Source organism: Cloacibacillus sp. An23 (assembly GCF_002159945.1).
Taxonomy (GTDB): domain Bacteria; phylum Synergistota; class Synergistia; order Synergistales; family Synergistaceae; genus Caccocola.
Genome location: NZ_NFJQ01000007.1, coordinates 1 through 57671, shown reverse-complemented (window position 1 = coordinate 57671; position 57671 = coordinate 1). Strand labels below are relative to the sequence as shown.

Annotated in this window: 51 protein-coding genes and 1 pseudogene (1 of these 52 running past the window's edge); 40 read left to right on the top strand and 12 right to left on the bottom strand. The window is 54.4% G+C overall.

Going from position 1 to position 57671, the window contains the following annotated elements; genetic code table 11:
• On the bottom strand, nt 1–509 hold the beginning of the coding sequence (locus B5F39_RS07975) for a glutamine synthetase beta-grasp domain-containing protein (protein ID WP_087365708.1). Its footprint begins 844 nt before the window's first position; only the first 509 of its 1353 coding nucleotides appear in the window; its start codon is at nt 507–509; the stop codon falls past the left edge of the window.
• 261 nt (nt 510–770) lie between these two features.
• Between B5F39_RS07975 and modA the strand changes: the two genes are divergently transcribed.
• From modA to B5F39_RS07960, 3 genes are all read left to right on the top strand, one after another.
• Complete coding sequence (modA, locus tag B5F39_RS07970) at nt 771–1538, top strand: molybdate ABC transporter substrate-binding protein (protein ID WP_087365706.1); 768 nt, start codon at nt 771–773, stop codon at nt 1536–1538.
• An 81-nt stretch (nt 1539–1619) separates the two neighbouring features.
• Nucleotides 1620–2339, top strand: coding sequence for a molybdate ABC transporter permease subunit (modB, locus tag B5F39_RS07965; RefSeq protein ID WP_087365704.1), 720 nt, complete (start codon nt 1620–1622; stop codon nt 2337–2339).
• Complete coding sequence (locus B5F39_RS07960) at nt 2336–3409, top strand: ATP-binding cassette domain-containing protein (protein WP_087365702.1); 1074 nt, start codon at nt 2336–2338, stop codon at nt 3407–3409. The genes modB and B5F39_RS07960 overlap by 4 nt, the downstream gene beginning before the upstream one ends.
• 174 nt (nt 3410–3583) lie before the next feature.
• On the opposite strand, the gene B5F39_RS07955 is transcribed toward B5F39_RS07960, so the two are convergent.
• The gene (locus B5F39_RS07955) at nt 3584–3769 is read right to left on the bottom strand and encodes a hypothetical protein (RefSeq protein WP_087365700.1); all 186 of its coding nucleotides are present in this window, start codon (nt 3767–3769) and stop codon (nt 3584–3586) included.
• 499 nt (nt 3770–4268) lie between these two features.
• Here B5F39_RS07955 and gltS point away from each other — a divergent pair, with 499 nt between their 5' ends.
• Complete coding sequence (gltS, locus tag B5F39_RS07950) at nt 4269–5465, top strand: sodium/glutamate symporter (RefSeq protein WP_087365698.1); 1197 nt, start codon at nt 4269–4271, stop codon at nt 5463–5465.
• Nucleotides 5466–5907: 442 nt separating this feature from the next.
• Here the strand turns inward: gltS and B5F39_RS07945 are convergent, their stop codons facing one another.
• Nucleotides 5908–7023, bottom strand: coding sequence for a DUF362 domain-containing protein (locus B5F39_RS07945; RefSeq protein WP_087365697.1), 1116 nt, complete (start codon nt 7021–7023; stop codon nt 5908–5910).
• Nucleotides 7024–7278: 255 nt separating this feature from the next.
• On the opposite strand from B5F39_RS07945, the gene B5F39_RS07940 reads away from it, so the two are divergent.
• Together B5F39_RS07940 and B5F39_RS07935 are read left to right on the top strand one after the other, a co-directional pair.
• Nucleotides 7279–7623, top strand: coding sequence for a cupin domain-containing protein (locus B5F39_RS07940; RefSeq protein ID WP_087365695.1), 345 nt, complete (start codon nt 7279–7281; stop codon nt 7621–7623).
• A gap of 851 nt (nt 7624–8474) precedes the next feature.
• A complete protein-coding gene (locus B5F39_RS07935; RefSeq protein WP_087365693.1) occupies nt 8475–8723 on the top strand; it encodes a hypothetical protein in 249 nt (82 codons plus the stop codon).
• 295 nt (nt 8724–9018) lie between these two features.
• On the opposite strand, the gene B5F39_RS07930 is transcribed toward B5F39_RS07935, so the two are convergent.
• From B5F39_RS07930 to B5F39_RS07900, 7 genes are all read right to left on the bottom strand, one after another.
• Entirely contained in the window at nt 9019–9408 is a 390-nt protein-coding gene (locus tag B5F39_RS07930) for a desulfoferrodoxin family protein (RefSeq protein ID WP_087365692.1), read from the bottom strand.
• Nucleotides 9409–9709: 301 nt separating this feature from the next.
• Nucleotides 9710–10255 (bottom strand): DciA family protein, encoded by a 546-nt coding sequence (locus tag B5F39_RS07925; protein ID WP_087365690.1) that lies wholly within the window; start codon nt 10253–10255, stop codon nt 9710–9712.
• 3 nt (nt 10256–10258) lie between these two features.
• Nucleotides 10259–12133, bottom strand: a complete 1875-nt coding sequence (mnmG, locus tag B5F39_RS07920) for a tRNA uridine-5-carboxymethylaminomethyl(34) synthesis enzyme MnmG (RefSeq protein WP_087365688.1) — start codon at nt 12131–12133, stop codon at nt 10259–10261.
• A 15-nt stretch (nt 12134–12148) separates the two neighbouring features.
• On the bottom strand, nt 12149–13216 hold the full coding sequence (gene recF / locus B5F39_RS07915; protein WP_087365686.1) for a DNA replication and repair protein RecF: 1068 nt from the start codon (nt 13214–13216) through the stop codon (nt 12149–12151).
• A gap of 3 nt (nt 13217–13219) precedes the next feature.
• On the bottom strand, nt 13220–14371 hold the full coding sequence (dnaN, locus tag B5F39_RS07910) for a DNA polymerase III subunit beta (RefSeq protein WP_087365684.1): 1152 nt from the start codon (nt 14369–14371) through the stop codon (nt 13220–13222).
• A gap of 230 nt (nt 14372–14601) precedes the next feature.
• On the bottom strand, nt 14602–15960 hold the full coding sequence (dnaA, locus tag B5F39_RS07905) for a chromosomal replication initiator protein DnaA (protein ID WP_087365682.1): 1359 nt from the start codon (nt 15958–15960) through the stop codon (nt 14602–14604).
• A 644-nt stretch (nt 15961–16604) separates the two neighbouring features.
• Nucleotides 16605–17324 carry an LmeA family phospholipid-binding protein gene (locus tag B5F39_RS07900; RefSeq protein WP_087365679.1) on the bottom strand — a complete coding sequence of 240 codons (720 nt, stop codon included), beginning with the start codon at nt 17322–17324 and terminating at the stop codon, nt 16605–16607.
• Between the two features lie 269 nt (nt 17325–17593).
• Between B5F39_RS07900 and B5F39_RS07895 the strand changes: the two genes are divergently transcribed.
• The 7 genes from B5F39_RS07895 to B5F39_RS07865 all read left to right on the top strand — a co-directional run bounded on the left by B5F39_RS07895 (nt 17594) and on the right by B5F39_RS07865 (nt 23148).
• Nucleotides 17594–18124 carry a chromate transporter gene (locus B5F39_RS07895; RefSeq protein WP_087365678.1) on the top strand — a complete coding sequence of 177 codons (531 nt, stop codon included), beginning with the start codon at nt 17594–17596 and terminating at the stop codon, nt 18122–18124.
• A complete protein-coding gene (locus tag B5F39_RS07890) occupies nt 18121–18657 on the top strand; it encodes a chromate transporter (RefSeq protein ID WP_087365676.1) in 537 nt (178 codons plus the stop codon). The genes B5F39_RS07895 and B5F39_RS07890 overlap by 4 nt, the downstream gene beginning before the upstream one ends.
• A gap of 427 nt (nt 18658–19084) precedes the next feature.
• On the top strand, nt 19085–20086 hold the full coding sequence (dctP, locus tag B5F39_RS07885; protein ID WP_087365674.1) for a TRAP transporter substrate-binding protein DctP: 1002 nt from the start codon (nt 19085–19087) through the stop codon (nt 20084–20086).
• Nucleotides 20087–20183: 97 nt separating this feature from the next.
• Nucleotides 20184–20783 carry a TRAP transporter small permease subunit gene (locus tag B5F39_RS07880; protein WP_087365672.1) on the top strand — a complete coding sequence of 200 codons (600 nt, stop codon included), beginning with the start codon at nt 20184–20186 and terminating at the stop codon, nt 20781–20783.
• Nucleotides 20783–22099, top strand: coding sequence for a TRAP transporter large permease (locus tag B5F39_RS07875; RefSeq protein WP_087365669.1), 1317 nt, complete (start codon nt 20783–20785; stop codon nt 22097–22099). Before B5F39_RS07880 ends, B5F39_RS07875 begins: the two co-directional genes overlap by 1 nt.
• Nucleotides 22100–22272: 173 nt before the next feature.
• The gene (locus B5F39_RS07870) at nt 22273–22542 is read left to right on the top strand and encodes a hypothetical protein (protein ID WP_087365666.1); all 270 of its coding nucleotides are present in this window, start codon (nt 22273–22275) and stop codon (nt 22540–22542) included.
• A gap of 39 nt (nt 22543–22581) precedes the next feature.
• On the top strand, nt 22582–23148 hold the full coding sequence (locus B5F39_RS07865) for a DNA-3-methyladenine glycosylase I (RefSeq protein WP_087365664.1): 567 nt from the start codon (nt 22582–22584) through the stop codon (nt 23146–23148).
• Nucleotides 23149–23161: 13 nt separating this feature from the next.
• Here the strand turns inward: B5F39_RS07865 and B5F39_RS07860 are convergent, their stop codons facing one another.
• Nucleotides 23162–24331: a PucR family transcriptional regulator gene (locus B5F39_RS07860; RefSeq protein WP_158095986.1), complete on the bottom strand. Its 1170-nt coding sequence runs from the start codon at nt 24329–24331 to the stop codon at nt 23162–23164.
• Nucleotides 24332–24637: 306 nt separating this feature from the next.
• Here B5F39_RS07860 and B5F39_RS07855 point away from each other — a divergent pair, with 306 nt between their 5' ends.
• The 8 genes and pseudogenes from B5F39_RS07855 (at nt 24638) to B5F39_RS14600 (ending at nt 33562) form a co-directional block, all read left to right on the top strand.
• Nucleotides 24638–25789 carry an aminotransferase class I/II-fold pyridoxal phosphate-dependent enzyme gene (locus tag B5F39_RS07855; RefSeq protein ID WP_087365661.1) on the top strand — a complete coding sequence of 384 codons (1152 nt, stop codon included), beginning with the start codon at nt 24638–24640 and terminating at the stop codon, nt 25787–25789.
• Between the two features lie 114 nt (nt 25790–25903).
• Nucleotides 25904–26917 carry an ornithine cyclodeaminase family protein gene (locus tag B5F39_RS07850; protein ID WP_087365658.1) on the top strand — a complete coding sequence of 338 codons (1014 nt, stop codon included), beginning with the start codon at nt 25904–25906 and terminating at the stop codon, nt 26915–26917.
• Nucleotides 26918–27618: 701 nt separating this feature from the next.
• Nucleotides 27619–28719, top strand: a complete 1101-nt coding sequence (locus B5F39_RS07845; protein ID WP_087365656.1) for an ABC transporter substrate-binding protein — start codon at nt 27619–27621, stop codon at nt 28717–28719.
• Between the two features lie 89 nt (nt 28720–28808).
• The gene (locus B5F39_RS07840; RefSeq protein ID WP_087365654.1) at nt 28809–29645 is read left to right on the top strand and encodes an ABC transporter permease; all 837 of its coding nucleotides are present in this window, start codon (nt 28809–28811) and stop codon (nt 29643–29645) included.
• Entirely contained in the window at nt 29624–30400 is a 777-nt protein-coding gene (locus tag B5F39_RS07835) for an ABC transporter ATP-binding protein (RefSeq protein WP_239391181.1), read from the top strand. The genes B5F39_RS07840 and B5F39_RS07835 overlap by 22 nt, the downstream gene beginning before the upstream one ends.
• 15 nt (nt 30401–30415) lie before the next feature.
• Nucleotides 30416–31576: a double-cubane-cluster-containing anaerobic reductase gene (locus B5F39_RS07830; RefSeq protein WP_087365650.1), complete on the top strand. Its 1161-nt coding sequence runs from the start codon at nt 30416–30418 to the stop codon at nt 31574–31576.
• On the top strand, nt 31576–32337 hold the full coding sequence (locus tag B5F39_RS07825; protein ID WP_087365649.1) for an acyl-CoA dehydratase activase: 762 nt from the start codon (nt 31576–31578) through the stop codon (nt 32335–32337). The genes B5F39_RS07830 and B5F39_RS07825 overlap by 1 nt, the downstream gene beginning before the upstream one ends.
• A 115-nt stretch (nt 32338–32452) precedes the next feature.
• Nucleotides 32453–33562: pseudogene (locus B5F39_RS14600) on the top strand (IS256 family transposase).
• Nucleotides 33563–33786: 224 nt separating this feature from the next.
• On the opposite strand, the gene B5F39_RS07815 reads toward B5F39_RS14600, so the two are convergent.
• Nucleotides 33787–34623 (bottom strand): IclR family transcriptional regulator, encoded by an 837-nt coding sequence (locus B5F39_RS07815; RefSeq protein ID WP_158095985.1) that lies wholly within the window; start codon nt 34621–34623, stop codon nt 33787–33789.
• Between the two features lie 155 nt (nt 34624–34778).
• On the opposite strand from B5F39_RS07815, the gene B5F39_RS07810 reads away from it, so the two are divergent.
• The 19 genes from B5F39_RS07810 to citF form a co-directional block, all read left to right on the top strand.
• Entirely contained in the window at nt 34779–35288 is a 510-nt protein-coding gene (locus tag B5F39_RS07810; protein ID WP_239391179.1) for a fumarate hydratase C-terminal domain-containing protein, read from the top strand.
• Nucleotides 35289–35326: 38 nt separating this feature from the next.
• A complete protein-coding gene (locus B5F39_RS07805; protein WP_087365645.1) occupies nt 35327–36187 on the top strand; it encodes a fumarate hydratase in 861 nt (286 codons plus the stop codon).
• A gap of 26 nt (nt 36188–36213) precedes the next feature.
• Nucleotides 36214–37563 (top strand): amidohydrolase family protein, encoded by a 1350-nt coding sequence (locus B5F39_RS07800; RefSeq protein ID WP_087365643.1) that lies wholly within the window; start codon nt 36214–36216, stop codon nt 37561–37563.
• Nucleotides 37564–37592: 29 nt separating this feature from the next.
• Nucleotides 37593–38843, top strand: coding sequence for a methylaspartate ammonia-lyase (locus B5F39_RS07795; RefSeq protein WP_087365641.1), 1251 nt, complete (start codon nt 37593–37595; stop codon nt 38841–38843).
• Between the two features lie 98 nt (nt 38844–38941).
• Nucleotides 38942–40465, top strand: a complete 1524-nt coding sequence (locus B5F39_RS07790; protein ID WP_087365639.1) for a 4Fe-4S binding protein — start codon at nt 38942–38944, stop codon at nt 40463–40465.
• A gap of 78 nt (nt 40466–40543) precedes the next feature.
• Nucleotides 40544–41530 carry a TAXI family TRAP transporter solute-binding subunit gene (locus B5F39_RS07785; RefSeq protein ID WP_087365638.1) on the top strand — a complete coding sequence of 329 codons (987 nt, stop codon included), beginning with the start codon at nt 40544–40546 and terminating at the stop codon, nt 41528–41530.
• A gap of 88 nt (nt 41531–41618) precedes the next feature.
• Nucleotides 41619–42503, top strand: coding sequence for a hypothetical protein (locus tag B5F39_RS07780; RefSeq protein ID WP_087365636.1), 885 nt, complete (start codon nt 41619–41621; stop codon nt 42501–42503).
• A 33-nt stretch (nt 42504–42536) separates the two neighbouring features.
• Nucleotides 42537–44819 carry a xanthine dehydrogenase family protein molybdopterin-binding subunit gene (locus B5F39_RS07775; protein WP_087365635.1) on the top strand — a complete coding sequence of 761 codons (2283 nt, stop codon included), beginning with the start codon at nt 42537–42539 and terminating at the stop codon, nt 44817–44819.
• An 84-nt stretch (nt 44820–44903) separates the two neighbouring features.
• On the top strand, nt 44904–46829 hold the full coding sequence (locus tag B5F39_RS07770) for a TRAP transporter permease (RefSeq protein ID WP_143330692.1): 1926 nt from the start codon (nt 44904–44906) through the stop codon (nt 46827–46829).
• Nucleotides 46826–47698: a xanthine dehydrogenase family protein subunit M gene (locus tag B5F39_RS07765; RefSeq protein WP_087365632.1), complete on the top strand. Its 873-nt coding sequence runs from the start codon at nt 46826–46828 to the stop codon at nt 47696–47698. Before B5F39_RS07770 ends, B5F39_RS07765 begins: the two co-directional genes overlap by 4 nt.
• 16 nt (nt 47699–47714) lie before the next feature.
• Nucleotides 47715–48194, top strand: coding sequence for a (2Fe-2S)-binding protein (locus B5F39_RS07760; protein WP_087365630.1), 480 nt, complete (start codon nt 47715–47717; stop codon nt 48192–48194).
• A gap of 68 nt (nt 48195–48262) precedes the next feature.
• Nucleotides 48263–50755 carry an FAD-dependent oxidoreductase gene (locus B5F39_RS07755; protein ID WP_087365628.1) on the top strand — a complete coding sequence of 831 codons (2493 nt, stop codon included), beginning with the start codon at nt 48263–48265 and terminating at the stop codon, nt 50753–50755.
• 32 nt (nt 50756–50787) lie between these two features.
• Nucleotides 50788–51585, top strand: a complete 798-nt coding sequence (gene yqeB, locus B5F39_RS07750; RefSeq protein ID WP_087365626.1) for a selenium-dependent molybdenum cofactor biosynthesis protein YqeB — start codon at nt 50788–50790, stop codon at nt 51583–51585.
• Nucleotides 51586–51809: 224 nt separating this feature from the next.
• The gene (locus tag B5F39_RS07745) at nt 51810–52793 is read left to right on the top strand and encodes a tripartite tricarboxylate transporter substrate binding protein (RefSeq protein WP_087365624.1); all 984 of its coding nucleotides are present in this window, start codon (nt 51810–51812) and stop codon (nt 52791–52793) included.
• Nucleotides 52794–52913: 120 nt separating this feature from the next.
• The gene (locus tag B5F39_RS07740) at nt 52914–53369 is read left to right on the top strand and encodes a tripartite tricarboxylate transporter TctB family protein (protein ID WP_087365623.1); all 456 of its coding nucleotides are present in this window, start codon (nt 52914–52916) and stop codon (nt 53367–53369) included.
• Between the two features lie 24 nt (nt 53370–53393).
• Complete coding sequence (locus B5F39_RS07735; RefSeq protein WP_087365621.1) at nt 53394–54890, top strand: tripartite tricarboxylate transporter permease; 1497 nt, start codon at nt 53394–53396, stop codon at nt 54888–54890.
• 100 nt (nt 54891–54990) lie between these two features.
• The gene (gene citD / locus B5F39_RS07730) at nt 54991–55257 is read left to right on the top strand and encodes a citrate lyase acyl carrier protein (RefSeq protein WP_087365620.1); all 267 of its coding nucleotides are present in this window, start codon (nt 54991–54993) and stop codon (nt 55255–55257) included.
• Nucleotides 55258–56121, top strand: coding sequence for an aldolase/citrate lyase family protein (locus B5F39_RS07725; RefSeq protein ID WP_087365618.1), 864 nt, complete (start codon nt 55258–55260; stop codon nt 56119–56121).
• 12 nt (nt 56122–56133) lie between these two features.
• Nucleotides 56134–57671: citrate lyase subunit alpha (citF, locus tag B5F39_RS07720; RefSeq protein WP_087365616.1), on the top strand; the 1538-nt coding region annotated here is incomplete at its 3' end.

Genomic DNA, 57671 nt, shown 5'->3' with positions numbered 1-57671 from the left:
TAGGCGGCGTGGAGGCCGACGCGCGGAGACGCGCCGAAATCCCCGCCGAGCCCCTCCGAGGAGCTCACGCGGTAGAAGGACTCTTCGACGCCGCATCTGTATTCAACATCCTCGAAAACGTAATACTCAAGCTCGACCAGCACCTTAGCGCCGTCCGCTATCCCTTTTTCGCGCAGGAAGGAGCCGGCCGCGCGCACGACGCTGCGAGGGTACTGTCCGAAGGGCTCGCGCTCCGTCGAAACCACGTCGCAGAAAACGTGCAGAATCTTGCAATCGCCGCGTATTTCAAAGAAAGCGGCGTTCATGTCGGGAACGGCCACCATATCTGAATTATTAACCTTGGCGTAGCCGTAGTTCGAGGCGTCGAAGCCGACTCCATCTTTCATGACCTTCTCAGAAACGTAGCCGCGCGGCAGAGAGACGCCGCGGATGTTTCCCGCGATGTCCACCATCAGCAGATTCAGAAAATCCGCCTCTTCGATATTGCCGCTGAAACGTTCGAGCTGCATCGCTATCCCTCCAAAAAAAGATAATGTGTAACTGAACTGCTTCTGTGTTTCCGTTTATTTGGTGAAGTTCCGACATTTTAACATAAAAAGTCAGGAACTCCAAATCGCGCGCGACGCCGGCACGTGACGGACGGATGCGCGTCTTTCTCATTTTTTTTTGCAACGCATGTGCATTGCAAAAGGTTCTGGCGCGTTATATAATTTCGGCAGGCGGCGTTACGCCGCAGAAAAATCGTGGGATACTCAAAGGAGCGGGTTTTTATGAAGAGGTTTTCATTATTGGCTCTTGTCTGCGCGCTGCTAGTCTCCGCCGCGCCTGCTTTTGCCGCCGTTGAGCTCTCTGTTTTCGCGGCGGCGTCGATGAACGAGTCGATGACGCAGATAGCGGAGATGTATAAGAAGGCCGCGCCCGACGTCAGCATAGTCTACAACTTCGATTCGAGCGGAACCCTCAAGACGCAGATAGAACAGGGCGCGGAGTGCGATATTTTCATATCCGCAGGACAGAAGCAGATGGATCAGATAAACGACGCGCACGTCATGCCGGGCACGCGCTTCAACATCGTCTCCAACAAAGTCGTCCTCATCGTGCCGAAGGGCAGCAACCCGACGGGAATCACAAGCTTCGAGGACATAGCGACCGACAAAGTGAAGCTCATCGCGCTCGGCAACTCGGACGTCCCCGTGGGACAGTACTCGGAAGAGATATTCAAGCACATGGGTATCTGGGACAAGCTCAACGCGGAGAATAAAATCTCCTTCGCCAGCAACGTGAAGGAGGTCCTCGCGCAGACCGAGTCCGCCGCGGTGAGCTGCGGCGTCGTCTACGGCACGGACGCGGCGACTTCGGACAAGGTGGACGTCGTCTGCGGAGCGCCGGAGGGCTCGCACAAGCCGATAGTCTACCCCGCCGCGATACTGAAGGGCACGAAGAACGAGGCAGCCGCGAAGGCTTTCGTCGAATATCTCAAAGGCCCCGAGGCGACGGCGGTATTCGAAAAGATAGGATTTTCTATCCCGGAGAAATAACCTGACGGTTTTCTCCTCTCTCCTCGTGAAAGGAGCCGGACACGCCTCGGCTCCTTTTTTTAACGTACAGGGGGCGGGCCTATGGACTGGTTTCCTTTATACAACTCGCTGCGCATCGCTGGGATATCGACCTTTATAACCTTCTTCACCGGGATATGCGCGGCATATTACATCTCTAAGCTGCCGAAGTTCGCGAAGGGCGTGCTCGACTGCGTGCTGACCCTTCCGATGGTGCTGCCGCCGACGGTCGTCGGCTTCTTCCTGCTTATGACGATAGGGCCGCTCGGCCCCGTCGGCGCGCCCGTGCTTGAAATGTTCGGCGTGCGCCTCACTATGACGTGGTACTCCGCGATATTCGCGACGGCTATCGTCACATTCCCGCTGATGTACCGCACGGTGCGCGGCGCTTTCGACGGCTTCGACCACAATCTGATATACAGCGCGCAGACGCTCGGCCTCTCGAACACCTATATCTTCTGGCGCGTAATGGTGCCGAACTGCAAGGACGGCATACTCGCCGCGACTGTGCTGGCCTTCGCGCGCGCGCTCGGAGAATACGGCGCGACTACGATGGTGACGGGCTACATACCGCGACGCACAGCGACTATATCCACGACCGTCTATCAGCTCTGGCGCGAGGGCAACGAAGCTCTCGCCTACAAGTGGGTATTCGTCAACCTCGCCATCTCGTTCATAGTACTCGTCGCCGTCAACATGCTCGAGAACAGCTGCCGCCAGCCGAAGGGCAAGGCGGTGAACCACACGATAGGCGAGGAATTCGAGAGGGGCGGCGAAAGATGACGGCGCTCGTGAAATTCCGCAAAAAATTCGGGAGCTTCTCGCTATCCGTCGATTTCGAGGCGGGGAACGAGGTGCTTGCGCTGCTCGGCGGCTCCGGCTGCGGCAAGAGCATGACGCTCAAGTGTATCGCGGGCATCGTTACGCCCGACGAGGGACAGATCGTCGTCGACGGCGTGACATTCTTCGACTCGGCGCGCGGCGTGAACCTGAAGCCGCAGCAGCGGCGGTGCGGCCTGCTCTTCCAGAACTACGCGCTTTTCCCGAACATGACGGCGAAGCAGAACATAATGACCGTGCTCGAGCGTGGAAGCGGCAGGTGTGCGAACAGCGAGGAGAGATACCGCGAGATAGCGGAGAAGTTTTTCATAACAGGGCTCGAAGAGCACTATCCATCGCAGCTCTCGGGCGGACAGCAGCAGCGCGTCGCGCTCGCGCGCATAATGGCGAGCGACCCCGCGATAATCATGCTCGACGAGCCGCTCTCGGCGCTCGACAGCTATCTGCGCTGGCAGCTCGAGCTGAACCTCTCGCGCACTCTCGCGGAATTTCCCGGCACGACGCTCTATGTCTCGCACAACCGCGACGAGGTCTACCGCCTATGCTCGAAGGTATGCGTCATAAACGACGGCGAATCCGAGCCGGTCAAGAGCGTCGCGGAGTTCTTCGACGCGCCGCCGACGCTGACCGCGGCCATTCTGTCCGGCTGCAAAAATTTCTCGCGCGCCGAGCGCACAGGCGAAGGCCGCGTAAAGGCCCTGGACTGGAACGTTTCTTTCGAATGTTCGCGCGGCGTCGCGGACGGCGTCAGATACACGGGCGTGCGGGCGCACTACATAAAGCTCTCCAAAGAGAATACGGGAGCATCAAACGAATTCCGCGCGAAAATCGTACAAATAAAGGACGACGTTTTTAGCACGATAATAAACATAAGGCCGGAAGGCGCTCCTGAGGGAAACCCTTTCTCCGTAATAAGAGTCGAACTGTCAAAAGAAGAGGCGAAAAAATACGGCCTGGGTGAAACGGTATCAGCCTCGGCGGACCCAAGCGACGTAATGACCCTGCTGCCGTAGCGCCGCCGCCAGGCGCTGGCGGCGTTTTACGACGGCCGCCTCGAAGCAGCGCGCCCGCACATAAGTAAACCCCGCCCCTGAGCGGCACGGGCGGGGTCTCTGCATCGTCCCTTTAGGTTTGCTGCGGCGTTGAAACGCTAAAGGGGAAAGAAAGGAGGCTGAATGACTAAAACCCTACATGCCCTCCGCCGGGACGGCGGCCCAGCTTCGCGCCGTAGAGACGAGGTAGTCGTTGAACATCGAATCGAGCGTCTCGAGACCGCGGCGGTTCGTAACGGTCACGATCTGGATATTCATAGCCATGACGATCACCGTGACTATAAGCAGGAAAGAGAAACGTATCTTGTCTTCCTTCGACACACGCCGCGCCTCCTATTCATATAATCTCCGTATATTCATCGGTAATTATACGTAATACTCTCTGCGCTTATTCTATCATTTCTTTGTGCTTTGAACAAGCCGTCCGCCGCGAACGCAGTTATAATTGTCTTTCGCCCGCCGGCCATGACGCCGCCTACGGCCTCTTCCGTTTTCAGCGCCGCGCGCCGGGCCCGGGCTGCGGATGCTCCGCGGTCCGACGCTGTATAATTCGCGGCATATTTGCAATATTTTTGAAAGCAATGCCATTTAAGAACGTGAATATACAAATTATACGGTTTTTATAAAAATATAGGACTTTATTTAGGAATTTCGTTAAAATCACAAATTTTTAGAAAATCTATTGTTGCCCAACGGACGCGGCGGCGGTATAATTTCATGGCGTAATATGATCCACTTCCTTTTTTGCAGGAATAAAAAGGGAACGCTCCCTTTAATTTATTGCGCGCAAACGGTTCAAAGCTGAAAGGAGAAAAACCAAATGCTCGAAATAAACCTGAACATGTACCACGCCGTCGCCCTCGCCGCGGTGCTCTTCTGGCTCGGCTCGTTTCTCTGCGGAAAGATAGGCGCGCTCGGGCGCTACTGCATCCCGGCCCCGCTCGTCGGCGGCGTCTGCTTCGCAGCCGTCAACACCGCGCTCTACGCGACCGGCACGGCATTCATAACCTTCGACGACACCCTCCAGACGGTATTCATGAACATATTCTTTACGACGGTAGGCTTCACCGTGAGCCTGCAGCAGCTCAAGAAGGGAGGCAAGGCCGTATTCCTCTGCCTGATGCTCGCCGTCGCGATAACGGTCATCCAAAACGTCCTCGGCGTCTTCCTCGTCGGCGCGCTCGGCCCCGACTCGCGCCTTGGCCTCTGCGCCGGGTCGATAGCGCTGGTCGGCGGCCCCGGCACGGCGGCGGCCTACGGTCAGGTGATGGAGGGCATGGGCATACAGGGCGCGTCCGTCGCAGGCCTGGCCTGCGCCACATTCGGCCTTGTCGCCGGCTCGATAATGGGCGGCCCGACCGCCGCGCGCAGGATAAAGAAGCACGGCCTCGTCTGCCCCGCAAAGGCCGAGGCCGAAGACGAGGACGAGAGCGGCAGCACGGCATTCACGACCTCGAGCGCGCGCTTCGTAGAGGGCTTCATGCTGCTGATGCTCGCGCTCGGAATCGGCAGCTTCGTCGGCTCCGTGCTGACGCGCGTCACCGGCATCACATTCCCGAGCTATATCGGAGCGATGATAACCGCCGCCGTCGTCCGCAATGTGATAGACGTGGTTGAACGCGACTTCCCCGAAGAAGAGGTCGAGGTGGTAGGCAGCATGTCGCTGAGCCTCTTCCTAGCTATGGCGCTCGCCGGGCTCCAGCTCTGGCTGCTCGTCGATCTCGCGATACCGCTCGTCACGGCGCTCGCTGCGCAGGTCGTCATGATGTTCCTCTTCGCCTATTTCGTCGTGTTCAACGTCATGGGGCGCGACTACGACGCCGCGGTAATGACCGCCGGCTTCGTCGGATTCGCGATGGGAGCCACCTCGAACGCGATGGCGAATATGCAGGCCGTAACGCGCCGCCACGGGCCGTCGCACGTGGCATACTTCGCGATACCGATGGTCGGAAGTCTCTTCATAGACTTCATCAACGCGCTGATAATTACGGGAATACTGGACTTCCTGTCGAAATAGCGGAAAATAATAACAGCACAAAGCAAAGCCGCGCCCGCGCCTGAAATTTCATAGGCGAGGGCGCGGTCTTTTTACTTATACTCATTTAACTGCCAACGAAAAATAGTTGGATTTATACTATTTTTACTTTCCTGCAAAAAATTCGTCCTTCCGCGAATCTTCTGCGCCCGGTGAAACGGGGCAGGCTCAGCGGAACCTCCGTCCTAAATACCTAGGCAAAACGAAGCGATAGAGGTTGCTGTCGCTACAGAGTCTCTCAGCCCCCGCCGCGTCTCATCGGGGTTAGCTGCCCGCGTTTCCGCGCCTGACGCGGCGTCCCGCGGCTTTCAGCTCCGGTACGCTGCGGTTTTTAACGACGCTCGACGCCGGGTCAAGCCCGGCATTACGAGAGAGTTCTTCTCAGCCGAAAGTTAAAATTATATAACGGTCGGAGGTGTGCGGCTTATATCTTTCTCAGCTCGTACTCCCTGACGCCTATGCCTATCTTCTCCGCGTGGGCGAGCGTCTCCTCCCAGTGCGTGTTTGGGTGGATGGTGTGGAAGTGGTCGCAGCCCGCGCCGTTTTTCTTTATCTGGTCGTCGAGATAGGTGCCGGCAACGACGGGGGCCTTCATCACGGCGTCGGCGCAGGCCTGGTCGAGCGCCACTGGGTCGAACGAGGCGAAGAAGCCGATGTTCGGGACGACGGCGGCGTCGTTCTCGGCATGGCAGTCGCAGAATGGCGACACGTCCACGACGGCGGCGATGTGGAAGCTCGGCTTTCCGTCTATGACCGCCTTAGCGTACTCCGCCATCTTGCGGCAGAGCAGGATGTTCGACCCCTCCCAGTCCGGCTGCACCGCGTCGAATGGGCAGGCCGCTATGCAGCGCCCGCAGCCGACGCAGTTGTCGTGATTGATATTCGCCTTGCCGTCGGTTATGCGTATCGCCTTGTGCGCGCAGTTGCGGGCGCACCTTCCGCAGCCTATGCACTTATCGTGATCCACGCTCGGCTTGCCGTCGCTGTGCATCTCCATCTTTCCGGCGCGCGAGCCGGAGCCCATGCCGAGATTCTTTATCGCTCCGCCGAAGCCCGTCTCCTCGTGCCCCTTGAAGTGAGTCAGCGAGATTATCACGTCCGCGTCGGCTATCGCGCGCCCTATCTTCGCTTCCTTTATATACTCGCCGCCAGCCACAGGCACGCGCGCCTCGTCCGCGCCCTTGAGGCCGTCGGCTATGATGACGTGGCAGCCGGTGCAGAACGGGTTGTAGCCGTTCTCGTAGGCAGAATCGAGATGCTCGAGCGCGTCCTTCCTGCGCCCGACGTAAAGCGTGTTGCAGTCCGTAAGAAACGGCTTGCCGCCCAGCTCTTTCACCTTGTCCGCGACTACCTTCGAAAAATTCGGGCGCAGATAGGCGATATTGCCGGGCTCGCCGAGATGCAGCTTTATCGCGGCGAACTGCTTCTTGAAGTTTATGCCGTCTATACCGGCCGTTTCGATGAGCTTTCTGAACTTCTGCAGAAGATTCATCTCCGGCACAGCCCTCATATCGGCAAAATAAACTGTTGAACGTGACATGTATTCTCCTCCGTTTTTCAAGCCTTGCGGCGTTTTTCCCAAACACGCCCTTTATAATACAACATCGAGCCGGCTCAAGAAAAGACGAAATCTCCGCGCGCAGATGCGATTCAATTAGTCAAATAAAATCAAACATAAATAGCTCTTTTTACTGCACGCAGCCATCCGCCCAAACTCGATTTGGACTTATAATCAGCTCACGGAACGCCGTAAAAACGACGGCGGGCCGCACCCATTTGGAGGAGGAATAAAAAAATGCTCAAAAACAAAGACGAGGGCGTAAGGGCGGAAAAGCTCGGAGGAAGCGGCAAAGGCGCGGCGATGAGATTCCCAGTGGAGATACCGGACGACGGCGGCGCGTTCACCATGACGACGCGCATCGAGCTTGAGCCAGGAGCATCGATAGGCTACCACCTCCACGGCGACAACGAGGAGGTCTACTTCATCATGGACGGCGAAGGGCTCTACTGCGAAGACGGCGAGAAGCACGCGGTAAAGGCCGGAGACATAATGCTCTGCCGCAAAGGCCATTCGCACGGACTGGAAAACACCGGGGCCGGAAAGCTCGTCCTCGGAGCCGCTATAGCCAGGCGCGGATAGCGCGCGGCGCGGGCCGCGGAAAACGCACGAAACGGCGCGAAGGCGGAAAGCCGCGCGCCGTTTTCCATCGCAGGCCGCCGGACGCTGCCATTACGGCCCGGCCAAACGCCGGAGGCCGGCGCTCCGCGGCGGCGGAACCGCCGCCGGTACCAACTCAAAATACGCCGCGGACGGCGCTTTTACGCTCTTCTGAATTATTCTTAACCTTACTTTTACATAACTGAAACGCCAGAAAGAGCCGCCGCACCATATTCACCTCACTTATGTACATAGTTATCCACAATTTGTGATTAACTATGTGTTTTTCAGCCGTTTACGCCCCCGCAGGCTGAGCTGTGATATTAAAAACATCGAGTTTAGTGTGTATAACCCGGCGCTGTTCTTGTGGACAAAGGCCGCAGATGTGAAGAAAACCGAAAACAACTTCCCTCACTTTTTTAAGAAAAGCGCCGCGATAATCACCGAAGCCAGAGTCTGCCCGAAAGTCAACCGGGCAGAGCGGCTTTTTTGAAAATTTTCACCGTTACGATGTAAAGCTCCCCTAGTCATGGGAATAGAGCGCGGTCACGCGGCTGAAACAAAAATCGCAGAGACTCTCCGCGCATTACAAAAAGCACGGAAAATCTCTGCCGCCTGGAGTTTTTGTATGTGGATGCGAGGAGGCTGGTATAAACAGGAGCACCTTCTACCTGCATTACATAGATTTGGACGACGTTCTGGACGATATGCTGAACGCTGTAGCGCGCGACTCCGCTGAGTCAGTCGGCCATGCAGTATGCGGAAGGGCCGAGCGCGGAGCGTACCATTTCTGCGCGAAGATAAGAGAGAACGAGGATTATTAGATTATATTCATGGACGAATCGATAACAGGCAGGCTTCTTGAAAAAATATCAAAATCGTGCAGGGAAAAATACATCGCAGAGATAACGAAGTCAGGAGCGTTGTCGCGCGAAGAGGCCGAAGCTGTTTTTTATTTCCAGATAAACGGATGTCTCGCGCTGAACAGGCTGCTGGTGCGCGGAAAGCGCTCGGACTGGGTGAAAATCCAGAACGCGGTTGACTCTTTTATAAAGGCCGGAATGGCGCAGTTCACCTCCTAATGGCTCATCGCGCGTATATATAGTGCTTTAACTTTTACATAAAAACGACGTCGTTCCGCGAATCTTCTGCGCGGAACCTCCGTCCTAAACAAACACTGAGGCTAAAACAACGCGATATAGCCACGAAAGCTGCTGCTGGGTACGGGACGGAGGCGCCGCAGAGCCTGCCCCGCTTCATCTGGCACATGGACGTTGCGGGGCGACATATATTTTTTTATAAAAGTTAAAGAACTATACAGAGAAAGGCCGCCCCGGAAAGGGCGGCCTTTTGTTTCTTCGAAAATTTTTACGGGTTTTATTCGACTACGATCTTCTTCGAGGACTCCCAGAGGCCGTGTACGTTGCAGTAGCTGACCGCGATGAGCTCGCCGGACTTGGCGGGCTTGAACATTACGCAGCTCGCGGGCTCGGCGAGAGCGACGCCGGGGTTGTCGAGGTTCATCGTGTCGCCGTGGCTGTTGTAGCAGAACTTCGCGACGTCGACGACGGGGCCTTCCTCGGGCTTGAAGTAGAGCTGTATCCAGCTGATGTGGTGGAGCGGCGTGTTGGGGTGCTTGATCTCCTTGCCTACGCAGACTTTGACGAGCGCTTCCTCTCCCGCTTTGACAGTCTCGGGGGCGTCTATCGTCGGTACGTGCTTCTCAGCCTTGAAATCTCCGTCTTTTACAACTTCTCCGATTTTCATTTTTGTTCCTCCATTTTTTTTTATTTCTAAATTATTTTCAACTTCCGCACTAAGGCTATTATACCACTTTTGTGCAGAAAAGCCAGCGGAAAAGTGAAATCTGGGATTTTTATTTTCGCGCCGTTCAACCGGTGAAGAGAAACGCCGGTTCGCCGCCGTTCCAAGCTTTACGCCGCGCTGCGTCCGCGAGAGGGCGCCGGAAATCTTCGCGGCGCGCCGGCGCGCTACGCGGACGGTGCGGCTTTTTATAATTTTTATAAAAAATCCGATGTTTTCCGCAGTGCGCGGAGGCTGGCGCGCGTCAGCCCCGGCTGCGGCGTTTCGAGAGTTTTTCGAGCGAGAGCATGACGCGCGCCATCGCGGAGGCGAGTTCGGGAGAGAGGCCGCCGTCCGCGAAGTATTTTTCGCGCTCGGCTATTTCAAGCTCGCTGTTTACTATCGGGACGCGCCTGTATACTTTCGCGGGCGCAGCGCGGTTTCCCGTCAGCCGCACCGGGCCGACGCGGAAGAGGACGCCGACCGGCGCGCCGCCGAAGAAGGCGGATATACCGCGCTCGAGGCGCGCCCTGCGGAAGCGCGCCGACGAGAGAACCATCTGGTCGGGGACGTTGACGGTGATGAGAAGTTTTTCGCCGGCGTCCTCGCAGACGGCCGGAGCGCTGCGCGAGGCGAGCGGCTCGCCCGCCACTTCGCGCCAGTTTTCCGAGAGTTCGGAGAGTTTCATCGAAAGGCGCAGGAGCTCCCAGCGCGGGCCGGAAGCTCCGTTTTTTTCCGCGCTTCCGCTCGTTTTTCCAGAGAGCGCGGAGGATACGACGTCGCCCGCGCTTTTCGCCCGTTCGGCCTCCACGCGCTACGCGTCCTTTTTTCTGCGCGCGCTCTCTATCGCGACCCAGAGGAGCTGGATGTCGGAGGGCGGCACGCCCGGTATGCGCGAGGCCTGTCCGAGGGTCGCGGGCGATATTTTCGCTAGTTTGCCGCGCCCTTCGGCGGAGAGGCCGCGTATCGCAGAATAGTCTATGTTTTCGGGGATTTTCAGTATCTCCATGCGGCGGAATTTTTCCACCTGCTTTTTCTGGCGCTCGATATAGCCCTCGTATTTGAGTTCGTTCGCTATTTTTTCGCCGAGCTCGGGGTCGAGCGCCGAATCGGTGAGCTGCGCGACAAGCTCCCACTTCACCTCGGGGCGGCGCAGCAGCTCGAGCGCGCCGACTCCTTCCGAAAGCGGCGAGGAGCCGGCCTCGGCCAGCTTTTCGTTGACTTCGGCGGTCGGATGTATCTTGTATCCGCGCAGCCTTTCGCGCTCGTTTTCTTCCGCGCCGCGGGCCGCGAGGTATTTTTCCCATTTCCAGTCGGGAAGCAGGCCTACGGCGCGTCCCTTCGCGCAGAGCCTGTCCGCCGCGTTGTCGTGGCGCAGCAGCAGACGGTATTCGCAGCGGCTCGTGAGCATCCTGTACGGCTCTTTCGTCCCCTTCGTTACAAGGTCGTCTATCAGCACGCCGATGTAGGATTCGTCGCGCCCGAGGACGAAAGGCCCGTCGCCGCGCACGCGCAGCGCGGCGTTTATCCCGGCGATGAGTCCCTGTCCCGCGGCCTCTTCGTAGCCGGAGGTGCCGTTTATCTGTCCCGCGAGGAAGAGGTTCTTGACAGGCTTCGTCTCGAGCCACGGATGGAGCTGCGTCGGCACGACGAAGTCGTACTCTATCGCGTAGCCGGGGCGCAGTATGTGCGCGTGTTCGCAGCCCTTTATCGTGCGGACGCTTTCGAACTGCGCTTCGAGACACATCGAGGTCGAAAAGTTCTGCACATACACCTCGCGGCCCTCAGGCGTTATGGGTTCGAGGAAGATAGGATGACTATCCTTTTCGGGGAACTTTATTATCTTGTCGTCGATGGAAGGGCAATATCTGGGCCCTTCAGTTTCAAGCTTACCCATGTAGAGCGGCGACTGCTCGAAGTATTTTCTGATTATTCTGTGAGTTTCTGCGTTCGTGCGGGTGAGGCCGCAGACCATTCCAGTGTAGACTCGTTTTTCGCCGAAGTGAGAGAACGCCTGAGGCTCGCCGATGCTCTTCTGGCATTCGAGCGAAGCCCAGTCTATCGTGTCGAAGTGGAGCCTCGGCGTAGTGTCGGTGCGCAGGCGGCCTATCTCGAGGCCCGTCCTCCGCAGCGACGCGGCGAATTCCGTCGCGGGCGTCATGCCGAGCGGGCCGGATTCGCGGCAGGCGAGGCCGACGTATATCTTCGATGCGAGGTATGTCCCCGTAGCGAGCACGACGCAGGAGGCGTAAAAACGTTGTCCCGTAGATATTTTGACGCCGCGCGCCTCGCCGTTTTCTATCAGCAGCTCTGCCGCCTCGCCCTGGTGAAGGTCGAGATTCTTCTGCGTCAGCAGCGCGGTGCGGTAGTGGTCGCCGTAGCGCCTCGGGCTGCACTGGGCGCGCAGCGTGCGCACCGCCGCGCCCTTAGATGTGTTGAGCCAGCGGAGGTGCTGCGCAGCGTCGTCGGCTGCAGCGGCGCACTCGCCGCCGAGCGCGTCTATCTCGCGCACGATGTGGCCTTTCGCCGGGCCGCCTATAGACGGGTTGCACGGCATCATCGCGATGCTGTCCAGGTATATGCAGAGCAGCAGCGTTTCCGCGCCCATACGCGAAGCGGCGAGCGCCGCCTCGCAGCCGGCGTGGCCCGCGCCTATCACTATAACGTCGTAATGTTCGCCTATTTTCATATTTTTCTCACTTCTTTACACTGTTTCTTCAATTTTATCTATTTTTCCGGAAACTATCCGGTATACCGAGCATGGTACGGAGGGCGACACGGGTTCGGCCGTCGCGGCGAATATCTGTCCGCCGCGCTCGTGCAGCGTTGAAAAAAGCTGATCCTTGCCCGCCGGGTCCAGCTCCGCAGCGACTTCGTCGAGCAGCAGCACCGGCTCGCGCCCGAGCTTGCGCCGCACGCTCTCCGACGCCGCGAGCATCAGCGCCATCGCGGTGCGGCGCCGCAGCCCGCGGCTGAGCGACGACGACGCCGGGCGCTCGCGCGAGGTTATTATTATGTCGTCGCGGTGAGGGCCGACCACGGGAAAGCGCATAGCCCTCTCGCGCTCGCCGTTCACCATGACGGCCTTAGCGTAATCGTCCTCGCAGCTCCGCTCGAAGCCCGCGCCGCCGCGCTTGAGCGAAAGGCCGACCCCGAACGGCGCGAGCCGCTCGAAACCGCGCAGTGAATCGCTCATCAGCGCCACGCCTTCCTCGCGCATCCTCCATATCCACGAGGCGAGCGGCAGCAGCGCGCGGTCGGCTATCATCGACGGCATCCCGCGCTTGAGGAACACGGCCTTCTGCCGCACGCCGCGCCTGTATTCGGAAAGCCTCATCGCGTAAGAAGGGATTATCAGAGCGAGCACCATGTCGAGCATACGCCTCCGGTAGACCGACGAGCCTTCGACTATCGACATATCGTCCGGAAGGAAGGTCAGCACCGGTATCTTCCAGCGCAGGTCGGCCGCGCTCGCGGCCTTGTCGTCCACGCGTATCGCGTAGCGGCGCGCTATCTTCACCTTGATGATCTCGGAGCCGTCTATCTCTCCCGTAAGCTGCACCTCGGTCGAGCCGCTGTTCCACGTCGGGATCGAAACGGCCTTAGTGCCGCGGTCAAGCGGCCCCCATCCAGCGATTATGTTGAGCCCTTCGAGTATGTTCGTCTTGCCGGAGCCGTTTTCGCCGGTAAGCAAATTCAGCCCCGGGGACCAACGCATCTCCCGGGGCTCTATGTTTCTGAAATTGTTGAAACGTACCCGCCTGAAGCCCATGCCTTAGCCGAGGTCGGAATCGAAGGCCTTAAGCTCGTCCTCGGAGAGGTTTATAGGCGCTATAAGACAGAGGAAACCGTCGCCGTCGCCCCGCTTGACCGACATGTGGCCCGACTGCCCGTTGAACGAAAGCCTTACCTGCGGCTCGCGCAGCACCTTGAGCGCCTCGAGGAAGAATTTTGAATTGACGGCGATGCGGAGCTTGTCGCCTTTGATCTCGGCCTCTATCTCTTCCTTCGCCTGCCCGAAGTCCGGAGCCTTGCCGCGCAGCACGACGGGGCCGTCCGGGGCCATGTCGAGCACGACCATCCTGTTGAAGTCGCGCACGATGACGTCAACGCGCTCAAGCGCCGATATCAGCTCGCCCCTGTCGGTCAGCACGTCGAGAGTGCTGTGCTTCGGCAGTATCTTCTCGTATGGCGGGAACTTGGATTCGACGCGGCGCACGGTGAATTCGAGCGTCTCGGTCTTGAAATAGAACTGCGCGCTGTCGAACAGCACCTTGACCTCGGTCTCAGGCGTCAGTGAGCCGAGTATGCGCTGAAGCTCCTTTATCCCCTTCATCGGAAGCAGGGCCTGCTCGCCCTCCTTCGCGTCGAATACGGATGCCGCCGACAGCGCGAGCCTCCTCGTGTCGGTGGAGACGACGTTGAGGCGCGACGATACTATCTGGAGGTTGGCGGACGAGAGGTAAAGCGGAAACTCTTCGCCGGCCGAGGCAGCTAAAGTGCCTTCGTCGAGAACCTTCGCGAGCTCCCCCGCCGCTATCGAACAGAACAGCTCCGCCTCGTCTGACGAGGGCAGAGCGGGAAACTCGCCGACCGGATAGGTAGAGAAGTTGTATTTGCTTCTGCCCGCCCTCAGCACGACCTTTCCGCCGTCGACGTCGAGGGTGAACTCTTCGCCCGGCGCTTTCTTGAAAAGGTCGCTCACCATCTTTATCGGGAAGACGGCCTCGCCGGGCTCCAGCACAGTGACTCCGGCCGCGCGGCATATCACCGAGGTTTTTATATCGGTCGCCTGAAGTATTACCGATTCGGCCGAGGCCTTCACCAATATCGAAGAAAGTATGCTTACGGTGCCTCCCGTGGAGGTGCTCCGCTCCGCGAGGCTCCAGCTGCCGAGGAACTGTTTTTTATTGATTGTAAGTTTCACAAGTCGGACCTCCTAGTAACACATCTCTTTTATATTTAAAACCGTAATAGCAGTAATAGGCGGTGTGTAAATGTGTAAATCCCCTATTTTCCGTTGCAGTCCGCCGTTTTTCGGTGTGGAAAAGTTTTTGTGTTTACCACAAACTTATACACATTATCCACAATGGATTTGTGAAAAAGCCTGTGCGAAAAAACTGCCCACAATTCAAGACACTGTTTTTCTGCCGTTTTTTATATCTTGTTTACAATGTTATCCACAAAGGATCTCACCCTCATATCCGTCTTTATAAGGTCGGATATTTTTTTACAGGCGTGGATTACATTCGTGTGGTCCTTTTTGTTGAAGGCGTACGCTATCTGTATCAGAGGCTCGTTTGTCTTGTTGCGCGCGACGTACATGGCGACCTGGCGCGCAAGCGCGAGGTCGGCGGTGCGCTTCTTCGACAGCAGATCCTCTATCGTTATGCCGAATGTTTCGGCGGTGAGCTGCTGTATCAGCCCTATCGTCACCTCGGTGCCCGGCACGCTCTTTATCAGATCCTTGAGCCAGACTGAGGCGTTTTCTATCGTTATCGGCTCGTGGTTGAGGTCGGCGCACGCGACTATCCTGTTCAGCGAACCCTCGAGCTCCCTGATGTTGCTCGGGATATTCTGCGCTATGAACATGATGACCTCTTCGGGGATATTGCGGTAGCCCTTCATCTCTACTTTTTTCTGAAGTATCGCGACGCGCGTCTCAAGATCCGGCGGCTGTATGTCGGTCACCAGCCCCCACTCGAAGCGGGATACGAGCCTGTCGGCTATGCCCTCGATGTCCTTAGGCGGCCGGTCGGCGCTGATTATTATCTGTTTCTTCGCGTCGTGCAGCGCGTTGAAGGTCCAGAAAAACTCCTCCTGCGTCTGCTCCTTGCCCGCGATGAACTGGACGTCGTCTATCATAAGCACGTCGAGCTCGCGGTAGCGCGCGCGGAATTCCTGCGTCGTGTTGTTGCGTATAGAGCTGATAAGGTCGTTCGTAAACTTTTCGGCGCTCACATACAGTATTTTCGTTTTCGGGTCGGCGTCCTCGATGTGGTGCCCTATCGCGTGCATCAGATGCGTCTTGCCGAGCCCGACCTTCCCCCATATGAAAAACGGGTTGTATGTGTTGCCCGGAGACTCGGCTACGGCGAGGCTTGCCGCGTGCGGCAGCCTGTTCGACTTGCCGACGACGAACGTGGAGAATACGTAGTTGGGATTGAGGCCGTTTTTGCTCGAAGCCCTCGCAGGCGGCGCGGCCTCGGCCGGAGGCGCGGCGACCCTGCTCGGCGGCTTTTTATCCTCCTTGTCTTCGTGTGTTTCAGCGACGGCGAAGCGGAGCTCGGAGGCGAAGCCCGTTTCTGCGATGAGCTTCTGCATCCTGTCCATGTATCTGTTCCTTATCTGATCCATCGCGAACGGCGTGGCGACGTCAACCAGAAGCACGCCGTTCGCGAGAGAGACAGGCATACATGTTTGAAGGTACATTTCGACCGTTTTGTCGTCCTTGCCTATTTTCTCTATACAATATTTATAAAATTCGTTCCAAACCAAATCCGCATCGTTAGCCATTCATGTCACTCCAAAAAAGAAGAGAAACGGTTATATTCTTCTTCATCAGATTTTATCATGAATCGAAGAAAGGCAAGACAATTTTTTGTATCCGCTTCGCCCGCGGCGGCGGCGCTGATGATAATTAACAAAGTCGTAAGAAATACACAGAAGTTATACACATATTCACAGGCAGAATCACATGTATATGTGTAAAAGTGTATATCCAGATACAGAGAAGTTTTTCAGCCGAAAATCTAAAAATCAGACTATTTGACGATGGCTGACGAAGTTCTTTTTTCTGCGGAAAATGCGTAAAAAATGATTTTTACAAAGTTATTACCATAATGTGTATAAAGCAAATACTTATAGTAAGCTTTTTCCCGTTTCATTAAATAAGCAAAATCAGACATTTTGGGCGCCGTTCCGCTCTGTAGTTGCGTTTAAGCGTATAGAGCCCTTCAAAGTCTGTGAATTATTCACATGGTGTGGATAAAAGTTGTGTTTAAGTATGTGTAATTCCGAAAAATATATATTTTTGCTTTGAAATCAGATATAAAAAGTGTTTATAACAGTTGATTAATACTGACTTATATAAGAGCGAAAAAAATCCGCCCTCTCGTTTTCACGGAAGGCGGACCGCCGTTCAGACGCCGATTGTTCTTTTACCTGTTCCAGCTCCAGCGCTCGCCCTTTCCGGGCTTTTCTGGGTTTCCGGTCATCGTAGCCTCTGAGCCGCTCATTTTTATAGAGCTGAATTCGACCGGGAACGGTATGTTGGAGAACGAGAGCAGCGGATTCACCTTGCTCGTGACGAGCTCCGTTATCGAGTCTGACTGCTTCGCTCCCTCCGCGTAGAGGATTGTGTCTTCGAGATAGACTCCGTCGCTGCGCAGGCCGAGCCTTCCCTCGGCCTCAAGGTTCAGGTCGAGCTTTACGACGAGCAGCTCCGCCTCGAAGCGCCCCTTCGCCCTGTACCCATTCGGCGTGAAGTCGAACCTGAGGCTGCTGAATCCGCTCGCGCCTCCGTTCCTTTCAAAATATTCGTTGACGTCGCGCTCGGCTATCGTTATCTCGCCGCGCGAACTCTCGATGCAGGACATTATATCCTCTCCGCTCCGCGCACTTTCGACGCCAGCCGGGTCTATGACGGCGTCTAGCCTGACCTCCTTTATCCTTATCCCCGATATGTCCGCGCCGAGGCATTCAGCCCACGCGCGCCTCGCGCCGTCCGCGACGGTGACGCTGACGCTCTCCGGGCGGAATTCGTCCCTCAGCGCTTCGCCGATCATTCGCGCCGCGCCGGCCTCCGTCTGTCCGGCCCACGCCTGTCCCGATATCGCCGCGGCGGCCGCGGCGGCCGCCAGTATTTTTTTATTGAACATACTTAACGCACCTTCTGTCAGTTTAGAATTACACCGTCTGATTTTACAATATAAAGTAGTTCCGCAGTCCCGCGCCGCTCCAATTTTTCCACCTCTTTTGCAGCGCCGGATTGTGCGCGTGACAAAAATAGGCAAAATACGTTGTCCTTTTGTCCGCGCGTATTTTATAATCTGATATATCTGTTTAACAATGCTGTTTTATCGGTTGCTATCAGATTTTCAGAGTTGTTATATAATATGTTCGGATAGAGATAACAGGGGTTTGAAATATGAGCTTATGGGAACTCTTCGTTTTCTTTTTTAGAATAAGCGCGGTGACGTTCGGCGGAGGCATAGTCATTCTCGGACTGGTGCAGCTCGAACAGGAAAAGCGGCGCGACATAGACCCTGAGGAATTCGCCGATATGGTGAGCCTCGCGGCGTCTATGCCTGGGCCTATCGCCGTGTCTATCTCGTGGCTCATGGGAAGGCATTACAAAGGGCTCGCCGGAAGCATCGCCGCTTCCGCCGGAGCCGTGCTTCCGCCGTTTCTGATAATCCTGCTGCTGTCGCCATTCGTCATTAAATATTCCGACGTTCCCGCGGTCAAAGGATTTTTCAGAGGGGTGCTCGCGGGGACGAGCGCGATGATAGCGCTCGTAATAGTTGACAACGTTAAGAACGCGCTCGCCGGCAAGTGGTGGAACGTCGTGCCGTACGCCCTCGTCATATCTGCGATAGGCGTTTTCCACATCCATCCGTTCGCCGCTATGGCGGGGGCGCTCGCGCTCCAATACGCGCACGAGAGGATTGCGGCATGACCGGGAAGATAGCCGAGCTCGTCTGGGCGTTCCTGCAGGTCGGCATAACGGCTTTCGGCGGCGGGCTTTCTACTCTTCCGCTGATAGAGTACCAGCTCGTTATAAAGAACGGCTGGATGACGAGCGACGGCTTTAACCAGCTTGTCGCAGTCTCGCAGGTCACTCCCGGGCCGATAGCGATAAACGCCGCGACATTCGCGGGATACCAGCAGGCGGGATTCCTCGGCTCGCTTTTCGCGACGGCCGCTCTCGTGGCGGCCCCGGTGGCGGCGCTCTGCGTCGTCCTGCTCGCGCTCAGGCGCGTCAGCGCGGAGGGCGGAAAAAAGTTCAAGTCGGTTCTGCGTCCGATAGTCGCCGGGCTGCTCACTCTTTCGGTCATATCGCCGTTTTCGGCGACGTGGCAGAACGGATGGAAGGCTGTCGCGATGTTCTGCGCCGGGATCGTGCTTATAAAGTACAGTAAATTCTGTAAGGAGCGTCCGTCGGCGATGCTTATGGCGTTCGGGCTGGCGGGAGCGGTTTTTTTAAGATAGGGGACTTTTATAAAATTAAGCTTCAAAGCTAATAGGCTAATTATTATCTGCCAGTGTCAGAAAGTTTTTTATATTTTATATAAACTTTGCCAGGCAGACTTTAAATGGAAAAGTTTTTGCACCTTGATATGAGAATATAGGATTTTACAGCTTTGCGTTCACTGCCGCGGAGATGATAATTAAACCTTTGTTATAAAATTATCAAACCGTGTGCTATGAATTAAAAAAGCGGCGCAGAATTGTGTGAAAAATAATTGACAGAAGCGTGCGTTTGTTGTAACTTAATTTGCACGCACTACAACATTTTTACACAATTTTATACAGTGCGGGAAACTGTGCAGGAGGAGGGTTGAAAACGGCTGCTTTGCCGGTGCTGGGAGCGTTTTCTTTAGCAGCTGAACTGATGATTCTGAAGGGAGAGTTTTTTATGAGGAGATTTGCGCTTACAGTAGCTGCACTATTTATTTTCGTAGCCTTGGCAAGCCCCGCCATAGCCGCGCCGCTCGTCTTCCGCTTCGCCGGACAGTCTCCGCCCGACCACATGGCGACGAAGACTATGGAGGCGATGGCGAAAGAGATCAACGAAGGAACCGACGGCCGCGTCGAGATAAAGACTTATCCGGCGGGACAGCTCGGAAATTATACGCTAGTCATGGAAGAGATGATGCGCGGGACGGTGGATATGGCGTGCATGTCGCTTGCGACAGACTTTGACCCGCGTCTCGAAATGACTTACGCGAACGGCTTCGTCACGGGCTACGAGTCGGCCAAGAAGGCTCTTACGCCCGGGGCCTGGTTCCCGACGAAACTCGACGAATTTCTTAATTCCGTAGGCGTCCACCTGTTAGGGTCGTACGTCGAGGGCTTTATAGGCATAGCTTCGACGAAGCCTCTTATCGAGCCGCTCAACCCTAAGGTGGACAAAGGCGTGCTTACGCGAGTCCCGAACATGGTGTCGTACGTGACCGGAGCCAAGGCTATGGGCTTCCGTCCCATCACGATACCCTATCCCGACGTTTATCAGTCGATGCAGACCGGCGTCTGCGACGCGGCGGACGGATATCCGACAGCCGCGGCGTACACGATCCTCGGCGACGTCGTGAAATACTGGTACGCTACGAACTACTCCATGGAGTATCTCGGAATCATGATCAGCGACAAATCGTGGCAGAAGCTGACGCCGGAGGATCAGCAGGTCTTCCGCGACGTGGCCAAGAAGTACACTCTGCTCTCGATAGACAACGCTCAGGCGGAGGACGAGAAGTATATGAAACTCATGGAGGAGAAGGGCGTCAAGGTATTCAGATACACCGAAGAGGAGCTTCGCCCGATCAAGGAAGCCTGCATGGCGACCTGGGTCGAAATGGGGAAGCAGGGGGTCGGCGTCGAACTGATGCAGGAATTCACGGAGAAAATGGGATCGCTGTAAAGCGCCGTTTATCAACGTCGTTAAAAATAAGCATGTGAACGCCTGAGGGGCCGTGTCTTTCCCCTCAGCGTTTTCGTGCCTGAAAGGAGCTTATTAAATGTCATCTGATGAAAAGAAGACTGAGATGCTCGAAGAAGCCGGGCCGGCCTGCGCGGGCGAGGAGGAAGTCCTCAACGTAAGGCAGCCGAAGTGCATCTTCGACAAGATAACCGTCTCGTTCTATTCAGTGGTCTGCTTCGTAATGTCCATGCTGCTGATGATCATCATTACGGCCGCAACGCTTATGCGCTATGTTTTCCAGATGGACCTCTACGGCTACGAGGAATGGGTCAAGATATTCGCATTCTGGCTCTACTTCATGGGAGCCGGCTACGGGGCTTTCGCGGGGACTCACATTTCCGCGGACCTTATAAGCGCCTATCTCAAGGACGGGGTTTTCAAGAGGACCCTCACCTTTGTGAAATGCCTCATCACGCTCGGCGTGACGCTGCTTTTCACGAAGTACGGCTGGGACTATTTCATCTTCGGCTTCCTCGGCCCGCTCGGGACAGGCGTCGCCATCCCGCGCACCGTCGCGTGGAGAATCCCGCTCTGGACGGCCTACGCCGCCATATTCCTCGGACTGCTTTCCATGTCCTACTACTTCCTCTGGGATACGATAAGGGCCGGAAAAGCGCTTTTTGGAGGTAAGAACTAATGATATACGTAGCTCTGCTTATACTTATATTCTGCCTTACGATAGGCGTCCCCGTACCCGTAAGCTTCATGTCCTCCTGCGCGTGGCTGATATTCTTCGGCGGCGCAAACGGCGCGGGCTACCCAGCCACGCAGCTCCTGCCTTACGGCTTCACGCAGATGAACTCCGTTTCGCTTATAGCGATAGCTATGTTCATCCTCGCGGGCGGCATCATGGAGCGCGGACGCATAGCTGAGAAGCTCATAGATATGGTAGACGTCTTCGTCGGACATATCCGCGGCGGACTCGGCATCGTCGCCGTCATCTCCTGCGCCGTCTTCGGCTCGATATGCGGAGCCGCCTGCGCGACGCTCTCCTGCATCGGCGCCATAATGTTCCCGCGCCTCAAGCAGGGCGGCTACCCGATGGGACACGCCTGCGCGCTGATGGCGAACGCATCGCTGCTCGGCCTCCTTATCCCGCCGAACGCCACTCTCATCATTTTCGCGTGGATCAGCGGCATCTCCGTCCTTTCGTGCTTCCTTTCGACGGTCGGCCCCGGCGTCTTCACAATAGCGCTGCTCAGCATCATCAACGTCTGGATGCTCCGCAACAATAAGGAAGTCTTCGTCGAAGTCAAGCGCACCGGCAAGGAACGCATGGATATGTTCATGAAGCGCGGACGTCTCGCTATACCGGCGCTCGTCATGCCCTTCATGGTCCTCGGCGGAATCTACGGCGGCGTTATGACGACGACCGAAGCCTCCGCGCTGGCCGTCTTCTACTGCATCCCTATAGGGCTCTACGTCTACAAGGGACTTTCGTGGAGAGGACTCTTCAACATCGTCGTCGAAAGCGGCATCACGACCGGCGTCATCATGGTCATGCTCTACTCCGTCTCGATGCTCTCGCGCCTCTATATCCTTGAGGATCTTCCGGGACGCGTGCTGCATCTCTTCTATTCCATCTCGACGAACCCGATAGTCGTCATGATGATGATCAACGTCTTCCTCGTCCTGATGGGAATGCTCATGGACGACATCAGCGTCGTCGTCCTTACGACGCCGATACTGCTTCCGATAATCCTCGACCTCGGCTTCAACCCCGTCCATTACGCGGCTATAGTCGGAGTCAACACGGCCCTCGGCTGCATAACGCCGCCTGCGGCCCCGGTCCTATATCTAAGCGGGCGAGTGGGAGGCGCGCCCATCAACGAGATAATGAAGCCGGCGCTCACCTTCATGGTGCTCTGCTGGATTCCGGTGCTTCTCATCACCGCCTACATCCCGAAGGTCTGCCTCTTCCTGCCGCACGTCGTACTCGGTGTGCCCTGGTAGGACAGCGCGGAAAGACCGCACGGAATCAAAAGCATACGGAGCCGTCCATTCGCGTGGCGGCTCCGTTTTTTTGTGCGCGCGGCGCGCATGAATATGTCTTTTCCGCTTTCTGCCGCGCGCTTATGAGGTTATAATATCGGACGGATAAACGAGAAAATAAAAGGTGATTGTAAATGTTTTTCAGAGATCTGTTCGCTTCTCTTTGCTTCATATTCTTCGGCCTCGCGCTAGCGACGCAGCATCCGTATCTGTACTTCGGCGCCATGATGTGCGGCTGCCTCGCGCTTACGGCGAAGAAAAAGCGGTGGCCCAACCCCTCGTGGTCCGACGCCATATACGACAAATTTGAAAACTGGGTCCACGACAAGGCCGAGGGGCCGCAGCGCGAATTCACCGACGGCGAGAAGATAAAGCCGCTGCCGCCGCTCGACGATAAGAAATAGCCGCCGGGGCCGGCGCTTTACGAAGACGGAACGTCCCTGATGACGAAAGCCCCTTGCTGGCCGGACGGCAAAACCCGCTGCTTCTGGGCCAACCCCAAGAACGAAAAGTACGTCGCCTACCACGACCGCGAATGGGGCGTGCCGCAGCGCGACGACGGGAAACTCTTTGAAATGCTGCTGCTCGAATGCTTTCAGGCCGGCCTTTCGTGGGAGTGCGTGCTGAACAAGCGCGAGAGCTTCCGCCGCGCCTTCGACGGCTTCGACTGGAAGCTCGTCGCGTCGTACGGAGATGAAAAAATCGAAGAGCTGAAGAACGACCCCGGCATAATCCGCAACGGCCTCAAAATCCGCGCCGCAGTGACGAACGCACACGTCTTCGCCGAAATCCGCGAAGAATACGGAACTTTCGCAAACTACCTGTGGGGCTGGACTAACGGCGGGACTGTGCGCGAAACTGGAAAATCGAGCTCGCCGCTGTCAGACGCCGTTTCAAAAGATTTAAAGAAGCGCGGCATGAAATTCGTAGGCACGACAGTCGTCTACGCGTACTTGCAGGCCGTCGGCGTGATACAGTCGCACGAAAAAGGATGCTTCCTCGCAGGCTGACGCGCGTCCGCCGCTAGAGCCGCGCCAGGAGCTTCGCGCAGAGCGCCGACTTCACAGCCAGCGAAAGCTGCTCCGCCTGGTCGTGCGAGCGGAAGCTCAGCCCTGTCAGAGCCGCTATCCTCTCCATACGGTAGCGCGCCGTGTTTTCGTGAATTCCAAGGATTCTCGCCGTTTCGCGCACGTCGCAGCCGGACGCCGCGAAACGCTCCAAAGTCGGCATAAGCTCCGCGCCGTTCTCTATGTCGTACTCGCGCACCGCGTCGAGCACGCCGTCGCGGAAAGCCGCCGCTTCCGGCCTCTCAGCGAAGGGGAACAGCGCCCTGTATATCCCGAGCTCGTCGTACATGTGGTACGGCGCCGGCGACTCGCCGTTGATCAGCGCGGCGTAAAGCGCCTCCTTCGCGCACTCCCCGAACTCTCGAAGGCTGAAATGAACCCGGCTCGCCCCTACGGAACACGTCCCCTCAGGGTCCACGGCGCGCGGGAACTCCGCGGCGGACTCGCGGACGCATTCATCGCCCGAGCAGAAAAAAAACGCGCCTCGCTTATAAAGGCACAGCCTGCCGCGCGGCGAGAAAAAGCGGCTTTTTTCGTACCTCCCGTAAAATTCCATAAAATCCTGCTCGCCGAAATACTCCGCGCCGTGCATATAAATCGCGAAAAAACGCTCGCCGAACGACGGATTTATGCGCCTCGCGCGCCGCGCGGCCCCCTCGCCGCCCTCCGCTCCGGAGAAAACAGCCTCCAGCTCCCCCTGCGGAAAATAGACGTCCTTCATCCTCTCCGCGAGGCGGCGCGCCTCGTAGACGATATCCTCGAAATACAGCTTCGCCGAAGTAATAAGAAAAACCGGGAAATTCTTGGAATCCGCGTAACGCAGGGCAGCCTCGGGAAGCGGCAGGCGGAAGACGTTGCGTATAGCCAGACCGCTCGCGCCGCGCGAAACCAGATGCTTGACCGCCTCCGTCGTCAAATGCGGCGAATCCTTGGCGAAAAGCAGGGAAGTCAGGATAAACTGTCCCTCCTGGAAATTCGTGCGCATATACCTTTCCTTCAGCATAGGGTCGAGTTCGTAGTCGAGTATCCCGACGTTCTCTATAGGACGTGACATCCCGCCGCCGCCCGCGACGAGCTTCACCCCGTCCGCGTACATATTCGCGAAATCGGAAACAGTATAATACACTGCCCGGCCCCCTCGAAGTAAATTCATGTAATTTATTATAATTTATAAGGCTTTATATTGTAATATAAAACATAACACGCTTAACAGAAAAGGCCGCTTAGCCGGAAAATAGACGAAACAGCTTCGCATTCAACCCAGCATTGCCGCCTAAGCGCGCTTCTGCGGCTCTATAAAATCATCGCGGATTCGTTGTTACGCAATATAAAAACGCGCCGTTGAAACGGCGCGCCTCTTCGTGAGAAAATATCGTAAAGATACGCGGAACAGGATAAAAAAACGAAAACCGAAAAAGAGGAGGACGCTGCGATGGATATAGCGCGCTTTGAACTGGAATTCTGGCTCAACCCGCTCGACGGCAAGGCGGAGTACAACTTCGGCTCGAGCTGCTGCAAGCCCGTGACGGTCGGCGAAATGCTGGAACTTACGGGGACGGACAGGGAGGAATTCTTCCGCGAGATCGAAGTCATGAGCCTGCATTACGGATACTTCGAAGGGATGCCGAGGCTGAAGGCGGCGATAGCGGCGCTCTACGACGGAAGCGTGACGCCCGAGATGGTCATATCTGTACACGGAGGCACAGGCGCTAATTCGATAGTCTGCCAGGCTTTATGCGGCCCCGGCATGAACGTCGTCTGCGTCCTGCCGAGCTACCAGCAGCACTACTCGATACCGGCGGCTCTCGGCTCCGAGGTGCGGGTCTACAACTGCGGCGAGGGCGAGGAATACCGCGTCGATCTCGAAAAAATACGCGCGATGGTGGACGCGTGGACGAAGATGATATGTCTGACGAACCCCGGCAACCCGACCGGCTACCGCTTCTCTAAGGAAGAACTCGAAGAGATTGCGGAAATGGCGCGCGGCGTCGGGGCCTACGTGCTCTGCGACGAGATATACCGCGGGCTGAGCGCCGAATATATGCCGTCGATATGCGACATCTACGAAAAGGGCATAGTCACGAGCAGCACGAGCAAGGTATTTTCGAGCGCGGGGACGCGCGTCGGCTGGATCGTCACGCGCGACCTTTCTATAAAAGAGGCGCTGATGAACTGCCGCTCCTACAACAGCATCTGCGAAGGGCCGCTGAACGAGCTGATCGCCGCGATAATACTCGAGCACAAGGACGTTTTCTACAAGCGCAACGGCAAAATCGTCGAGGAGGGGCGCGCCGCTCTGCGCGAATGGCTGCGTACCCAGCCGCGGCTGCGTCTCGTCTGCGACAGCGCTGGACCGACGTCCTACGTTTATTACGACTACGACGTGCCGGCGCAGAAATTCGCGGAAGATCTGCTCGCGAAGAAAGGCGTGCTCGTCTGTCAGGGCGGCTGCTTCCAGCAGGAGCGCAGTTTCCGCATCGGCTACGGCTTCGGAGACGTCGAATATTTCAAAGCCGGGCTCGCGCGTTTCGGCGAGTATTTGAAGGAGCTCGATGCGAACGAAGCGGCCGAGCGTTCGCGCTGACGGTTTTTGGGGCGGAACATATTAGTCACTAAAAATCAATAAGTTTTTACACGAATTTATAGCGCTTCGCCGCGTTTTTACGGGCGGCGGCGGTTTTGGAGGGACGGAAAACTTATGGAGATAATGTTTCTGAGCAGGGCCGACATAGAAAATGTGCTCGACATGAAGAGCGCGATAGAGGGAGTGCGCGAGGTCTACAGACAGAAATCGCTCGGGAAGACCGCCGTGTGGCCGCTCATCTCATACGATTTCGAGGAGCCGCGCGGCGTTATGGACATAAAGTCCGGCTGCGTCTTCGGCGAAAAAGTCCACGGCCTCAAGATGCTGAACAGCTTTCCCGGCAACGCGGAGCGCGGCCTGCCGGTGTTTACGGGGATGCTGATGATATTCGACTCGGAGACCGGCATACCGCAGGGCGTGATGGACGCCTCTTTCATCACCTGCATGAGGACGGGAGCGGCGGGGGCGCTCGGCGCGAGCCTTCTCGCGCGCCCGGAGTCGCGCCGCCTTTTCATACTCGGCGCGGGCCGTCAGGCGATATTTCAAATCGCCGCGTCGCTGCTGCTGATGCCGAAAATCGACGTCGTGCGCGTGTCCGACCCGCTCGACGCGGAAAACGCGAGGAAGTTCGCCGCGTCGTGCCGCGAGCGGCTGCGCGAGTCCTTCGGCATAGACGCTTCCGCCGTCTCGTTCGAGGCCGCAGAGGACATAGCCGCGGCGCTCGCCGAAAGCGATATTGCGATAACCGTGACTCCGGCGCGCTCGCCTGTAATAAAGAAAGAATGGGTGAAGCCGGGGCTGCACCTTAGCTGCGTCGGAGCTGACATGCCCGGCAAGGAGGAGATAGAGCCGGAGATTTTCGCCGGAGCGCGCGTATTCACCGACGATACGCCGCAGTGCTTCAGATGCGGAGAGCTCGAGCTGGCGGCGGCGAAGGGTGTGATCTCAGAAAAAGATGTGGCGGGAGAGCTCGGCGACGTAATCGCCGGGAAAGCGGCTGGGCGCACCTCGCCTGACGAGATTACGATATTCGACGCGACCGGCATAGCGACGCTCGACCTGGCAACTGGCAAAAAGGCCCTAGAGCTCGCGAAGGCGAAGGGGCTCGGACGGTACGTCGAGCTGTAAGTCCCGCCTCCGCCGGCGAGCCTTACGCCGTATATAGTTAAACATCGCGAGAAAGACGGATTTCTCGTCATTCCGCGCCGCGCCTGGGCGCGCGCCATCCATCGGCCGCGCGCCCAGGCGGTTCTTTGCGTCCGCCCGCCAAAGCGGCGCGCGGGGGCGGGCGGAGGCTGCGTCCGGCGCGGCTTCTGCGGCGTCTCGCCGTCTTCCGCCTTGATTTTTATAGTCTGACTGACGGATTGGGCGCGCGGGCTTCGTGTTTTTCCTTTCCTCCGCGGTATGTGCGGAGCCCGCGGATATGCCGTGCCGGGCGTGCGGACTGGCATGGTCCGGCGCGTACGCTCTCCGCCGCGCGGCGGCGCGAATTTGTTCACGCGGACAAAATATCGTCGTCACGCGGCGGCGGCGGTGTGGCAAATTCCCGTGATGTGTTATAAAATGCAATCGAGTGAATGTTAATCATTTCTCATTCCGGAGGGGGGTGCGGTTCTGTGATGAAAATGACGTGACGCTTCGCGGTCCGCGTGATGCGCGTGGCGCATGACTGCACAGTTCCGCTCGAAGGCCGCTCCGGTTACGGCTCCTTCTAGCTTTCCGCAGTCAAAAGTTCCTTATATAAGTTTTTTAGCCGGAGGCCCCTTCAATATACGGGGGAGGCTTTGCCGTGCTTAAAAAAATCATATATACAGAAGGAGAATGGTTTCATGAAGAAGTTGCTCTCTTTGATGGCGGCGGCGCTCGTACTCGCCTTCGCCGCTCCGTTGTTCGCCGGGGACGTTCCGGTCATCCGTGCGAGCTACACGATGACGACGCACCAGCAGGCTTTTATGGTCGCGATGGCCGAGGGCGAGAATTTCAAGGATCTCGGCGTATGGCTCAAGCCCGTGGTGCCGAAGGAGAAGTTCGACCTCTACGACAACGGCAAGAAGGTCGCGCGCCTTGAGGTCGTCGTTACGAAGAGCGGCTCCGAGGCCACGACGCTTTTCGCGCAGGGGCACCTCGACCTCACGACGAACTCATTCCCCGCGATGCTCTCCGGCATAGACAGCGGCGCGAAGATAAAAGTCATAGCCCCGCTTCAGTCGGACGCCATCGCGATGGTGGCGCGCAACGACATCGACGTTAAGGGCTGGGACGGCTTCGAGAAGTACGTCAAGGAGTCGAAGCGTCCCGTGACCGTCGGCTACCACTCCCCGACGAGCGCCCCTAAGATAGTCTTCGAGGCCGCCATGGCGCAGTCAAACCTCCGCGTGACCGGCGACGCGAACGCGACGAAGGAGCAGGCCGACATAGTTATGATGGACCTCAAAGGCATCCCGAACGTCATCCCCGCGATGGTCGCGAAGCAGGTCGAGTTCGCCGTCATCCCCGCGCCGACTCCCGAAGTGGTAGAGGCGAAGGGACAGGGACATATCGTGCTCCAGCTTAAAGAGCTTCCGCCGGCGGGCGAATGGGCGGACTTCCCATGCTGCTGCATAGCCGCCAGCGACAAGGCGATAGCCGAAGAGCCCGAAGCGCTGCGCTCCTTCGTGAAGCTCATGACCGTGAGCAGTGAGTGGTGCCTCGCCAATAAGGAAGAGGCGGCCAAGGCCACCGGCGACTGGCTCGGCGTAGAGCCCGAGGTCATCTCGAAGGCCGTTATGGGACTCTCCACGACCGTCACTCCGACGTGGATGAAGAACGCCTCGCTCTATCCCGACATCCTCAACGAGCTCGGACAGCTCACCGGCTCTCTCAAGGGCAAGAAGCTCGCCGACGTTCAGGACCAGGTATTCGACTTCCGCTTCACGAAGTCCGCAAGGTAAGAATTTACGGCGCGCCTCCGGCTCTTTCCGGCCGGAGGCCGCCTGCCGCCGCGCGAATGTTCCGCGCGGCGGGCTTTACGGAGGAATAGATGAAATTTCTTTTTGAGAGGGTTTTTCTGCCGTGCGCCGCGCCGCTGCTCGTGCTCGCGATATGGGAGGTCATAGCCGTAGAGCTTAAAAACGACGTCGTGCTTCCGACCGTCGGACAGGTCTGGACTATCTTTATGCATCCGAACAAAGATCTGCTCCGCCTCGGCTCACTGATGCAGAACCTCGGCATGAGCTCGATCCGCGTGTTCTGCGGTTACGCCGCGGGGCTCGTCCTCGCCCTGCCGCTCGGCATACTTATGGGACATTACAAAAAGGTCAACCGCTTTATGACTCCGCTCGTGGAGATCCTCCGCCCGATGCCGCCGCTCGCGTGGATACCGCTCGTCCTCGCGTGGTTCGGCGTAGCCAGCTTCGCGACGATGCTCGGCGTAGAAGAGGGCGAATGGTACGTCTTTCTCAACAACATCAAATTTTCGATGCTCATCATTATTTTCATAGGCGCCTTTTTCCCGATACTGCTCAACACGGTCTACGGCGTTTCGAGCGTGCGCTCCACGCTGATAGATTCCGCTCGCGTCCTCGGGGCATCCGAACGCGACATATTTTTGAAGATACTGCTCCCGGCGGCGGCCCCGTCGATAGTGACGGGCATGAGGCTCGGCCTCGGCGTCGCATGGATGTGCCTCGTAGCCGCCGAGATGATGCCGGGCAGCATCTCCGGCATCGGCTACGTCATAACGCACGCCTACACAGTGGCGCGCACGGACATAGTCATAGCCGGCATGGTCAGCATAGGCGCCGTGGGCCTCGCGCTCGACGCGGCCTTCCGGTACTTCGAGGCGAAATGCTTCGCGTGGCAGAGGCTTTCAAGATGACGCCGCTCATCGAGACTAAAAATCTGCGCAAAGAGTTCGTCCTGGACGGCGGCGGAAAGCTCGAGGCGATTGCGGACGCCAGCATCGCGGTCGGCGGCAAAGAATTCGTCTGCCTGCTCGGCCCGTCCGGCTGCGGCAAGTCCACCTGGCTGCGCGTAGTCGCGGGACTCGAGGCCGCAACGTCCGGCGAAGTATTATACAAGGGCGCGCCCGTGACTGGGCCGGGCAAAGAGCGCGGCATGGTCTTTCAGGAATACTCGCTCCTGCCGTGGCGCACTGTCGCCGACAACGTGGCGCTGGGCCCCGAGTTCGCCGGCATGGAGGCGAAACGCCGCCGTGAGGTCGCGATGGACTACCTCGCGCGCGTGGGGCTTGAAAAGTTCGCGGACGCGAAACCGCACGAGCTTTCCGGCGGTATGCGCCAGCGTGCAGCCATCGCGCGAGCCCTGGCCAACAACCCCGAAGTGCTGCTCATGGACGAGCCCTTCGGCGCTCTCGACGCGCACACGCGCGTACTGCTCCAGCGCGAGCTGCTCAGGATATGGGAGCAGGACAGAAAAACGGTCGTCTTCGTCACGCACAGCGTGGACGAGGCGCTATATCTCGCGGACAGGATAGTCGTCATGACCGCTCATCCCGGCCGCGTGCTTGAAGAAATAGAAGTCCCGTTCGAGCGTCCGCGCAGCCGCGCGACGAAGGGATACGGCGAAATGGCGGAGCGGATTCTCGAACTTTTGGAACTGAATCAGAAATAAAAAGGGGAGCCGATTATGAGCAATATTGAAAAAATAGACGCGATATTAGAAGAAATGAGCGAAGCGGTGCGCAACGGCCCGGTGCGCATAAAAGAACTGAAAGAGGCGGGAGTACCCGTCGTCGGCACCTACTGCACCTTCACGCCGTGGGAGCTGGTCAACGCCGTCGGAGGCGTCGCCGTCTCGCTTTGCAGCACGAGCGACAAACCTATATCGGCGGCGGAAAAACACCTGCCGCGCAACCTCTGCCCGCTAATCAAGTCGAGCTACGGCTTCGCGCTCACCGACACATGCCCGTACTTCCACTTCTGCGACATAGTCATAGGAGAGACCACCTGCGACGGCAAGAAAAAAATGTACGAGCTGCTGAACGAGCTGCGCCCGACCCACGTCATGCAGCTGCCGCAGGACCCGAAGCACGAAATGAGCCGCGAGCTCTGGAAACATGAGATAATCAAGCTCAAGAAAGTCCTCGAAGAACGCTTCGGCGTCGAGATAACAGACGAGAAGCTCCGCAAATCCATAGAGCTGCGCAACTCAATGCAGGCGGCCGCGATGCGCTTCTACGACACGGCGACGCTCCCCGTCCCGATGGTCGGCGGCAAAGAGATAATGCTCGTCTCCGACTTCCTCAAATTCACCTTCGACTACGAAAAGAGCGTAGCCAAGGTAAACGAGCTCGTTGACGCTATACTCGAAGCCTACGCCAACGGCCTCTGCCGCAAAGACATATCCTCGCACCGCATACTCATAACGGGCTGCCCGATGGGCAAATCGCTCGAAAAAGTCGTAGACGCGATAGAAAACTCCGAAAGCCCTTCGCTCGTTGTCGGCTTCGAAAACTGCGGAAACATCAAGGGGTTCTGCCGCAAAGTGCGCGAAGACATAGACCCGATAGACGCGCTCACGGAAAAATACCTCTCCATCCCATGCTCCGTCATGTCCCCCAACGACGAACGCATCTCGCTCATCCGCGAATACGTCAAAAAATACAAGGCCGACGCCGTGGTTGACGTGATACTCCAGGCATGCCACACCTACAACGTCGAAAGCTACAACATAAGACGCTTCCTCGCCGAAGAAGGCGTGCCCTACATAGCGGTCGAGACCGACTACTCGCAGGGCGACGTCGGACAGCTCGCGACACGCTTCGGCGCCTTCACGGAGATGCTGTAATGGCGAACGTAGGCCTGGACATCGGCTCGACGGCGACCAAATGCGTGCTCTGGAACGGCGCGCGCTTCGTCTACTACATAACTCCGACCGGATGGGATCTCAATGAAAGCGCAGAAAAAGCCGTGCGCCAGGTATGCCGCCGCGGGCACATACTCAAGCGCGACGACGTACACATCACCGTCACCGGCTACGGACGCAACATCTTCGACGCCGACCACCGCGTCACCGAGATAACATGCCACGCCGCGGGGGCCCACCGGCTCGCGCCAGAGGCGACCACAGTGCTCGACATAGGCGGACAGGACTCGAAAGTCATAAAAATAGACGAAAACGGCAAAGTCCTCGACTTCCTGATGAACGACAAATGCGCGGCCGGCACCGGCCGATTCCTTCAAAGCATGGCGGCCCACCTCGGCTGCAAGCTCGCGGACTTCTGCTCCATCCCCGAAGATACGGAACTCCAGCCCATCAACAACATGTGCACCGTCTTCGCCGAGTCCGAAGTCATCGGCCTCCTCGCCAAAGGCGTGGACAAAAACTCGATATGCCTCGGCCTGCTCGACTCCGTGGCGCAGAGAGCCGCGAACCTCCTGTCGAGAGTCTCCGACGGCGGCGAAATCTGCTTCACCGGAGGCTGCGCCCAGAACCGCCTGCTCGCCCGCCTGATAGAACAAAAAACCGGCCGCCGGGTGATAACCCCGGAAAAAGCGCAGTTCGCCGGCGCGATAGGCGCCGCGGTGATAGAAGAGCGCAGCCGGTAACCCACAACGCAGCCCGCGCCAAAAGCCCTGTAATATAATCGTGATTATAATAATCACGATTATATTTTTTTGCCATAACGCGCGCCGCCCGGCTTTGTTGTTAGGTGAACTCGCTATGATAGGCAAAGAGAAAACTCATATTGTCTATAAGAACAAGAACACGGACAACAGCCGTAACGGACACAGCGGAAAAACCCTTCGCACCAGTTTCGGAAACGTCGAGCTCTCTGTACCCAGGGACAGAAAAAGCGAGTTCGAGCCTCAGCTCCTTAAAAAGAACCAGACAAGCATAAGCCAGGATATTGAAGAGAAAATCATATCAATGTATGCAAAGGGTATGAGCACCGACGACATCTCAGACCACATCAGGGACATATATGGTATCTCCGTATCGGACACCACTGTAAGCAGAATAACCGACAAAATACTGCCGTTGGCTAGGGAATGGCAGCAGCGTCCACTTGAACCTGTCTATGCAGTAGTCGTCTACCTCGACGCCATACACTACCACGTCAGAAGCGAAGGACAGATAGTAAAGAAAGCCGTCTACATAGCGATAGCCATAGACCTTGACGGACGCAAAGACGTGCTCGGCATGTGGGTAGGGGAAAACGAAAGCGCAAAGTAGAGCCTGCCCCGCTTCATCGGGCACTGGGCTTCAGTATTAAACAGCCTGAAGAACAGAGGCGTAGAAGACATCTTCATCGCCTGTACAGACAACCTTAAAGGATTCGACTCCGCCGTCAACGCAGTATTCCAGAATACGGAAATACAGAATTGCATCATCCACCAATTGCGCAACTCTGGGAAATACGTCTCATACAAAGACATCAAAGAACTCATGAACGACCTGAGAGCCGTTTATACCTCTCCTGATGAGCAGTCGGCATTGGGAGCGCTTGAAGGCTTCGGAGACAAATGGGACAAGAAATATCCTAAGATATCCAAATCATGGAAAGATAACTGGCCAAACCTGAGCACATACTTCAAATACCCGCAGGAGATCCGGAAACTTATCTACACAACGAACGAAATAGAAGGATTTAACAGGCAGCTGAGGAAAGTGACCAAAGCGAAGTCAGTATTCCCGACAGACGACAGCCTCTTCAAAATGCTGTACCTTGCGATGATAGATATAACGAAAAAATGGACAGGCCGCCGCGCCGACTGGGGAAAGATACACGCGCAGCTGTCCATATACTTTGAGGGAAGGATGCCGGAATAGGGCAAATGACAGCGCTAAGAAACGAAGAAATCCCCCGAACAATACGTCGTTGACATACGGCTCGGGGCAGTTATGGTTTTAATGTGTTCGGACGAAACGATAAAAACGATATGTCCGGAACGCCATAAACGTATACAGAATCGGGGACAGACTCTGAAATTCACACCAGCTGCCATAGAGCGGCAGTCTGAAGTTATTTACAGAAAGACCTTCACACTCTCGCTTTAGTTGAGACATTGCATGATATAATCTAAAGATGGGCTAGGAAATAAGCAGTTTGTTTGATTTGTCTCCGCATTCCACCCAAATGTTGATGATATTTCCAAACAATATTCCGGTATTCTTGTTTTTAAACCATTAATAATTGATGGGGTAAATCTAGATGTCGGTCCAGTAACAGCAATAGTGCACAATAAATTATTGTCACCATCTATAATAGGTCCACTAATGGAAGAAAATCCTTCCTGATATTCATTAACACAATACGCATATCCATTTTTGCATAGATTGTAGAGTTCTTTCATAATACTTTTTTTATCTGTATTGGTAAAAGTTGTCAAGTTTCTAGAGTCATTAATAAAAGAATCTTGTTCTTGTGGGCTAGCATATGCCAAGAATCCTCTGCCACCAGCGCCTGCCCATAGAACATATCTACTTCCTATAGCTGGGGAAAATTTAAAGCTGTGGAAGGCAGAAACTTTTTCTAAGCATACCCTGTAGTTGTCTTCACGTATATATATTACAGCAGTTTCTTCAAATTCATCTCTTAATTTTTGCAAATAAGAGTAAATAACTTTTCTTAAAAAGTCACTTTGTTTGGCACAGTATCCAAGCACGTATATACGGCGTCCTAAACTATACCGTTTAGTATGCTTATCTCTTATTAAAAATGATTCTTGTTCTAATATGCCAACAATTCTTGATGCTGTTGAATATGGTATGCCAACTAGCTTTGATATTTTCGCGAGAGACAAGGAGTCAGTCTCTCTTACAAAGCAATTCAGTATTGACAGCGCACGCTGTATAGCTTGAGTACCCGATTCAGTTTGTTTTGTCTGCATAAACCTCACCTCATAGCTTTCTAACATAAATAATTTTATCAATGATTTTATAAATTTGCATTGACATGGAAAATTTTAAATTGTAATATTAAATCACCAGATAGAAAATATTATATCCATAATCTGGATAGTATATTATTAAGGAGAAAACTTATATGAGCATAAGAATACAGATGCCTGTAGGCGATGATATTATTAAAGATTTACATATTTATGACATGGTAGAAATCTGTGGCCCGATTTTTGCAGGACGGGATGCAGTGTTACCTAAGGTTGTAGCATGTATTAAAAATGGAACGTGTGAAAAAAATGGCATTCACTTGAAAGGGTCTGCTGTTTTTCATACGGCGGTCAGCCCGGCCGGTATCGGTCCTACTTCAAGCAACAAATTGGAGATTGAAGGAAGTATCCCCGCTCTTTCTAAAGCCGGAGTAAAGATGCATATAGGGAAGGGAAGTCTGAAGAAGGAAACCGCTGAAGCTCTGAAAGAGAATAATTCTATTTTTCTTGTTACTCCTCCCAATACTGCTCTTCTGACTGCAACAATAAAAAGTAAACGCGTCGTTGCGTTTCCTGAAGAGGGAATGGAAGCCCTCTACGAAATTGATGTCGAACGATTCCCGGCGATAGTGGCCATTGCGCACGGCGAGTCGATTTATGATTAAGTGATCAGTGTTGTAAATTTTACTTTGGGGTGTGTAGGATGCTAGGATACGACGAAATTGTAGAGAAAACAGCAGAGACATTGGTTAAGGCAAGTACTGTTTTTCGCCCTGACCAGATAGCCGCTTATAAGAACGCTATCGAAAAAGAAGACAGCAGCTATGCGAAGTGGGTGTTAAACAATATACTCGAGAATGCCGAAATAGCAGAATCGAGAGTTTTTCCGCTGTGCGACGACACCGGCATACCGCATCTTTTTGTAGAAATAGGCGATGAATGCGACGTGCCGCACGGTTTTTTTCGTGCCGTTGAAGAAGGTGTAGCGGCGGGGTTGCGAAAATTGCCGGGGCGTCCGATGGCTGTGCTTGGGAACGACGAAGAACGTATCAGCCAGTGCCGCGGACTGTCCGATGATTCAGGAGCGTTGCTGCCCGCACCTATCCAGATAAGGCGCACGTCGGGAAAAGATATTAAGCTGACCGTTATGATGTATGGCGGAGGGCCCGAAATCAGAGGTAAAACCCTTCGTGTTTTTCATAAACACTCATTGGATACGGTAGTCAATGAAATGATTGCGTGGGGCAAAGAGGGGGCAAAACTGCTGGGATGTCTGCCTTGCGTGCTCGTGTTCGGTATAGGGCGTTCAAATTATGAAGCGGCGGCGCTCTGTGTGGAAGCAATGGCAAAAGGTAATTTCCTCGTCCAGTCTCCCCTTGAGCGCAGAATAACAGATGTCGTTAATGAAGCTGGATATGGCGCGTTGGGACTCGGCGGCAAAACGACTGTGTTGGGTACTTTCGTCAAAGTCGGGCCTCAGAGGGCGAGCGGAATCCGCGTTGTATCTATGCGGCTTGGATGCTGTTTTGATCCGCGCCGCGCAGAATATACATTTCAAGCGTAATGCTTAATTAATGAGGAGGCTTGTGTATGAAGATATTTAAGAACGGTACTGTCGTTACCGGAGACGGGAAGACAGTCCTGGAGAAGGCCAATGTTATTGAAGTCGATGGACTGGTCGCCGATGTTAATCTGTATTATGACGAAAATATTGAAGCATATGCAGAAGAAGTAGTGGACTGCACGGGCAAATGCGTTATGCCCGGAATGATCAACCATCATCAGCACGGCGTTACGTTTGGCGTCATGTTTGCCAGCGGCTGTGTAAACTACGGGCGCGACTTTATTTTGGACCATCTCGACAGAAGTCTTTTACAGGGCCATACTACCGTACTTAACGTCGACGGTTTTGCGACGATGGACGAGGTGCAGGAAACGCAGAAATGCCACCCCATCCGCATTAAGACGGCGACGACCCATGCTCCGATTAATTATCACGCAGGAGAGATCTGCGACGGTAAAGGATTCCTTCCGAAGCACAAAGCGATGACTGTAGAAAAAATGCTCGCTGACGGCGCGGTCTGCATCGGCGAAGTCGGCGGCGGTCATACTCTCGGCGGCGGCGGTCAGGACTATCTATACATCCCGCGCGCAGTGAAAGAGCTCAAGGGTAAGGATATAGACTATCTCCAGGCGAGGGCCATGAAGCTCTCCGTCCTCGGACGTTATATTGAAGAATCGTACTACGACAGGGATCGTGTGGCGGCGGCGCTGAAGGAAGCCAAGCTGGACAGCTTCCTCACTCCCGAAGAGACGCGCGATATTGTTTACAAGACGACGCTTGCGTCAGTCAAGGTAGCCCTTGACGGTTATCGCGAAGCTGCTGTGCTTGCAAAGCGCTATAACGTTCCGCTGATGATACACAATGCTCCTACATCAAAATATATCGTGCATGAAATAGCGAAGATGGGGCTCAACACGCTTATCTGCTGCCACTCGAACTATCTGTTCACAACGGAAGAGTGCGTGGAAAACGGGCGTTACCTGAAGCAGTTCCCTGGCGTAATTCTCGATGCAGCAGTGCATGATCCGTGGGGAGCCAAGCACCTCGTCGCTACGCCGGACAATCTCTATGCGTTCTACGAGAACGACCTGATAGACATTATTTCCACCGACTTTGCCGCCGGCCACAGCGATTCAATGCTCGAAGCGATCCAGCACGCGGCTCTTGAGAAGAAGCTGGTAAGCCTTGCCAAGGCGGTCAGACAGGGAACCTCGCGCGTGACGGAAGTCCTGCCTCTTCTTGCTCCTAACCTCGGCGAGCTCAAGAAAGGCTACACTGCCGACATCGTGGTAACCGAATATCCGCAGCTGAAAAATGTAGAGAGAGTATACATCGGCGGCAAGCTCGTCGCGAAAGACGGTAAAGTTATTCGTTAAACTATTTTATTGAAAGGGCCGATTTAGTCATGAAAGTTAAGAAGGTACTTTGCGCTGAAGGTCTCACCGGATTTTATATGGATGACAAGGAAGCCATAAAGGCCGGTGCCAAGTCTGACGGCTTTGTATACAAAGGGAAGCCGGTAACGCCCGGATTCAAGAGCATACGCCAGCCCGGCGTCGCCGTTTCCGTCATGTTTGTACTGGAAGACGGGCACGTCGTGTACGGCGACTGCGCCGTCGCCCAGTATGCCGCTAGCGGCGGCCGCGAAGTCCCGAATACCGCGGATGCCCTCATAAAGCTCATTGATAAGTACGTCACGCCATACTTTGAGGGTATGGACATAAAAGAGTTTAAATCTACAGCGGAGAAGTTTGACCGTTACGAGTTCGACGGCGAGCGCTTGCCAGCCTCCGTGCGCTACGGCGTTACCCAGGCCATTCTTGAAGCTGTCGCTTACGAACAGAAGCTGACGATGTGCGAAGTCATACTCAACGAATACCATCTCCCCGTAGACCTTACGCCTGTACGCATCAACGCCCAGTCCGGCGACGAGCGCTATACGAACGTTGACAAGATGATCCTGAAGAAAGTCGGAATGATGCCGCACGGCCTTATCAACAACGTCGAAGAAAAGCTGGGTACCGACGGACAGATATTCCTTGACTGGGTAAAATGGGTCACAAAGCGCATTAAAGAGATCGGCGACCCCGATTACAAGCCTGTTATGCGCTACGACGTGTACGGATGCATCGGTAAGGCTTTCAACAATGATCTGGATAAAGTCGGCGAGTACCTCATCAAGGTTGCCGAAGCCTGCGAGCCCTATGACGTCTTTGTCGAGATGCCGGTCGATATGAAGTCGAACGACAAGCAGCTTGAAGCTATGAAGTACCTGCGCCAGTATCTGGACAAAGCCGGCTGCCGCCTAAAGCTGATCATCGACGAATACGCCAATACGTACGAAGAGATCGTACAGTGGGTCGATGCAAAAGGCGCCGACATGGTTCAGGTTAAGACTATCGACCTCGGCGGCATCAACAATATCGTAGAGGCCGACCTTTACTGCAAAGCCCACGGCGTACTTGCCTATCAGGGTGGCACCTGCAATCAGACTGACAAGGCAGCGATCGTATGCGCAAACCTCGCCGTCGCTACTAAGCCATTCGCCATGGCCGGAACTCCCGGTATGGGCGTAGACGAAGGCGTAATGATCGTTCATAACGAACAGGAGAGACTCCTCGCTATACTTAAAGCCAAACAGGAAGGGAAACTTTAGACGTACCCCTTAGTCCTCGCTCCAGTAGTGCTTGTTGAAACTCCATAAAAGCATTACTGGAGCTTTTTGTAAGTTCTGTATAAAAGGAGTTGAGCTCGGTGATAAAAGTTGATGTTTCGAAATGTGTCGGGTGCAAAGCATGCGAAAAGGTCTGTCCGTCCGGCGCAATAAAAGTGATAGACGGCAAAGCCGTAGTAAACGATAACTGCGTGCACTGCGTCACATGCATTAAGTATTGTAAACTGAACGCTCTTTCTGAAGACGCCGTCAGCGAACAGACTTTACTGTGCCGCAACTGCGGAGTCCGCTGCCGCATACCTGAGGGGAAGCAGGGCGCGTGCAAGAGATTCCGTAATGAAAACGGTCAGCTGGTGCTCGTAAGACCTTTACAGATTCCTGTCAATACATCAATACCGGCAGAAAAGATCGCCATAATGAAACCGGTTGTGTCTGCTGTCGGCGCTGGAGCAGCCTATCCGGATTACAAACCTGCTCCATATATAGTAACCGAAAAACGCGATAACCTGGACGTCGTCACGGTTGTTACCGAAGCCCCTGTCTCTTACAGCTCTATGATGGTGAAAATTGACACCAACGCCCACGTAGGCGACGAAGGAGCGTTGGTCCGCCGTGACGGAAGAGTCGTCGGTATAGTTACCACCGAACAATACGGCTCTCATATTCTTATTTTAGGTGGAGTCAATAAAGTAAAAGGTCCTGATGGAATGTTCGTCGTAAAGACGATGGCTGAGCTTGGCAACAGGGAGAAAGTCTGCCTGACTGTAGACAAAGGCTGCTCGTTAGAGCTGCGTGTCGGCGACCATCCCGTCATCAACGGCGTTGTAGACGATAAAATGCGCGTCGGATGCGGCGGAGCATGCTGCGGATTGTTTGCCCGGTCGCTGGCTCCTCTTATTGACGAAGCCATTATTCTGGACCACCACATCACCGGCCTCTTTACAAAACATCCGGCCGGCGCCGAATTAAAGCCTTACAGCGGCGTTACGCCGGTCGGCCGTTTAGCGACGAACGGGCGTTATTTCTTTGAACACGGCGACGGATGGGGCGGCACGAATATCAAAGATCCGATCGAAGCGATCAAAGAAATAGACATGAATATAGCCAAACCCGGTATGAAAATACTGGTCGCTGAGACCACATGGCGTAAAATCGCGCTCTTTGAGGTCTCTGAAGACGGTAAGCCCGTGCCGGTAGAAATTCCGGCAGAGCTTGAAGAATTCCGTAATATGGCTGCCGGCTGCTGCGAAGACAGCCGCGTATCGGCCATGTACTACGCCGGAGTCGGCGGCAGCGCGCGCGCCGGCGTAACGGTAGACCCGATACAGATCACCAAGGCGGTCCACCGCGGCGACGCAAACCTCACCATAGCCGGAGCGCCGACGTATATTATGCCCGGAGGCGGAATAACCTTCCTGGCCGACGTTGAAAAAATGATAGATCATCCGTTTAACTATACGGCTTCGCCCGCCGTCCTGGCGCCCATCGAATATACGATGACTGTTGAAAATTACAAGAAAATAAAAGGTCACGTGCATGCTATGCGCACGAAAGAAGACGTTATAAAAGAAGGTCGTTTTGAGTTTACTGAATTAAAAGACTAACATCGCGATAAACGCGCCGCTGAATGCCACCAGCAGCGGCGCCCTATCGATAGACATATTTACAAGGAGGAATTTTGTATGAGAAAGTTTCTAGTAGCGATTCTCTCAGCGGCGGCAGTTTTTTCCTTTGTAGCTATGACGCCTTCTGCCGTGATTGCGGCGGATAAGGTTGACCTGGCCATCAGCGGCGGATCGATCGGCGGCGCATGGGCGGCGATAGGAGAAGGCGTAGGAGAAGTCGTCAGACGCAGTTACCCCGGTTCAAATACGGCGTACGAAGTCGGACAGGAAGCTGCCAACTTGATGCTCGTTTCACGCGGGAAGGTCCAGCTTGGAATAGCCCACGCGCAGTTCATCAAAATGGCGTCAGAAGGAAAGCCTCCTTTTAAAGCAAAACTTGAAAACCTGCGCGCTCTCTGCATACTTTATCACGACGTTATGAATCATTTCATCGTGAAGACCGATACCGGCATAGCTTCTTTCGCCGACCTCAAGGCGAAACAGTATCCGCTTAAAGCGTATTTCAACACGAAGGACTCCTTCATGGACATCGTAGGTCAGAAAGTGATCGAAGCGGAGGGACTCACCCAGGCCGATATCGAGAAATGGGGCGGATTCATCAAAAACAGCTCTATGGGAGCTGCGCTCGACCTCATGCGCGACGGGAAAATAGACGCTTACAGCAACGTAATACAGATTCCGTCGAGCCACATAGTCGATGCTGGCACCACTCTTAATCTTACGCTGCTCGGCATGACTCCAGAGGCCCAGGAGAAGGTAAACGCCGAACTTGGAACATATTCGGCCGTTATCCCGCAGAGCGCGTACGGTTTCCTTGAGGGCGACGTCCCGACCGTCGCCGCGTCAGTGGTTCTTTTCTGCAACACAGATCTTCCTGAGAACGAAGCGTATATGATCCTTAAATCGATCTACGAGAATTTTGACTATTTCCGCAGCATCCACGGTTCTCTTAAAGATATGACTCTCGAGACCATGGAAGACGTCAGCCCGCTTGAGCTTCATCCCGGCGCTGTCAAGTTCTTTGAAGAGTATAAAGCGAAGTAAGCCCATCTCCAATTAAAATTATGTGAAAGAGAAAGGAATTTCCTTTCTCTTTCACTGGAAATCTGTATTTGACGCCTCTTAACTGAAAATGATGAATAAAATAAAGTATAGCGTAATAAAAGACGGTGTTGTGCTTGTCGATTACGGCCCGGTGACGATGACGTTGGAAGCGCGCAAAGGTGGCGTCCCTTATACCGATGCTGCGGTGCATGGCGCGCAAAGAGCCCTCGATGCTTTTGAAGCGATAGCGGAGCATTTGGACTTTTTAAGAACGCCTGTCGGTGGGATTGGGCGCATTTCTCCAGATCTGCCTCTCCCGGTTCGTAAAATGGCAGAGTCTGTAAAGTTGCTGCAGGAGGAAGATTTTACTCCGATGGCGGCTGTTGCCGGAACCACTTCTGATTTTGCCGTGGAGGCCATGGTGGAGTGTGGAGCGAGTTACGCGATAGCGAATAACGGCGGCGATATTGCGTACTATATGGCTTCAGAGGAAGGCGAATCTCTGAGGGTTGGGCTTATCAGCGACATCAGCACCGGTCATGTCTCGCATCTGCTGAAAATTGATTCATTGGATAAGATAAGAGGCCTTGCTACAAGCGGATTGGGAGGCAGGAGTTTGACTCGCGGCATCGCTTCGGCCGTCACTGTGATGTCGTCGGATTCATCTAAAGCGGATGCCGCCGCAACGGCTATCGCCAACGCGTGTATCTGCGATGATCCTGCGATACTTCAGTGTCCGGCGTCAGAAATTGATTATGGAACAGATATTCCTGGTCTCATGGTAACCAAGTCGGTAGGCAGGCTCAGGCATGGAAGTCCGGAAAGGGCGCTCCAAGCCGGAAGCGACAGAGCCAAAGAATTGCTGGATAGAGAGATGATACAGGGGGCAGTGATTTTTGTTTTCGGCGCCATGAGCGTGATTGAAAAGTGTGTGCAAGGCGAACACCTCTTCCAGGTCACACAATTATCGTAATCCATTCAACTAAACACGAGGAGGCTCTCTTGTATGAATGACGAAAAATTGAATGTCATTGGTTTAAAACAAAGTTTTGTTGATGCGCGAGAGAAAGTCAGCGGAAGCGCGAAGTATCTTGACGATATGGAATTTCCCGGCCTGTTGATTGGTAAAATCCTGCGCTCGCCGCATCCGCACGCCAGGATACTGTCGATCGATACTTCGGCGGCTGAGGCGTTGCCGGGCGTTAAGGCGGTAATTACGGCCAAAGATTGTCCCAAAAATAAATTCGGCATGGAAATCGCCGACGTGGACATGCTCGCCGTCGATAAAGTGCGCTACGTCGGAGACGAAGTGGCGGCGGTCGCGGCCGAAACTGACGAAATAGCCCGTGAAGCGCTGAAGCTGATCAAGGTTGAATACGAACTTTTGCCGGTCGTCGACGACCCGATAAAAGCAATGGAAAAAGATTCCCCACTCGTGCATGAAGAGAAGGGGACGAATATAGCCCGCGAGTATCATATTCAGCGCGGCGATATAGAAGCTGATTTCGCTTCGTGCGATTACGTGTTCGAAAAAGAATTCAGCACCCATCGCGTCTCCGGATTGTACCTGGAACCGTTCGGCGCAGTGGCCCAGTGGGAGGCGAACGGCAGACTGACGGTATGGACAGGTCTTCAGTCTGCGTTCCAGGGACGCAACGAAATAGCGAAAGCCCTTGGAATCAAACCCACGCAGGTGACGGTCAAGGCTCCCTTCATTGGAGGCGGATTCGGCGCAAAGATATGGATACGCAACTTCCATCCGATCGCCGCCGTCCTAGCCAAGAAGACCGGACGCCCCGTCAAAATTCTGCTTACCCGTGATGAAGAGCAGCTTACTACAAGACCCAGAATCGCTCCGCGTATGAAAGTGAAACTGGGTATGATGAAAGACGGCACCATGGTCTGCAAGCAGATGACGATCATCGCAGACAACGGGGCATATTCATGGGCGGCTCCGAAGGTCCTGCTGAATTTGTCGATGCGTACAGATTGCCTTTACAGGTATAAGTCCAGCAAATGCGACTCTTATCTCGTATACACCAATTTAATCCCGACCAGCGGATTCCGCGGTTACGGGAACAGCCAGAGCCACTTCGCAGTCGAATCTTTTATAGACGAGTGCTGCCGGAAAATCGGCCTTGATCCTGTGGAAGTCCGTCTTAAGAACTGCGTGCATAAAGGCGACGTCACTCTGCACCGCTGGAACGTGAAGAGTTGCGAACTGTCCGAGTGCATCAGAATCGCTGCTGAAAAGATCAAAGAAGGAAGACTTCCCAAAGAAGATCAGAACGGCAGGATAAAGCGCGGAATCGGCGTCGCATGTATGACCCACGTTTCCGGCAACCGCGGAGGAGACAAATTCGACGGTTCTGGTGCGATGATAAGAATTCACGAGGACGGCGAAGTCTTCATATTCTCCGGTGAGTCGGATATGGGGCAGGGCGCAAAGACGGTGTTCGCGCAGATCGCCTCGGAAAAGCTCGGAGTTCCCATCAGCGACATCACAATAATGCCGCTCGATACTGATGTCTGTCCTTTTGGTATGGGTACTTACTCAAGCCGCGTTACCACTGTTGGTGGAAGAGCCGTACTCATGGCCTGTGAAAAAGTCCTTGATCAGGTTCTGTCTCTTGCGGCCCAAATGAGCAAGCGTCAGCGCGACACCATGTATATGGAAAGTGGGCTTATTAAATGCAGCCGCGATCCGTCCATCCTGTTCACGCTTAAGGAAGTCGCTACGAAAGCTATCAGAAGCCGCGCCGGCGTGCCTCTTACCGCGTACGTGACTTATGATCCTCCGACGGAAGGCAGCGATAAGGATTTCTACGGAGACTATTCAAGCGCTTACAGCTACGGCGCGCACGGGGTAGAAGTGGAAGTAGACACTTATACGGGCAAGGTGAAAGTCCTCCGCGTGATTGCTGTGCATGATGTCGGAAAAGTCGTCAACGAATTTGGCATAAACGGACAGATTACAGGCGGAGTTGCGCAGGGAATCGGCTGGTGCTTGTATGAGAATATGCTTTTCAAGAAAGGTTATCCGGCGACGAATGGTCTGCACGGCTATACCTTTATGACAATTAAAGATATGCCCGCGGTAGAAGGCATCAAAATAGAAAGCAACGACCCTATTGGACCGTACGGCGCAAAGGGCGTCGGAGAACCTACGCTGATACCGACGGCTCCTGCTATCGCAAACGCTATTGAAGACGCATGCGGCGTGCGAATCAGGGATCTTCCCATTACTCCTGAGAAGTTATACTGGGCGTTGCATCCGCAGGATAAATAATCCCCGGGCAATATGGCGCATATCGTTAAAGCCTTTGTAATGGCTTTTTCCGTATTACCGACAGAGTAAAATGGAGGGTGAACAGTGAATAAACTTTGGAGATTGATGACAGAAGAGGGTAAGAAACGTAAACTGTCCGGCACAGACGCAAAGGTTGTTAAATGGATAGCCGTAGCTATGTCGCTGTACCAGTTGGCGCAGGCGACCTTCCTGACTGTACAGCCGCAGATGCATTACGCGATCCACCTTACGTTTATAATGGTTCTGTGCTCCTTGATTTATACAAGGACATATTCTCCAGGGCCTCGCACCACTAACAGGATACCGGTCGAAGACTGGATATACGCCGTAATTCTTGCGCTCGCCGGCGTTTATTACTGCAGCCAGATGGATATATATCTGACGCGTATGCCGATGGTCGACATGTTGTCGAATCTTGAAATAGTGATCGGTATATTGACCGTCGTAGCCGTTATCGGGCTGACGAAGCGCTGCATGGGATTTGTGCTTCCCTTTATCGGATGCATCTTCCTGGCTTACGCGTTTTTCGGCCACCTTATTCCCGGAGTTTTCTATCATAGAAAGTTGCTCGCCGTCGACATTTTAGACCAGCTCGTCTATACAACGAACGGAATTTACTCGTCGCCGATAGCCGCCGCTGCAACGTACGTGTTCATGTTCGTCATGTTCGGCTCCTTCTTTGCAGCTTCCGGAGCCGGCGACTTCTTCTACAAATTCTCGATGGCTGTTGCCGGACGTTACGCGGGCGGCGCAGGCAAAGTCGCCATCATCACAAGCGGCCTCTTCGGAATGATCAACGGAAGCCCGACGGCCAACGTCGTCACCACAGGTTCGTTCACTATTCCTATGATGCAGAAAGCCGGATATGACGGAATATTCTCCGGCGCTGTAACTGCGGTCGCCGCGACGGGAGGCGGCATTATGCCTCCAATAATGGGTACTGCCGCGTTCCTTATGGTTGAAATGGCCGGTATCGCCTATAAAGACATAGCGATAGCCGCTTTCGTCCCAGGCGTCCTCTATTACCTCGCGCTTCTTCTAATAGTTCACTTCCGCGCCCGTAAATTCGGCCTTGTCGGCCTGAACCCGAAGGAACTTCCTTCCGTTAAAGCGACGCTTAAAGAAGGCTGGATATTCCTTATCCCAATAGTCATCCTCGTCGTTATGCTTATGAGAGGCTACACGGCCAACCTCGCTGCCGTCGTCGGAACAGTGGCGGTCATCGCCGCTTCATGGACGCGCAAAGAGACGCGTATGAAGCTGCCTGAGATTATCAAGGCGCTTGAAGATGCGGCGAAATCCTCCGTCATCGTCTCCCTTTCCTGCGCCGTCGCCGGATGCGTCATAGCTGGACTTATGACGACGGGACTGAGCGGTAAACTTGCGAGCCTGATCCTCAGCCTCGGCGGAAACAGCACGCTTGTCGCGCTTATACTGACCGCCGCGATATGCACCCTGCTCGGTATGGGAATGCCGGTCGCGGCAGCTTACTGCCTTACCGCCGCGCTTTGCATTCCGTCTCTCTATGAACTCGGTCTCCAGCCCCTTGAAGCTCACATGTTCGTCGTCTACTTCGCGACGCTGTCTGCCATTACTCCTCCTGTCGCCGTCGCGTCTTACGCGGCAGCCGGTATATCCGGAGCAAACGCCGCTACCGTCGGATGGCAGGCTTGCCGTATCGGGCTTGTCTCGTTCGCGGTTCCGTTCATCTTCGTGTTCGACCCGATGCTGATGGTGACGCCGCAGAACTTCTGCCTGCGGAGCATATTCATCGTGGTAATGGCGACGATAGGAGTTATCATCCTCTGCTCCGGGCTGGAAGGTTATTTACGCAAACAGATGCCGATGATTCTGAGAATTCTGGCTGTGCTGGCCGGATTGCTGATGATTTATCCTGAACCGATCACGAGCTATATCGGCCTTGGTATTTCCGTGCTGATTATCGCGCAGCAGATGCTCGGAATTAAAGTAGGAGGGAAAGCGAATTGAAAAAAGTAGTAAAACATTTATTCCCTAAAAACGTGGCGGAAGCCGTGGCTATGCTCGCTCAATATGAAGGCGAAGCCCGCCTTGTTTCCGGCGCGACGGACTTGATGCTATGGATGAGAGAGGGCAAGGTCTCTCCCTCCGTGCTCGTCGACGTTTCCGACGTTGAGGAAATGAGAGGCGTCGAAGTAAAAGACGGGAAAATATTTATCGGCGCATCCATGACTCATGCGGAAATCGCGGCCCATCCTCTGGTGAAGAAAATTTTCCCTGCTCTATCCGACGGCTGCCGCAGCGTAGGATCTCCGCAGATACGTAATCTCGGTACGCTGGCGGGAAATATAGTCAGCGCCCAGCCGGCCGCAGACTCCGTAGTCCCAATGACAGCCCTTGGGGCCGTATGCGAAATTGTAGACGCCGGCGGTTCGTGTAAACAGCCCATTTCGTCGCTTTCAAAAAGCGTCGGCGTCAGCAATCTCGACCCGACAAAAGAGGTAATGAAAACGATAGAGATCGAGATCCCAGACGGGAAATACGGAACGGCCTTCAAGAGAATAGCGCCGCGCGAGGCTATGGCGCTCCCTGTCGTCAACGTCGCCGTAATGCTTCATGCCGGAAGCGACGGCTGTATAAGCGCCGCGCGCATAGTCGCCTCTCCTGTCGCCGTAGTTCCCTTCCGCGCGCAGAAGGCCGAGGCGTTCCTGATCGGGAAAAAGCCGTCCGCCGCACTGTATGCGGAGACTGCTGTAATTGCAGGCGACGAAGCGTCTCCACGCGACTCGCTCGTGAGAGGATCTGGCGCATACCGCAAGGTGCTCGTCAAAGATCTTGTCGAACAGGCGCTTACAGAAGCCGCTCAAACGCTTATGTAGGGAAGAGGTGATTCTAATGCAGGAACTGAAATGCACGGTAAACGGTAAAGAAATAGCTATTGAAGTCGACCCCAGCCATTCCCTGGCGGACGTTTTAAGATACGACCTCGGCCTTACTGGTACTAAAAAAGGATGCGAAGAAGGGGAGTGCGGGGCTTGCACCGTGCTTGTGAACGGGCTCCCGGTCGACTCTTGCATCGTGCCCGTCATGAAAGTACAGGGGAAAAACGTACTGACCATAGAAGGGCTCGAGCAGAACGGAGAACTTGATCCTATTCAGGAGGCGTTTGTGGAAGCCGGAGCTATCCAGTGCGGATTCTGCACGCCCGGAGTCGTCCTCTCCGCCAAAGCGTTGCTTATGCGCGAAGAAAATCCGACGCAGGAAGACATTAGAGACGAGCTGTCCGGTCACTTCTGCCGTTGCACGGGATATTTGCAGTTTTACGATGCGGTAAGAATTGCTGCGGAAAAGATAAAAGCAAAAAAGAACAAATAGAAACTAAAAAATTAATTATTCAGCCGGGCCGCAAAATATTTTAATAGCAGCTCGGCTGAATAAACATCGTGGGGAGGAAAAATGTAGTGGAACGAGTCGGGCTCTTTACTCCAATAAAAATCAATACGTTGGAACTTAAAAATCGCGTCATTATGTCTCCTATGTTTACAAACTCGGCCGGCCCGGGCGGCGTCGTTACCAAGAATACGATAAAGCATTATGTGGACAGGGCGAGGTCCGGCGTCGGCCTCATTATGACAGAGCATACAAGCGTAAGCTCATATTACATACACGCAGGGCTGCGCCTCCAGATAAGCAGAGACGAGCACATTGACGGCTTTAAGAGATTGGTTGAAGCGGTTCATAATGAAGATTGCAAGATAGGGCTTCAGATAGCCCATTCAATATACGGCGTCGGCAAAAAACCGCACGAGCTTACTAACGAAGAATGCTACGGCATCATCGGCGATTTCGTAGCGGGAGCGAAACGCGCATACGCTGCTGGTTTTGATGCGATTGAGCTGCACTACGCCCACACATACACGATGGCAGACTTTATCTCCCGCAGGACCAACCTTCGTACCGATGAGTTCGGCGGCGATATATACGGGCGTATGTTTATCCATCTGGAAATACTAAAGAAAGTAAGAGAATTCGTCGGGCCTGACTATCCGATTTTTGCCCGAATCAGTGCGGAAGAGTTCGTGCTCGGCGGCAATACGATCGTCCAGAGCCGTATATTCGCACAGGAACTTGTGAAACACGGCGTGGACTGCATGGACGTCTCCGCCGGAGTCCGTTTTGACGACGCGCCGGTAAAGGGATATTCTGACCAGAGGGGCAAGCCTACAATAGAATACCCGGACGGCCCGAACGTATATCTTGCCGAAGAAATCAAAAAGTGCGTAAACGTCCCCGTGATTACAGTCGGTAAGCTGGGAAATCCGGAGTTTGCCGACAGCGTGATCGCCGAAGGCCGCGCCGATATGGTTGCGCTGGCGCGTCCGCTCATCGCAGACCCCATGTGGGTTCGTAAAGTAAAGGACCACAGATTCGACAGAATCACAGAATGCCTTTACTGCACGGAATGCCTCTATGAGCGGCATGACCCGTCAGCGTATGTCCATTGCATGCGCTACACATGCCAGAACGCCTGCCCGGCAAACGTGGAAGTCCCGCTTTATCTCGATTTTGCCCGCCGCGGGATGTACAGGGAAGCGTACAAAGTGATCCAGAACGAAAACCCGCTCGTTCTTACTTGCGGAAGAGTATGCAATCACCTATGCGAAAGCATGTGCAACCGCGTAAAAATAGACGAGCCTATAGCGATTCGCGGTATCAAGCGTTTCATCACAGACTGGCTGCTTGAACACGACGGAAAGTTTCCGATGCCGGAGATGGAGAAAAACAACGGCAAGCGAGTCGCGGTCGTCGGTTCCGGGCCGTCCGGCCTTTCCTGCGCTTTCTATCTGCGGAAAAAAGGATATGACGTAACCGTATTTGAGCAGTTGAACGTAATAGGCGGCATGCTCGTCGTCGGCCTTCCAGAATATCGCCTGCCCAGAGACAAATTTAAAAAAGAGCTTGAACTCTTCAAGGAAATGGGCATTGAATTTGTGACGGGCAAAAAAATAGGAAAAGATATCAGCATAAAAGATCTTCGCCACGACGGATATATGGCAGTATATCTTGCCGTAGGCGACCATAATGACAGAAAACTCGGAGTGGAGGGCGAAGATGCGGAAGGCGTAGTTTCCGGCGTTTCTTTCCTGCGTTCCGTAAACACCGGCTGCGGCGTCGATTTGAGTGGCAAAGAAGTCATCGTAGTCGGAGGCGGCAACGTCTCTATGGACTGCGCGCGCACCGCCATCCGTCTTGGAGCTTCGAAAGTGTCACTTTTCTGCCTTGAAAAGGAAAAAGAGATGCCGGCGCATCCTGACGAGGTCAGAGAAGGCAAAGAAGAAGGGCTTTATGTCTTTAACGGATGGGGGCCGAAGGTTATAGAGAAGAACGACGGACGTGTCGGTTCTGTAACATTCAAGAAATGCGTGTCCGTATTTGATAAAGACGGTCGTTTCTCTCCTGAGTACGATGACAACGCGTTGATGAAAGTCCATGCGGATTATGTCATCTGCGCGATCGGCCAGGCTCTGAGCCGGGAAGTCGCCGACCTCGACAAAGAACTTGTGGAAGTGCGCGGCAACGTGCTGAAAGCCTCATATTGCGGCACGACGGACACTCCCTGGATATTTGCGGGAGGCGATTGCACTACGGGGCCTGATTCCGTTATAAACAGCGTAAATAGAGGAAAAGAAGCGGCGTCTTCTATAGATCGTTATCTTGGTGGAGACGGCCAGGTGATTTCGCTGAAATATCTTCCCAGAGAAATGACGAAGCCCATAGACGAAACTCCTACCCCGCGCGAAAAGATGCCGGTGCTTAAGCCGGAAGAGCGCAAGGGCTGCTTCTGCGAAGTCGAATGCGGGTTTGCCGAAGAGCAAATCGCAAGAGAGGCTGGCCGGTGCTTGCGCTGCGATGTGTTGAAGATAAAGAAATTATAAAACGAAACTGAGAGAAGAGGTTTTTCTTTGCCATGTTGAGAAAAACGACGATTATTGTTCGTGGCGGCGGAGATCTGGCTACGGGCACAATATACAGGTTGTGGAAAGTGGGATATCCAGTGATAGTGCTGGAGACGCAGTATCCATTGGTTGTTCGTCGAAGCGTTTCCGTCGCATCTGCGATATTTAACGGTTCGATACAGGTAGAAGACATGACGGCTGTACATGTAACCGATCCTGTAAATTTCAATATGTCTGAAACAGGCATCGTACCAGTCGCCGTCGACCCAAATGGAGAAGCTATAGCCCGTCTGCATCCTGATGTCGTAATCGACGCTATTATGGCAAAGAAAAACCTCGGTACTACTAAGAGTATGGCGCCGCTCGTGATTGCTATCGGTCCAGGGTTTTCCGCGCCGGACGACGTGCACGCCGTGATAGAAACTAAGCGAGGCCACACATTGGGGCGCGCCATTACTAACGGCAGCGCCCTACCTAACACCGGAGTCCCTGGATTGATGAAAGGGTTTGGCGTCGAGCGGCTGCTTCGCGCACCATGCGACGGTTATCTCATGCCTGTGCATAAAATCGGTGACAGCGTCAAAAAGGATGAGGTCGTCGGATATGTAAACGGTGCAGAAGTGCGTTCTCAACTTGATGGAATACTGCGCGGCCTTATTCATCCGACGGTGCGCGTATCAAAAGGTTTGAAGATCGGAGACGTCGACCCGCGCGGAGACCCTGCTCATTGCTGGAGCATCACAGATAAGGCTTTGGCGATAGCCGGCGGAGTTTTAGAAGTGTTGATGAGGTGGAATTTTACTGATTGATTGGGTAATTTTTGCGAAAAATTAACTCCATAATATATCTGAAACTGGCGATGATACCGCTTTATGTGGAGTTCGTCATGTTTTGCACCGTGTATAAAATGCGTTTTTTAGGACGGCTATTATAGCGAAATACTAACTAAGTTATTTAAGACGCAGCTGAATTTTATGTATGTTATTGGTTTAACGGTACACAAAAATTTATATACAAGGTGGAGGTTGGTACCATGAAGAAAATAATCATTTTGTGTGTTGTTACAATGATACTATCATTTACCGCTATGTCTAACCGCAATCTATATGCCGCTGAATGGCCGTCAGATAAAATCACCATGCTGATTCCATATAAGGCCGGAGGATCATCCGATGCTATGGGAAGAGGGCTGGCTAAATATTGGGAAAAATATCTCGGCGTTCCGATTGTTATAGACAATCGTGACGGAGCTTCTAGCCAAGTGGGGACTACGATATATTCCAGACTTCCGGCTGATGGAAACACGATATATTTGGGATGCCAAGTATATTTCAGCGCCAATATTATTACGCACAATGCCAAATACAAGTTTGATCAATTTGACGTGTTAAATATTCAACAGGAAGACGCCGTTGAAATCGTCGTATTAAATACTTCAAAGTACGATACTGCGGAAGCGCTTGCTGCGGCTGTGAAAGAACGCCCGGGAGAACTTACTTGTGGTTATATCGCCGGAGGCCCTCAAAATATTGCCGCGTCGGTTTTGAGAAAAGAATACGGATGGAATTTTAAATCTGTAACGTATGACAACGGCAACGCATTACGCACGGCGCTGTTGGGCGATCATCTGGATTTTATGATTGGCAATTCGAGCGGCGATATTTCTATCACCGGAAAAGCAAAAATACTTGTTGTGTTAGGTACGAAAAGAAGCGGGCTTTTCCCGGACGTGCCTACTTTTGGAGAGATCTTCCAGGGCAATGAGTTCCCCAATCTTTCAATGAGCACGTTTATAGCCGTTCATTCTGAGTTGAAAGAAAAATACCCTGAAAGGTATGAAAAATTATTAAGCACATACCAGCAGGCATTAAACGACCCGGAATATCAAAAATTTTTATCTGATTCGATGCAGGCTCCGATCAACCAGTATATCGGTCCGGAAGAAAGCAGACGCGTCAATCAGTCCATACACAAACTGGTAGAAAAATACAAAGACGAACTAACTGTCAGATACTGATAATTTGCTATAAACCTTTGCCTTAATCAGGTAGTTATTAAGGTCAGATCGCTTTGACATATGCGGATAGCGGATATGCAATCGATTGTGTTTTTGAGCGTTAAGGGGGTAGCATAAATAATGCGTAGGGTATTAGCGTCTCTTTTTGTACCAAGCCTGGTTCTGATCCTGTCTATCGCTTATTATATAGAAAGTCTAAAAGCAGACAATATAGATAAATTGCTTATCAGGCCTATATGCATACTCATTGTAATTTTTTATATATATTTTATAGCGGTCGAGTATATGCGCTGGCGAAAAAGAACTAATTATGCGGAGAAGGCTTCCGATGTAAAGAAGAATTTGCCTTATAAAGAACTTATTCTTCTTGCATTTACCGCCTTATATATATTAGTAATTCCGCATATAGGTTTTGTACTTACAAGCATATTGTTTATGGCAAGCACACTGTATTTTTTAAACGTACGCAGCAAAGAGGTGATATTATGTTTTTCTATTATCAGTTCAGCACTAATATATGCGGCGTTTAAGGTGGTATTGATGGTTCCGCTGCCAAGCGGCCCTTTCGGCTTTTGATTTTTTCAGAAAGGAGATTTTAATATGGACTTCACCCCTTTCATCGAAGGTTTTGCCATCGTTTTAGTTCCTAAATATATTGCATATATGTTTTTCGGCGTATTCTTTGGACTGGTGCTGGGCACTTTGCCCGGACTTACTGGAACGTTGGGAATAGCTTTGATGCTGCCGTTCACATATACGATGGATCCGCTGACGGCTCTTGTTTTTTTATTGTCCATATATTCCGGTGGATTGTTTGGCGGGGCTATTACAGCTATTATGATCAATACTCCGGGGTCGCCAGCCAATATAGCGACGATATTGGACGGCTATCCGATGATGAAAAAAGGGCTGGCGAGCGAGGCGCTTGGATTGGCTCTGGCAAGCTCTGTTGTCGGAGGACTGATAGGATGCGTATCTCTTTTGCTGATCACAGAGCCGCTTGCAAACCTGTCTTTAAAGTTCGGGCCTGCGGAGATGTTTATGGTAGCAGTCTTTGGATTGTCTGTCGTAGGCAGTTTGGGCAGCGAGCCGCTTAAAGGGGTTTTCAGCGGACTTTTTGGCATATTGTTGGGTACTATAGGTATGAATGCTAACGGTATTGAGCGCGGAACATTCGGTATCTTATACCTGTTGGATGGCATACCGCTGATACCATGCTTAATCGGCTTTTTATCTTTGCCAGAGATCCTGTCTCTCATAAGCCAGCAATACGTCGTCCACGGCGAGATTTCAACGCCGAGTTTCGTTAAGATCCTTTCTGCTTGGAAAGAGATAGCAAAGAGGCCTGTTCAGGTGATAGCGACTTCAATTCTCGGCGTTATCGTCGGCATTATGCCTGCCGCCGGCGCGACTGTGGCCAGTCTGCTTTCTTATAATCAATGCAAACAATTTTGTAAGCGGAGAAAATTATTCGGTACAGGCATACCTGAAGGTATTATCGCAAGCGAAACCGCCAATAACGCTTCAGAAGGCGGAGCTATGTCTACTATGCTGGTGCTGGGGATTCCGGGAAGCGCGTCGACTGCCATGCTGCTGGGGGCTCTTATGTTGCAAGGGTGGGTTCCGGGGCCCAATCTTTTCATAGACCATAGGGATATTATTTATGCCTCTATATCGTCGTTGTTTGTGCAGCAGTTCGTCATGTATATAGTCGGCATGGTACTTTGTCTATGCGCCGCGTATGTTCTGAAGGTTCCTGTTCGGTATCTGATACCATGCGTGCTGCTGTTTATGGTATTGGGGGCTTTCGCCAACAGAAATGCGTTTTTTGATTCGGTGCTTATGCTTGTATTCGGCGTGATGGGTTACATTATGAAACAATATGATTTTCCTGTGATGCCTACTGTTTTGGGTATAATATTAGGCCCCATTGCCGACCGGGAGCTGCTGCGTACCGTACAGATGTATTCGGATAATTACTGGGCAGTTTTTCAAAAACCAATTGTCGTAGTTTTATTGTTAATAAGTGTTGCAAGCATCCTCTTACCGGTGATCTTGCAGCATCGTGACAAGAAGCATGAAAGGGCGGCGTCGTAAATATGCGCCTGATAAAACAGATGTAAAAATTATCTTAAAGTTTAATTTATACGTATATAGTGTGGAAACTTTTATTTTGGGTTTAAGGAGGAATTGCCAGATGAAGACATCGCAGGCGGGGACGCTTGAATCGATGGACTGCCTCGTGACGCTCGAAGAAGCGCCGTCCGGCGCGGGCGTCTCGATAGAGATAACGGGCGCGAGCGCCGCGCGCTTCAAAAGCGCGATGGAAAAGAAGATAACGGAGACCCTCGCCGCGCTCGAGGCGAAGGATCTGAAGGTGACCGTACAGGACAACGGCGCGCTCGACATAGTGCTCGGAGCGCGCGTCGAGGCCGCCTACAAGAGACTGAAGGGGGCGAAGTAAATGCGGCGCACTATGCTATATCTCCCCGGCAACAACCCGAACATGCTGACGCGCGGCTGGCTCTTCGGCTCCGACGGAGTGATCCTCGACCTTGAGGACGCCGTCGCGATGTCCGAGAAGGACACGGCCCGCATACTCGTCTCAAGATTCCTCGAACAGGGCGAATTCGGCGACCGCGAGGTGACCGTCCGCATCAACGGAGTGGACACCGAATACTGGAGAGACGACCTCGCCGCGATAGTCCCGATGAAGCGCCTCGACGGCGTTCGCGCGCCGAAGGTGGACGGCCCAGAGACCGTCAAGATACTTGACGAAGAGCTCTCCATACTCGAAGACAAAAACGGCATCCCGCAGGGCAAGCTCAAGCTTTTCTGCCTGCTCGAGACCGCGAAAGGGATATGGAACGCCTACGACATAGCCACGGCCTCGCCGAGGGTCGCCGCGATAATCCCCGGAGGCGAAGACCTGAGAGCCGACCTCCGCACCGAGCGTTCCGACGACGGAACAGAGCTCGAATGGGCGCGCCGCATGCTCGTCTTCGCGGCGCGCGCCGCGGGAGTAGACCCGCTCGACACAGTTTACTCGCGCGTCACGGACGACGCAGGACTGCGGCGCGAGACGGAATTCATCAAACAGCTCGGCTTCGCAGGCAAATCCGTCATACACCCCAACCAGATAGCGATAGTCCACGACGTCTTCAACCCGACCGAAGCAGAGATAGCCAAGGCGCAGAAGATAATCGCCGCGGCGAAGGAGGCGGCGGAGCGCGGACAGGGAGCCGTATCCGTAGACGGCAAAATGGTGGACGTCCCAGTGGTGAAGCGCGCCGAATACACGCTCATCCGCGCGGGGCTGCTCGCATAGGAGGGACAGGCAATGACAGTCAACGCAGTAAAACGCGAGATACCCGACTACATAGAGGGCTACGGCAAGGTACGCCACTTCGAAGGCGCCTTCGCGAGAAAACCCGAGGGCCGCATAGCAGGAGCGAAACTTCGCTGCTTCAATAACGACCGTACCAACAAGGTCGCGCCATCGCTCAAGGACGCGATAAAGGCGAGCGGCCTCAAAAGCGGGATGACCATATCCTTCCACCACCATCTGAGAAACGGCGACTACGTCGTCAACATGGTGCTCGACGCATGCGCGGAGCTTGGAATCAAAGACCTCACGCTCTTCCCCACCGCGCTCTTCGGAGTCCACAAAAAAGTGATCGAACACATAAAAAGCGGGGTCGTCACGAAAATCATGGGCTCAGTCAACGGCCCGATAGGCCAGCTTGTCTCAGAAGGCGGCATGGGCGTGCCCGTCGTCCTTCGCAGCCACGGCGGACGCCCGCGCGCCGTCATGGCCGGAGACGTGCATATCGACGTCGCCTTCATCGCCGCGCCGACAGCCGACTGCTGCGGCAACATCTGCGGCACGATAGGCAAATCGGCCTGCGGCTCCCTCGGCTACGCCTACACCGACGCCGACTACGCCGACACCGTGGTAGCCGTCACCGACAACCTCGTCCCCTACCCCGCCTCGCCCGTCTCAATCCCGCAGACGAAGGCAGACATAGTGGCCGAAGTCCCCTCGATAGGGGACCCCGCGGGAATCGTATCCGGCACGACGAAGGTCACGCGCGACCCGCTGCGCCTGCTAATCTCCAAATACGCCGCGCAGCTCATCGAGGCGAGCCCGTACTTTAAAGACGGCATCTCCTTCCAGACCGGAGCCGGCGGCATACCGCTCGCGGTCACGGCCTTCATGAAAGAAGCGATGCTGCGCAAAGGCATAAAAGGCGGATTCGGCCTCGGAGGAATAACCGGCTACTTCGTCGAACTGCTCAAGGAAGGGCTCGTCGGGAAGCTCATGGACGTGCAGTCCTTCGACCTCGACGCCGTAAAATCCATAGCCGAAAACCCGAACCACATCGAGATATCCGCCGACTGGTACGCGAACCCGTGGAACTGCGGCGCGGCGGTCAACATGCTCGACGTCGTCATACTCGGCGCGACCGAAGTAGACACCGACTTCAACGCCAACGTCAACACCGAAGCCGACGGCGCTCTGCTCCACGGCACGGGCGGACACCAGGACACAGCGGCGGGCGCGAAACTCACGATAATAGCGCAGCCGCTGCTGCGCGGGCGCATCCCCTGCGTCACCGACAGCGTCTACAGCGTCACGACGCCGGGCGAGGTGATAGACGCGATAGTCACCGAGTACGGCGTGACGATCAACCCGCGCCGCAAGGACCTGCTCGACGCCGTAAGCGGCCTCAAGGGCCTGCCCATAGTGCCGATGGACGAGCTTGCCGCGCGCGCGAGGAAAATGTCCGGCCCGACAGACCCCGTAGCGACGACCGACAGAATAATCGGCGTCGTCGAATGGCGCGACGGCACCGTCATCGATGTCGTGAGACAGCT

Excerpts from the sequence above, each read along its gene's own strand:
- modA (WP_087365706.1), top strand. The coding sequence starts at position 771 with ATGAAGAGGTTTTCATTATTGGCTCTTGTCTGCGCGCTGCTAGTCTCC.
- modB (WP_087365704.1), top strand. The coding sequence starts at position 1,620 with ATGGACTGGTTTCCTTTATACAACTCGCTGCGCATCGCTGGGATATCG.
- B5F39_RS07960 (WP_087365702.1), top strand. The coding sequence starts at position 2,336 with ATGACGGCGCTCGTGAAATTCCGCAAAAAATTCGGGAGCTTCTCGCTA.
- gltS (WP_087365698.1), top strand. The coding sequence starts at position 4,269 with ATGCTCGAAATAAACCTGAACATGTACCACGCCGTCGCCCTCGCCGCG.
- B5F39_RS07945 (WP_087365697.1), bottom strand. The coding sequence starts at position 7,023 with ATGTCACGTTCAACAGTTTATTTTGCCGATATGAGGGCTGTGCCGGAG.
- B5F39_RS07940 (WP_087365695.1), top strand. The coding sequence starts at position 7,279 with ATGCTCAAAAACAAAGACGAGGGCGTAAGGGCGGAAAAGCTCGGAGGA.
- B5F39_RS07935 (WP_087365693.1), top strand. The coding sequence starts at position 8,475 with ATGGACGAATCGATAACAGGCAGGCTTCTTGAAAAAATATCAAAATCG.
- B5F39_RS07930 (WP_087365692.1), bottom strand. The coding sequence starts at position 9,408 with ATGAAAATCGGAGAAGTTGTAAAAGACGGAGATTTCAAGGCTGAGAAG.
- mnmG (WP_087365688.1), bottom strand. The coding sequence starts at position 12,133 with ATGAAAATAGGCGAACATTACGACGTTATAGTGATAGGCGCGGGCCAC.
- recF (WP_087365686.1), bottom strand. The coding sequence starts at position 13,216 with ATGGGCTTCAGGCGGGTACGTTTCAACAATTTCAGAAACATAGAGCCC.
- dnaA (WP_087365682.1), bottom strand. The coding sequence starts at position 15,960 with ATGGCTAACGATGCGGATTTGGTTTGGAACGAATTTTATAAATATTGT.
- B5F39_RS07900 (WP_087365679.1), bottom strand. The coding sequence starts at position 17,324 with ATGTTCAATAAAAAAATACTGGCGGCCGCCGCGGCCGCCGCGGCGATA.
- B5F39_RS07895 (WP_087365678.1), top strand. The coding sequence starts at position 17,594 with ATGAGCTTATGGGAACTCTTCGTTTTCTTTTTTAGAATAAGCGCGGTG.
- B5F39_RS07890 (WP_087365676.1), top strand. The coding sequence starts at position 18,121 with ATGACCGGGAAGATAGCCGAGCTCGTCTGGGCGTTCCTGCAGGTCGGC.
- dctP (WP_087365674.1), top strand. The coding sequence starts at position 19,085 with ATGAGGAGATTTGCGCTTACAGTAGCTGCACTATTTATTTTCGTAGCC.
- B5F39_RS07880 (WP_087365672.1), top strand. The coding sequence starts at position 20,184 with ATGTCATCTGATGAAAAGAAGACTGAGATGCTCGAAGAAGCCGGGCCG.
- B5F39_RS07875 (WP_087365669.1), top strand. The coding sequence starts at position 20,783 with ATGATATACGTAGCTCTGCTTATACTTATATTCTGCCTTACGATAGGC.
- B5F39_RS07870 (WP_087365666.1), top strand. The coding sequence starts at position 22,273 with ATGTTTTTCAGAGATCTGTTCGCTTCTCTTTGCTTCATATTCTTCGGC.
- B5F39_RS07865 (WP_087365664.1), top strand. The coding sequence starts at position 22,582 with ATGACGAAAGCCCCTTGCTGGCCGGACGGCAAAACCCGCTGCTTCTGG.
- B5F39_RS07855 (WP_087365661.1), top strand. The coding sequence starts at position 24,638 with ATGGATATAGCGCGCTTTGAACTGGAATTCTGGCTCAACCCGCTCGAC.
- B5F39_RS07850 (WP_087365658.1), top strand. The coding sequence starts at position 25,904 with ATGGAGATAATGTTTCTGAGCAGGGCCGACATAGAAAATGTGCTCGAC.
- B5F39_RS07845 (WP_087365656.1), top strand. The coding sequence starts at position 27,619 with ATGAAGAAGTTGCTCTCTTTGATGGCGGCGGCGCTCGTACTCGCCTTC.
- B5F39_RS07840 (WP_087365654.1), top strand. The coding sequence starts at position 28,809 with ATGAAATTTCTTTTTGAGAGGGTTTTTCTGCCGTGCGCCGCGCCGCTG.
- B5F39_RS07830 (WP_087365650.1), top strand. The coding sequence starts at position 30,416 with ATGAGCAATATTGAAAAAATAGACGCGATATTAGAAGAAATGAGCGAA.
- B5F39_RS07825 (WP_087365649.1), top strand. The coding sequence starts at position 31,576 with ATGGCGAACGTAGGCCTGGACATCGGCTCGACGGCGACCAAATGCGTG.
- B5F39_RS07815 (WP_158095985.1), bottom strand. The coding sequence starts at position 34,623 with ATGCAGACAAAACAAACTGAATCGGGTACTCAAGCTATACAGCGTGCG.
- B5F39_RS07810 (WP_239391179.1), top strand. The coding sequence starts at position 34,779 with ATGAGCATAAGAATACAGATGCCTGTAGGCGATGATATTATTAAAGAT.
- B5F39_RS07805 (WP_087365645.1), top strand. The coding sequence starts at position 35,327 with ATGCTAGGATACGACGAAATTGTAGAGAAAACAGCAGAGACATTGGTT.
- B5F39_RS07800 (WP_087365643.1), top strand. The coding sequence starts at position 36,214 with ATGAAGATATTTAAGAACGGTACTGTCGTTACCGGAGACGGGAAGACA.
- B5F39_RS07795 (WP_087365641.1), top strand. The coding sequence starts at position 37,593 with ATGAAAGTTAAGAAGGTACTTTGCGCTGAAGGTCTCACCGGATTTTAT.
- B5F39_RS07785 (WP_087365638.1), top strand. The coding sequence starts at position 40,544 with ATGAGAAAGTTTCTAGTAGCGATTCTCTCAGCGGCGGCAGTTTTTTCC.
- B5F39_RS07780 (WP_087365636.1), top strand. The coding sequence starts at position 41,619 with ATGATGAATAAAATAAAGTATAGCGTAATAAAAGACGGTGTTGTGCTT.
- B5F39_RS07775 (WP_087365635.1), top strand. The coding sequence starts at position 42,537 with ATGAATGACGAAAAATTGAATGTCATTGGTTTAAAACAAAGTTTTGTT.
- B5F39_RS07760 (WP_087365630.1), top strand. The coding sequence starts at position 47,715 with ATGCAGGAACTGAAATGCACGGTAAACGGTAAAGAAATAGCTATTGAA.
- yqeB (WP_087365626.1), top strand. The coding sequence starts at position 50,788 with ATGTTGAGAAAAACGACGATTATTGTTCGTGGCGGCGGAGATCTGGCT.
- B5F39_RS07745 (WP_087365624.1), top strand. The coding sequence starts at position 51,810 with ATGAAGAAAATAATCATTTTGTGTGTTGTTACAATGATACTATCATTT.
- B5F39_RS07740 (WP_087365623.1), top strand. The coding sequence starts at position 52,914 with ATGCGTAGGGTATTAGCGTCTCTTTTTGTACCAAGCCTGGTTCTGATC.
- B5F39_RS07735 (WP_087365621.1), top strand. The coding sequence starts at position 53,394 with ATGGACTTCACCCCTTTCATCGAAGGTTTTGCCATCGTTTTAGTTCCT.
- citD (WP_087365620.1), top strand. The coding sequence starts at position 54,991 with ATGAAGACATCGCAGGCGGGGACGCTTGAATCGATGGACTGCCTCGTG.
- B5F39_RS07725 (WP_087365618.1), top strand. The coding sequence starts at position 55,258 with ATGCGGCGCACTATGCTATATCTCCCCGGCAACAACCCGAACATGCTG.